Here is a 55,237-nt window from a genome sequence, read left to right as displayed (position 1 = left end):
GCGGAAGCGGGGCGCGAGGTCGCCAGGGACTACTTCCGTCCCCTCGCCCGCGGCACCGGCGCGGCGTGCGAACGCTTCACGCGGGACGAACTGGCCGTGGTCGTACGCTTCCTGCGCGAACTGAACGGCGAACTCGCCCTGCTGCCCCGGGGATGACCGGGGCGCGGCCGGGCGGGGGCGTCAGCGGACGACGTCGAAGACGTTCTTCTGCACGCCGTTGGCGTACGCCTCGTGCTCGACCAGCTTCAGCTTCTGGGTGTCCTTGTCCGTGTCGCTGAAGAGGCGCTTGCCGGCACCGAGCAGCAGCGGGAACACCAGCAGGTGGTACCGGTCGATGAGGCCGGCGTCCGACAGGCTCCGGTTCAGGGCGGCGCTGCCGTGCATGATGATCGGGCCGCCCTCGGTCTCCTTCAGCGCGGCGACGTCCTCCACCGAGCGCAGGATCGTGGTCTCGCCCCAGTTCGACACCAGGTCGTCCTCGGTGAGGGTGGTGGAGACGACGTACTTCGGCATCCGAAGGTAGTCGGCGAACTCCTCCATGTCCGGCCAGACCGGGCTGAACGCCTCGTAGCTGACCCGGCCCAGCAGCAGGGCCGCGGCCTCCTGCTGCTCGCGGCCCTTGATCTCGTAGGCCTCCGGGAGGAACTCGACCTCCTTGAAGGTCCAGCCCGAGTTCCGGTAACCGGGCTCGCCGCCCGGGGCTTCCACGACGCCGTCGAGCGAGACGAAAGCGGTGCTGATCAGGGTGCGCATCTGAGGTCTCCTGGAGTTCCGTGGCCGAGGCTCGGCACAGGCGGGCGGGGTCGCGGCCGGCGGCCCCGCGGGCGCGGGAACCACCAACTGTCACTCACTGACCCCGCCCGGCGGGGAAACTCATCGGTCACGGCGCGGGCGGCCCCATGCGCCGCGACCTCCCGTCAGCCGGACGCCGCCGGCTCCGGCTCCCGGGGCGGCACGCTGAGCTGCTCGCGGACGTATCCCCACACCACGGCGATCAGCGCCGCGGCCGGTACGGCGAGGAGGCTGCCCACGATGCCGGCCAGGCTGCCGCCCAGCGTCACCGCGAGCAGGATCACCGCCGCGTGCAGACCGAGGCCACGGCTCTGGATGACGGGCTGGAAGACGTTGCCCTCCAGCTGCTGCACCACCACGATGATCGCCAGCACGATCAGCGCGTCCGTCAGGCCGTTCGACACCAGGGCGATCAGCACCGCGACGAACCCGGCGAACAGGGCGCCCACGATCGGCACGAACGCGGACACGAACGTCAGCACGGCCAGCGGGAGCACCAGCGGGACCCCGAGGATCCACAGGCCGAGGCCGATGAAGACGGCGTCGAGCAGGCCGACGAGCGCCTGCGAGCGCACGAAGGACCCGAGCGTGTTCCAGCCGCGCAGGGCGACGGTCGGGACGTCGACGGCGAGCCGGCCGGGCAGCTGCCGGGTGAGCCAGGGCAGGAACCGCGGCCCGTCCTTGAGGAAGAAGAACATCAGGAAGACGGCCAGGACGGCGGTGATCAGGCCGTTGGCCACGGTGCCCACCCCCGTCGCCACGGCGGTGACCATGCTGCCGACGCTGTCCTGCAACCGGGCCATGGCGGAGTCGACGGCCCCGGTGATCTGGTCGTCGCCGATGTTCAGCGGCGGCCCCGCCGCCCACTCGCGCAGCTGCTGGATGCCCGCGGTCACCCCGTCGGTCAGCTCGTCGGTCTCGGAGGCCATCGGCACCGCGATCAGCGCCACGATGCCCAGGGCCGCCAGCAGGAACAGCACGGTCACCGTCGCCGCGGCCAGCGCCGGCGGCCACCCGTGCCGCCGCAGGAAGCGGGCCAGGGGCCAGGTGAGCGTCGTCAGCAGAAGGCCGACGACGAGGGGCCACACCACGGACCACATGCGTCCGAGCAGCCAGAGGCCGGCAGCGACCAGGGCGCATATCAGCAGCAACTCCACGGACACCCGCGCGGTCGTGTGGAGTGCGGAGCGAACTCTCGCGGAATTCAAGGAGGCAGACACGAAGGTCACCCTATGGGTGCCCCGATCCGCCCGGCCGCCGGGCCGCGTACCGCCCCCGACGCACCCCGCATGCGCGCCGACCGGGCCCGGCGCACCCTGGGAGGCATGGCCGACGATCTGCCCGTGGTGATCTACCCGCCCGCCGCCGACGGCGGCCGGCGGGTCCGTGTCGACGGAACCTTCCTGGGCCTGGCGTACACCTTGGTGGACATCGCCGAGTTCCTGCGCCGAGCGGGCATGGAGGACGTGGAGGCGGCGGACATCCGGACGGCCGGCTGGATCGAATGGCGGGGCGGCGGGCCCGGCGTCTGGGAGCACTGACGCCACCGGCCGCATCCTGAGACGGCGGGCCGGTGCGGGAATGCCCGCCCGGGGGCCGTCGTTGTCAACGATCATGCCCGATCCTTCCGTACGCGGCGCGGCCGCGCGCATGCCGCTCGCCGTCTACCTCCTCGGCCTGTCCGTCTTCGCGCTCGGCACGAGCGAGTTCATGCTCTCCGGCCTGCTGCCGCCGATCGCCGACGACATGGACGTGACGATCCCGCAGGCCGGACTGCTGATATCGGCGTTCGCGATCGGGATGGTGGTCGGTGCGCCGCTGCTCGCCGTCGCGACACTGCGGCTGCCGAGGAAGACCACGCTCGTCACCCTGCTCGCGGTGTTCGGCCTCGGCCAGGTCGCGGGCGCCGTGGCGCCGAACTACGCGGTCCTCTTCGTCTCCCGGGTCGTGAGCGCCCTGGCGTGCGCCGGATTCTGGGCGGTGGGCGCCGCCGTCGCCATCGCGATGGTGCCGCGGACCGCGCGGGCCCGCGCGATGGCGGTGATGATCGGCGGGCTGTCGATCGCCAACGTCCTCGGCGTCCCGGCCGGCGCGTTCCTCGGCGAGCACCTGGGCTGGCGGTCCGCGTTCTGGGCGGTGGGTGCGGCCTCCGCCGTCGCGCTCGTCGGCGTGGTCACCCTGGTCCCGCGCATCCCGCTGCCCGAACGACGCCCCCGGCTCAAGGGCGAGTTGACCATCTACCGCGACCGCCAGGTGTGGCTGTCCATCGCCGTGACCGCGCTCGCCGCGGGCGGCGTGTTCTGCGCCTTCTCGTATCTCGCCCCGCTGCTCACCGACGTCGCCGGGCTGGCGGACGGCTGGGTGCCGATGGTGCTCGCCCTGTTCGGGGTCGGGGCGCTGGTCGGCACGACGATCGGCGGCCGGGTCGCCGACGCCCACCTGTTCGGCGTGATGCTCTCCGGCATCGTCGCCTCGACCGTGCTGCTGGCCGCCCTGGCGCTGTTCGCCTCGGCCTCCGCCGCCGTGGTCGCCCTGTCGTTCCTGCTCGGCGTCTCCGCCTTCTACACCGCGCCGGCGCTCAACGCGCGGATGTTCAACGTCGCGGGCGCAGCCCCGACGCTCGCGGGCGCGACGACGACCGCCGCGTTCAACCTGGGCAACACCGGCGGCCCGTGGCTCGGAGGCACGGTCATCGACGCGGGCTTCGGCTTCGCCGCCACCGCCTGGGCCGGCGCGGCGATGACCCTGGTCGCGATCGCGCTCGTCGTCGTCTCCCTGCGGCTGCACAGCCGGTCGCGCGTCGTGATGTCGGGGCCCGCCGCCCAGTCCGCGGGCGCGGTCACCGCCCGGGAAGCAGCCCCCCGGGGCTGAGCGGGTCACCCCGGCCGGGGCGGACGTCGACGTACGCACGACGGCGGCGAGGTGCGCCGCACCTCGCCGCCGCCCGCGTCCCGCCTCAGTGATCGCCGACCGACAGCACCAGCTTGCCCCGGGTGCGGCCCTCGGCGCTCAGCCGCCACGCCTCGGCGGCCTCGGCGAGCGGGAGGACCCTGGCGACGGGGACCGTGAGCCGGCCCTCGTCGGCCAGCCGGCCCAGGGCGGCCAGGCCGGCCGAGTCCGGCCGCACCCACACGTACCGCCCGCCCCGTGCCGCGGCGTCCGGGTCCACGATCGAGGCCAGCCGCCCGGCGTCCCGGAGCAGGTCGAGGGAGGCGTCGATGGCGTCGCCGCCGACGAAGTCCAGCGCGGCGTCGACGCCGTCGGGAGCGAGCGCCCGCACCCGGTCGGCGAGACCGTCCCCGTAGGTCACGGGCTCGGCGCCCAGACCGCGCAGGAACGCGTGGTTGGACTCGCTCGCGGTGCCGATCACCCGGGCACCCCGGGCGACGGCGATCTGCGTGGCCAGCGAGCCCACCCCGCCCGCGGCGGCGTGGACGAGCACGGTCTCGCCCTCACGCACGCCGACCCGCTCCAGCGACTGAAGCGCCGTCAGGCCGGCCAGCGGCATTCCGGCGGCCTCCTCCCAGGAGAGCGAGGCCGGCTTGCGGGCCAGCAGGCGCACGTGCGCCGACACCTTCTCGGCGTACGACCCCAGCTCCGCCCAGTCCTTGCGGATGTAGCCGAACACCTCGTCACCGGGGGCGAACTCGCCGACGTCGAGCCCCACCCGCTCGACGACCCCGGCGACGTCCCAGCCGGGGATCTGCGGGAACCGGCTCTCGACGAAGTCGTCCAGCATGCCGGCGCCCAGCTTCCAGTCCACCGGGTTGACCCCCGCGGCCCGCACGCGGACGAGGACCTCGCCGGGGGCCACCTTGGGTTCGGGCTGCTCGGTCAGTTCCAGGTCGTCGGCGGAACCATAGCTCTTGAGTGTGATCGCCTTCATGGCCGCGAGGATACATGCGTGCGCGCGGTACTGCCGTGCGCAAAAAATGCGCTTGCATGAAAATCGCCCGGCACGTCGCCGACGCCGCCCCGCGACGCCGGCCCGGCGCGGGCGTCGCCCGGCCGTCAGCGCCGCTCCACGCCCTCGGTGCTCTCGCGCAGGACGAGCCGGTGCGGTACCACCAGGTCCTGGGGGGAGCGGTCGTCCGCCCGCGCCGTGTCCGCCCCGGCCTCGCCGGCCGCCTCCTCCATCCGGCGTTGCAGCAGCTCGACGGCGACCCGGGCCACGGCGGCCTTGTCGGGGGCCACCGTGCTCAGCGTCGGCACGCTGAACCGCCCGCCCTCCACGTCGTCGAAGCCGACGACGGCGACGTCCTCGGGCACCCGCACACCGTGCTCGTGCAGTGCCCGCAGGGCACCCAGCGCCAGTTGGTCGTTGAAGCAGAGCAGCGCGTCGAACCGCATGCCCTCGCGCAGCGCCCGGGCCACGGCCTCGGCGCCGTCCGGCATCCGGAAGGACCCGACGGGCAGCAGGGCCGCCGGATCGCAGGCGATGCCCGCCTCGGCGAGGGCCGCGCGGTAGCCGCGGGTGCGCGACTCGGCCGTCCCGAGCCGTGCGCCGTCGCGTCCGCCGACGGCCAGGACGGCGCGCCGCCCGAGGCCGATCAGATGCTCGGTCGCCTCCCGCGCGGCCTTCTCGTTGTCGATGGCGACATGGTCCGCGCCCTCCTCCAGCAGCTCGCCCAGCAGGACGGTCGGCGGCGCGCCCGCGCGGTCGCGCAGGTCGTCGGCGGTCAGGGCGAGCGGGCTGAGGATGACCCCGTCGACGAAGGTGGACCCGAACCCGGCCAGGGCCGCCAGCTCGTGGTCGCGGTCGCCGCCGGTCTGGTGGATGAGCACGGTCAGGGAACGCCGCTCGGCCTCGCGGATGACGTGCCGGGCCAGTTCGGCGAAGTACGGGACGTCCAGCTCGGGCACGACGAGCGCGATGATGCCGGTCCGGCCCTTGCGCAGATGGCGGCCGGCCAGGTTCACCTTGTAGCCGAGCTGTTCGATGGCCTCCTGGACCACGCGCCGGGTGCGCTCGGAGACATGGGCGTAGTCGTTGATCACGTTGGAGACCGTCTTCTCCGACACCCCCGCGTGCCGTGCGACGTCCTTGATCCTGGGTCGTGCCACCGGAACCTCCCTGCCCCTCGGACCCGCCGAGTCTAAGTCCCGGCAGGTCGCGGACCCGAGGGCGGACCGCCCGCGCCTGCCCTGCGGCACGGTCGGCGCCGGTTCGCTCCCGGCTCTTTACAGCCAATGTACATCGATGTAAAAACGTGCCACCGCACCGCTCGGTGCGCCTCCCGCCCGCCGCGCGGTGCTCCGCCCCTGCCGTGGTCCGCCGCCGGTCCGGCATGCGTGTCCGGCCGTCGAAAGGTCCGCGATGTCCCACCGTTCCCCGGTCCCCGAAGCAGCGTCCCCACCCGCCCGAGCGCAGGGCCCCACCCGCCGCCGGCTGCTGCGCCACGGCGTGGGGGCGGCGGGCGCCCTGCTCGCCGCCGGACCGCTGTCCGGCTGCGCCCCGCCCGCCTCCGCGTCCAGCCCCTCGGCCCTGAGCGTCTGGGACCTGTTCCAGGGCGGCGACGGCATGCTCATGGACGAGATGATCAGGAACGTGTCCGGCGGCGCGCGGGGCTTCGAGATCGACCGGACGATCCTGGACTGGGGACCGTCGTACTACACCAAACTGGCCATGTCGGCCGCCGGCGGACGGGCCTGTGACGTCGCGGTCCTGCACCTGTCCCGGCTGGCGGGCTACGCGCCCGGCGGTCTGCTGGACCCCTTCGACCTCGACCTGCTCGCCGAGTTCGGCGTCACCCCGCAGGACTTCACCCCGGCGGTCCGGGCCCGCACCCTGCACGACGGCACCGTCTACGCGATCCCACTCGACGTCCACCCGTTCATCGTGTTCTACGACAAGGAGGCCGCGGACGCCGCGGGGCTGCTCGACTCCTCCGGGGAACTCGCGCCGCTGGGCTCGCCCGACGCCCTGCTGGACGCCGGGCGGGCGCTGGCCGAGGCGACCGGCGAGTCCGGCATCCTCTTCGGCCACGTCACCGACACGGCGCAGAACTGGCGGCAGTTCGCCGCCCTCTACGCCCAGACCGGGGCCGGCTTCACGCTGCCCGAGGGCGGGCCGCCACGGATCGACGTCGACGCCGCCGTGACCGTCGTGACGTTCATGCAGCGGCTCTTCGACGGCCGGACCAACCCCAACAACCTCGACTACAACGGGGCGATGGCCGGTTTCCTCGGCCGCCGTGGCGGCATGGCCATGCTCGGCGAGTGGGAGCTGCCGACCCTGCGGAAGTCCGGCATCCCGCTCGGCGCCGCGCCCTTCCCACAGGTCTTCGACCGGCCGGCCGTCTACACGGACAGCCACGCCTTCGTCCTGCCGCACCAGGACGACCCCGACCCGGCACGGCGCCGCGAGGCCCACCGGTACGTGGCCGCCATCCTCAAGCAGAGCCTGACCTGGGCGAGCGCCGGCCACATCCCCGCCTACCAGCCCGTGCTCGCCGAGCCCGAGTACGCCCGTCTCGACCCGCAGTCCTCGTACGCGGACGCCGCGGAGGTGGCCGTGCTCGACCCGCCGAACTGGTTCGCCGGGGCCGGTTCCACCTTCCAGAACCGCATGTCCCAGCCGCTCCAGTCGGCGCTGCTGGGCAACACCACCGCCGAGAAGGCGGTGCGCCAGATGGTCCGCGAGGCGGACGCGCTGCTGCGGCAGCCCGACCCGGTGGCCTGACGAGCTGAAGGAGTGACCCACGTGACCACCACCGCACCCCCCGGCGCGGAGGCGCCGGCCGGCTCGTCCGACCACCGCACCGGCCGCCGCCGCACCGGCGAGTCCCGCACCGCCCGCAGCGCCCCCGGCTCCGGCCTGGTCTTCGTCCTGCCGTTCCTGCTCCTGTTCGGCCTCTTCCTGGTGTGGCCCGTCGTCCAGGGACTGTGGATGAGCCTCACCGACACCTCGCTCGCCCTGCGCGGGACGGCGTTCGTCGGCCTCGACAACTACGCCGAGGCGCTCGGCGACCCCGAGGTCTGGAACAGCCTCGGCAACACCCTCTTCTTCACCGCTGTATCGAGCGTCCCGCTGGTGCTGGTGGCGCTGGCCATGGCGCTGCTGGTGCACAGCGGACTCGCCGGCCAGTGGGCCTGGCGACTGGCCTTCTTCGCCCCCTACCTGCTCCCCGTGACCGTCGTGACGCTGATCTGGAGCTGGCTCTACCAGCCGGACCTCGGCCCGGCCAACCAGTTCCTGGACGCCATCGGCATCGGCCCCGTCGGCTGGCTCTCCGACGAGTCCGTCGCCATGTGGGCGATCGCCGCCCTCACCGTGTGGTGGACGGTCGGCTTCAACTTCCTGCTCTACCTCGCCGCGTTGCAGTCCCTGCCCGCCACCTACGACGAGGCCGCGGCGCTGGACGGGGCCGGCGCGTGGCGGCGCCTGTGGTCCGTCACCCTGCCGCAGCTGCGCCGGACCACCGCGCTCGTGGCCATGCTCCAGATCCTCGCCTCGCTCAAGGTCTTCGACCAGATCTACATCCTCACCAAGGGCGGCCCGGGCGGCTCGACCCGGCCGATCCTGGAGTACGTCTACGACGTCGGGTTCACCGGCTACCGGCTCGGCTACGCCTCCGCGATCTCCTACCTCTTCTTCGCCCTCGTCATCGTCGTCTCGCTCGTGCAGCTGAGCCTCTTCCGCCGGGAGGACTGACCGTGTCCGCCACCGCAACCACCCTCCGCCCACGGTCTCGCACCCCCCGCGAGGCGACAGGGTCGCCGCTGCTGCTCGGCCACGGCCGGCTGCCGCGCGTGCTGGCCGGAACCGCGCTGACCGTCCTGGCGGCCGTCTGGCTGCTGCCGTTCCTGTGGGCCGTCGCCACCTCGGTGCAGAGCGAACAGGACGTGGCCACACCCGGCCTGTCACCCCTCAAGGGCGCCTTCACCACGGAGGCGTACCGGCAGATCCTGGAACGCGGCAACGTGCCGCTGTGGGCCTTCAACAGCTTCCTGATCGCCGGGCTGGTCACCCTGATCACGGTGGCCGTCTCCACCCTCGCGGCCTACGGCTTCTCCCGCGGCACGTTCCGCGGCCGCCGGGCCCTGCTGGCCGCGACCGTGGCCGCCATCATGATCCCGCCGCAACTGCTCATCGTGCCGCTGTTCGAGCAGATGCTCCTGTTCGACCTGGTGGACACCTACGCGGCGGTGATCCTGCCCCAGGTGGTCGCCCCCATGATGGTCTTCATCCTCAAGCGGTTCTTCGACGGCATCCCCCGGGAGCTGGAGGACGCCGCCCGCATCGACGGAGCCTCCGAGTTCCGGGTCTTCCGCTCCGTGGTGCTGCCGCTGTCGCGGCCCATCGTGGCCGCCGTCGCGATCTTCGTCTTCATCGGGGCCTGGAACAACTTCCTGTGGCCGTTCATCGTCACCAACGACCCCGACCTGATGACCCTCCCGGTGGGGCTGGCCACCGTGAAGGACGCCTACGGCATCCAGTACGCGCAGGGCATGGCGTCCGCGCTGCTGGCCGCGCTGCCGCTGATCGTGGTCTTCCTGTTCTTCCAGCGCCGCATCGTCGACTCGGTGGCCACCACCGGACTCGGCGGCACCTGACCCCCTCCACCCCGCCGTACCCCGCAGGCCGGCGCCGGTGCGCCGGCCTGCCCGATCGACTGGAGCATGTGTGCCCACCCCCTCCGTACCGCGCCCCGAGTACCCGCGACCGCAGTTCGTGCGGCCCGACTGGCTCAACCTCAACGGCGCCTGGCAGTTCGAGACCGACCGGGGGGACAGCGGCCTGGAACGCGGCCTCCTCGACCGCGAGCTGCGCGAGGAGATCCTCGTCCCCTTCCCGCCCGAGTCCGAACTCTCCGGCATCGGCGACACCGACTTCCTTCAGGCCGTCTGGTACCGGCGCACCGTGATCCTGCCCGCCGCCTGGGCGGGCCGCCGGGTCCTGCTGCACTTCCAGGCCGTGGACCACGACACCACCGTGTGGGCGAACGGCACGGAGGTCGCCCGGCACCGCGGCGGCTTCACCCCCTTCACCGCCGACCTCGGCGACGTGGCACGGCCGGGGGAGGAGGTCGTCATCACCGTCCGGGCCCGCGACCCCAAGTCCGGCCCGCAGGCCCGCGGCAAGCAGGCCGTGCGGTACGCCAACCACGACTGCAACTACACACGGGTCACCGGCATCTGGCAGACCGTCTGGCTGGAGCCCGTCCCCGACCTGCATCTGCGCCGCCCCCGGATCACCCCCGACCTCGCCGGCTCCGCCTTCCACCTCGAACTGCCCCTGTCCGGCAACCGGCCCGGACACCGGGTGCGCGCCGTCCTCGCCGACGCCGACGGCGAGGTGAGCCGCGCCGAGGCACGCGCCGACCTCGACCTCGCGCCGCGCCTGCACCTCCCGGTGCCCGAGGACAGGCGGCGCCCGTGGGGCCCGGACGACCCGCACCTGTACGACCTGCGGCTCGAACTCCTCGACGCCGCCGGTCAGGTGGCCGACTCCGCCGAGAGCTACGCGGGGCTGCGCGCCGTGGGACTGCGCGGCAAGGCCGTCACCCTCAACGGGCGCCCGCTCTTCCAGCGGCTCGTCCTCGACCAGGGCTGGTACCCGGACGGGCTGATGACCGCGCCCACCGACGAGGCCCTGGTGCGGGACATCGAACTGGCCATGGCGGCCGGCTTCAACGGCGCCCGGCTGCACCAGAAGGTGTTCGAGGAGCGCTTCCTCCACCACGCCGACCGCCTCGGCTACCTGGTCTGGGGGGAGTTCGGCGACTGGGGCTGCGAGACGGGCGGCTCCTCCGGCGACAACCAGAAGCCGGACGCCTCCTACGTCGCCCAGTGGCTGGAGGCCGTGGAGCGGGACTACTCGCACCCCTCGATCGTCGGCTGGTGCCCGCTGAACGAGACCTACCAGAAGCTGCACGACCGCATCACCCAGCTCGACGACGTGACCCGGGCCATGTTCCTGGCCACCAAGGCCATGGACACCACCCGCCCGGTGATCGACGCCTCCGGCTACGCCCACCGCGTCACCGAGACGGACGTCTACGACGCCCACAACTACGAGCAGGACCCGGCCGCCTTCCGGCAGCTGATGGCGGGGCTCGCCAAGGACGACCCCTTCGTCAACACCCACGACGACGGCGCCCCCTACTCCGTTCCCTACCGCGGGCAGCCGTACTTCGTCAGCGAGTTCGGCGGCATCTGGTGGGACCCCGAGGCCGCCGCCGACCGCTCCGGCACGGACCGCACCGAGTCCTGGGGCTACGGCGAACGGGTCCGCGACGAGGAGGAGTTCCACGCGCGGTTCGCCGGCCTCACCGACGTCCTGCTGGGCGACCCGAACATGTTCGGCTACTGCTACACCCAGCTGACCGACGTCTTCCAGGAGCAGAACGGCATCTACCGCTTCGACCGCGGCCACAAACTCGACGTCGCGCGCGTCCGCGCCGCCCAGCTGCGCCCGGCGGCCATCGAGCAGGGCACCGCCGCCGAGGAGGGCGACGGGGCCGCTCCGGCGTGACCGCGCCGCGGGGCGCCTCCCCGGGCGGACCCCGGGAAGGCGCCCCGCCGACGGACGCCGGGGCGGCGCTGCGCCGTCAGACCCGCTCCAGCCGCCAGATCTGCGGCTGGAGCCCGTTGCACGTCCACTGCTGCACGTTGCCGCCGGGCTCCCGCGAGCCCTCGGCCACGTCCAGGCACCGGCCGCCGGACCCGGCCACCAGCCGGTAGTAGCCCCGGCCGGTGTTCTCCAGCCGCCAGTCCTGCGCGGCGAGCCCGTTGCAGTACCACTGCCGCACGTTCGCCCCCGGCACGGACGAGCCGTTCTCCACGTCCAGGCAGTGCCCGCTGTTGCGGCCGGTGAGGGTGAAGTGCCCGCCGCCCCGGGCGCGGAGCGTCCACTGCTGCGGGCCCAGGCCGTTGCACGTCCACTGCTGGACGTTGCCGCCGGGTTCCCGGGCGTCACCGGCGACGTCCAGGCAGTGCCCGCTGTTGGCGTTCACCAGCCGGTAGAGGGCTCCGTCCACGGCGCCGGCCGCGTCCCCGGTCCCGGTGACACCGCCCGTGGCGAAGTAGGGCCGGCACACCGAGCCGTCCCAGTCGGTCGCGATCTGGAGCACCCGGCCGCCGTCCGGTGACGGCAGCAGCGCGGAGCTGTAGTTCTGGCAGTAGTTGACGCCCGGGTCCGGCACGGCGACCGGCGACTCGATCTCGTACCAGGGCCCGCTGCCGTTCTCCGTGTTCGCGAGGATCGTACGGCCGCTGCCCGCGGCGACGGTGCCGTCCCGGTTCAGCAGCCGCTGCCCGATCAGCAGCAGCCGCCCGTTCGGGCCGCCGTCCGGCGCCGGTGCCCAGGCGACGGTCGGGGTGGCGCGGAGGTACTTGCCGTCGACGGTCTCCGGCCGGACGCCGAGCCAGGCGGCATCGCCCCAGTTCCAGCCGTCGGCGGAGGTGCGGTAGTGCACCACGCACTGGTACTGGCCGCCGGGGTTGCAGATCTCGTAGGTCATGAAATAGGTGCCGTCGGGCAGTCTGCGCACCACCGGCATGCCCGGCCGGTCGGCGGACCAGGTGCTCGCCACCGTGTCGTGGTGGCCCTGCCAGTGCACGCCGTCGTAGCTGCGCGCGGCGACGAGCTTCTGGCTGTGCCCGGGATCGGTCTCGTCGCTGTAGTGACAGACCAGCGCGCCGTCCGCGGCCACGGAGAACTCCGGTTCCCACAGGCCGCCGGTGCCGCCCGCGACGGCGCAGGAGGACAGGTAGGACCAGGTGCGCCCGATGTCGTCGCTGCGCCAGATCCGCAGGGCCATCCGCCGGTCGTCCTCGTCCTGCCCGGCGGAGGACGCCCACAGCAGGGTGCCGGCCGGCAGCGCGCCCACCCGCCGGGGCAGTTCGAACAGCGTGGCGCAGCACAGGCCCTGGCCCGCCGCGGACTCGGGGTCGGTGACCCGGCCGACCTCGCGGAAGGTGGCTCCGGAGTCGGTGCTCTCGTGGATGGCGCCGATGCCGTTGTCGCCGTCGAAGGTGACGACGGAGGCGAGGACGCGTCCGTTGGCGGCACCGCTGTGGGCGAGCCGGACGGCGCGGGGGTACAGGCCCGTGCCGTCCCGCAGGGGCGTGCCCGTGGCCGCGGGGGAGACGCCGTCGGCCGTGGCGCCGGACGCGGAGGGGACGCCGGACGGGCCGGCCGGGGCCCCGGGGGTGGCGGAGCGGGCGCCGGCCGGGGTGGCGAGCAGCAGGCTCAGCACGCCGGTCACGGCGAGCAGCACCGCCAGGGCGCGGCGCCGGACGCGCCGGGCGGTGCCTGCGGAGCGGGGGACGGACGCCCCGCCGGGGGACGGATCGCGACGGCGTCCGACGATGTGTGAGGGGTGGAGGTGCAACACGGTCTTCCCTTCCCGCGGGAACGAAATCCGGGTCAGGTTAGGCCCGTGTGTACATCGATGTAAACGGGTGTGCGGGCGACGTCCGCATCCGGTGAGCCGACGGGTCGGCGGACGGGAAGCTAACGGATCAGCAGATAGGGGACCGAACCGGCCGCCGCGCTCACCGCGAGGGTGAGCGCGCCGCACAGGGCGTGCCGCCGCAGCAGGGCACGGCGCAGCGTCGCGTAGCGGGCCTCGTACTCCTCGCGCAGCTCCCGGGCTCGGTCGGCCGTGGCCAGCAGCTGTGCGCGGGTGAGAACGAGGCGCTGTTCGGCGTAGTGGCGGCTCAGGTCCTCGGCCTGGGCGCCGGTGAGCCAGGGCAGGCGGGCGCAGAGGGCCGCGGCCTCCTGTCGCGCCCGCGCGCGTTCGGTCTCCAGCAGCAGATAACCCTCGACCTGATGGGCGAGGCCGCTGTCCTGACGAGCCGTCGCGGCGGCGGGACGCTCCCGGGTCACGACCGGTCGCTCTCGTGTCCCGCCGCGTCGACCACGTCGCGCTTGAGGGTGTTCTCCTTCTGGTCGAGGGAGGCCAGCGCCGGATGGTGGAGGTCGAAGGCCGGGGATTCGGACCGGATCCTGGGCAGCGTGACGAAGTTGTGGCGCGGGGGCGGGCAGGACGTCGCCCACTCCAGGGAGCGGCCGTACCCCCAGGGGTCGTCGACCTCGACCTTCGTCCCGTACTTGGCGGTCTTCCAGACGTTGTACAGGAACGGCAGCGTGGACAGGCCGAGGAGGAACGCTCCGATGGTGGAGACGGTGTTGAGCGCCGTGAAACCGTCGGCGGCCAGGTAGTCGGCGTACCGGCGGGGCATGCCCTCGGCGCCGAGCCAGTGCTGCACCAGGAACGTGGTGTGGAAGCCCGCGAACAGCGTCCAGAAGTGCACCTTCTCCAGCCGGGTGTCGAGCATGGTGCCGGTCATCTTCGGCCACCAGAAGCTGAAGCCGCCGAACATCGCGAACACGATCGTGCCGAACAGCACGTAGTGGAAGTGGGCGATGACGAAGTAGCTGTCGGTGACGTGGAAGTCCAGCGGGGGCGAGGCGAGCAGGACGCCCGTCAGGCCGCCGAAGAGGAACGTGACGAGGAAGCCGGCCGCCCACAGCATCGGCGGTTCGAAGGACAGCGAGCCCTTCCACATGGTGCCGATCCAGTTGAAGAACTTCACCCCGGTGGGGACGGCGATCAGGAAGCTCATGAAGGCGAAGAACGGCAGCAGTACCGCCTGCGTGGCGAACATGTGGTGCGCCCATACGGTCACGGACAGGCCGGTGATGGCGATGGTGGCGCCGACCAGGCCCATGTAGCCGAAGATGGGCTTGCGGGCGAAGACCGGGATGATCTCGGTGATCACGCCGAAGAACGGCAGGGCGAGGATGTAGACCTCGGGATGGCCGAAGAACCAGAACAGGTGCTGCCACAGGATCGCCCCGCCGTTGGCGGGGTCGAACACCTGCGCACCGAAGCGGCGATCGGCCTCCAGCACGAGCAGGGCGCCGGCCAGGACCGGGAAGGCCAGCAGGACCAGTACCGAGGTGAGCAGCACGTTCCAGGTGAAGATGGGCATACGGAACATGGTCATCCCGGGGGCGCGCATGCAGACGATGGTGGTCATGAAGTTGACCGCCCCCAGAATCGTGCCGAACCCGGACAGCGCGAGCCCCATGATCCACAGATCCCCGCCGACGTAGGGGGTGCGGCGGTCGCTGCTGAGCGGGGTGTAGGCGGTCCAGCCGAAGTCGGCGGCGCCCTGCGGGGTGAGGAAGCTGCCGAGCACGATCAGCCCGCCGAAGAGGAACAGCCAGTACGAGAACATGTTCAGCCGGGGGAACGCGACGTCCGGGGAGCCGATCTGCAGCGGCATGATCGCATTGGCGAAACCCGCGAACGTCGGGGTCGCGAACAGCAGCAGCATGATCGTGCCGTGCATCGTGAACGCCTGGTTGTACTGCTCGGCCGACATGATCTGCATCCCCGGCCGGGCCAGCTCCGCGCGGACCGCCATCGCCAGGACGCCCGCGATGAGGAAGAACCCGAACGATGTGATCAGGTACAGGTGTCCGATCTTCTTGTGGTCGGTCGTGGTCAGCCAGGAGACGACGACCTTGCCGGGGCCGCGGCGCCCCTCGGCCGCAGGCACCGGGGACGTGGGTTCTGTCGTATGAGTCGCCATCAAGGTCCTTCGGTACGGCGGCAATTGTGCGAGGCGGTGGCACCCGGCTCACCATGGACGGACAGTGCGTTACCAGTCGCGAGGAAGTTAGTCCTCGATCGGCAGGTCCGTAGCCCGAAGAGGGCGGTCACTGGGCCGACGGGCTGAACAGAGCACCCGTATGGCTGTGCCGGCTGTGCGCTCCTGGTCGTCGCCGCCGGTGAACGGCCGACCGCGGGCCGTCGTTCCGGCCCGCCCTCATCAGGGGCGGGGATTCGTGCGCTGCCAGCGAGGGCGCGCGTCGCCGCCACGGCGCCCGGCGACGGAGGCGCAGCGCGGGCACAGCCGACGCACCCGGTCGGCCGCTCCGCCGGATTCCGGGAAGGTGTCCGCCCAGGAGACGTGGGAGAAGCGGCTCAGCCGGGAGCGGCTGAGGGACAAACCGCAGACCGTCTGGTTGGTACCGGGCTCCCAGGCGTGGACCTCACCGGCCGGGAGCCGGCGCCGGCCCTCCTCCTCGTCGGTCCACTCACCGGAGGCCGCCACGCCGTACCGCCGTTGTCCGGTGCCTGCCATGCGCTGTCCCTGCCTGATCGGTGCCGGGGCGGGCAGCCCTGCGGACACGGGTGCCCGCGGGGGCTTCGTACAGCGCCACGCGTGCCCCTTCGGGCCGGGCCCAACCACGTCACCACGCAGGTTTGCCGATGAGCGGACGAGCTACCCGGCAGTCACCGACACACCCGTACCGGCCGCCGGGAGGACGGATGCCACAGCGAGGCCCCGGACGTGTGCTTTCGATGCTCGACAGCCTGGAACGGTGGTCCGGCGGCGACCGGACCATCGGCGCCCTGCGGCAGCGGGTGCGGTCCCTGCCGCTGGGCCGGGGCCGTGACGTCCTGCACGGACGCCGGCTCGGACACCCGGTCCACCCGCTCCTGGTGCAGGTGCCCATCGGCACGTGGCTCTCCGCCTCGGTGCTCGACCTGCTGCCCGGAGCGCAGCGTGGGCAGCGCGCCCTCATCGGCGTCGGACTGGCCGCCGCCGTACCCGCCGCCGCATCGGGCTGGACCGACTGGGCCGAGCTGCACCCGCAGCAGCAGCGCGTCGGGCTGGTCCACGCGCTGGCCAACAGCGCGGCCGTGTCCCTGTTCGCCGCTTCCCTGGCCGCCCGCAGCCGCGGCCGGGTGGGTGCCGGCCGGGCGCTGTCCCTGGCCGGGCTGACCGTGACCGGTGTCGGTGGCGCGCTCGGCGGGCACATGGCCTACCGCCAGGCGTCCGGAGCCAACCACGCCGAGTACGTGCCCCATGCCGTGCGACCCGGCTGGCACGCCGTCGGTGACGTGGCCGACGTCCCCGTGGGCCGGGCCGTGCGCCGGCGGGTGGACGACGTGCCGGTGCTGGTAGTGCGCGAGAACGGCACCGCGGTGCACGTGCTGGCCGACCGGTGCAGCCACCTGGGCGGCCCGCTGTCCGAGGGCGAGATCACGGACGGCTGCGTGCGCTGCCCCTGGCACGGCAGTGTCTTCCGCCTGGCCGACGGCTGGAACGTCCGTGGGCCGGCCACCGCGCCGCAGCCCGCGTTCGACTCCCGGATCGTGGACGGCCGGATCGAGGTCCGGCTCAGGCATCTGGCGGCTCACGGTGACGAGGGTGCCGCCTGAACGGACGGCGCGGGGCGCCCGGCCGCCGCACGCGGTTTGGCTCCCGCCGGGCCCGGAAACCCGGTCGCTTTCCGGGCCGTCCCCGAGCCGGAGGCCGCGATGACTGGCAGCACGGAGCGCGTCGGCGACGACGTCCTCGACCTCCACTTCATCGGCAACGCGACCGTCCTGCTCCGCTACGGCGCGCTCACGCTGCTCACCGACCCGAACTTCCTCCACCGCGGGCAGTACGCCCACCTCGGGTACGGGCTGCTCAGCCGACGCCTGACCGAGCCGTCCATCGACGTGGCCGAGCTGCCCCGCCTGGACGCCGTCGTGCTGTCGCACCTGCACGGCGACCACTGGGACCGCCGGACCCGCCGGAACCTGGACCGCACGGTGCCGGTTCTCACCACTCCCCATGCCGCGCGCCGGCTGCGGGTGCTGCACGGCTTCCCCCGCACGGCCGGGCTGCCCACCTGGCACGGGGTCACCCTGGAGAGCCGCGGCGCCCGGGTCAGGGTCACCGCCCTGCCCGGCCGCCACGCCGGCCACCGGCTGCTGCGCGGCCTGCTGCCTCCGGTGATGGGCAGCATGCTGGAGTTCGGACCCGCCGCAGGGCCGGTCCGGCTGCGCCTGTACATCTCGGGCGACACGCTGCTCCACGACGCGCTCGACGAGATCGCCGCCCGGTTCCCCGCCGCGGACCTGGCCGTCCTCCACCTCGGCGGGACGGTGCTCCCCGGTGGTTTCCTGGTCACCATGGACGGCGCCCAGGGCGCCGAGCTGGCACGACGCCTCGATCCCCGCCTGGTCCTGCCCGTGCACCACGGGGACTACACGGTGATGCGCTCGCCGCTGTCGGCGTTCCTCGCCGAGACCGGCCGGCTGGGCCTGGGGGACCGGATCGTGCACTGCCCCCACGGCCGGCGCGTCCGCCTGGCGGGTGGCCCCCGCGAGGCCCCGGTGGTGCTGTGACCGCGTCCGATGCGATCCGGCCCTGTCACAGGACGGGCCCGCCCACATCCCGTACTGGGCCACCAGGGCGAACCGGGAGCACCACCGGCGGGAGCAGTGGCCGGAAAGCACGCACGGTGGAGAGACTGGGCGGGCAGGCCGTGCGGGCCGTCCGTACCCGGGTACCCGTCGGCGCGCCGGATCCCCCATCCTCCCCAAGAGGCCTCCCCATGACCTTCAATCCGCTCGAGCAGCGGGGCATCCCGCTGGACCGCCAGCTCCGCAACTGGCGGGAGCTGAACGTGGAGCCGATCGACCCCGACCGCTGCGACCCCTACACCCGGTGCCGGATCATCACGATGAACGGCATCGAGGTGGAGGCGATCCTCTTCAGCCACCAACTCGCCCGCCACACGGCCGACCCCGAGATCAAGCGGCAGCTGGCCCGCACCCGGTACATCGAGGCGCAGCAGCAGAAGGTGGTGAACTGGCTGCTGCCGGGAGTGTCGTCGGTGCTGGAGACGACCATTGCCTACGAGCAGGTCGCCGTGGACCTGACGGCGTGGGTCGCCCGGATGGAGCCGGACCCGTACCTCAAGCAGGCCTACCAGTTCGGTGTGCTGGAGGACTTCGACCACCTGTACCGGTACGCCAACCTGTACGAGATGATCGAGCACCGCAAGGCGGAGTCGATCGTCGACGGCCTCACCGAGGTCATCCCGGGCCGCCCGACGAAGTACCACCACCGCGACGCGTACGACAACGTGCGCGACCCGTACGACAAGAACACCGCGAACCCGCTGTCGCGGCTGCACGCGCTCACCATCATGTCGGCCGAGCAGCAGACGATGAACTTCTACATGAACACCGGCCCCACCTACATGGAGCCGATCGCCCGGCAGCTCTACCAGGAGATCGGGCTCATCGAGGAGGAGCACGTCACCCACTACGAGTCGCTGGTCGACCCGGGGGAGACCTGGTGGGAGCAGCTCGTCGACCACGAGTACAACGAGTGCTACCTGTACCACTCCTTCATGGAGCAGGAGAGCGACCCGAAGGTCAAGGCCATCTGGGAGCTGCACCTGAACATGGAGCTGGAGCACCTGCACCTCGCCTGCGACCTGATGCGACGCCACGACGGCCGCGACCCGCAGGAGATCCTCGCCCCCGAGCTGCCCAACGTGCTCACCTTCGAGCCGAACAAGCAGTACGTGCGGGAACTGCTGGACACCCAGCTGGACCTGACCACGCTGGGCGCCGGCTACGTCCGCGAGGCGCACGAACGGTTCGAGAGGATGCAGGAGCAGATCCACGGCGGTGAGCAGCCGCCGAGCGAGCGGGTCATGGCCCAGCACGACGAGATGTTCGGCCGTGACTACCGGGTCCAGACCGAGGGCGAGCACCCCGACCCCGCCCTGCGCGAGAAGTGAGAGGGAGCGACGTGGCGGAGCAGCACACGCCCCGGGCCGGCGACGACCGGGCCAAGGACGACGACGTCGTCGCCCTGCTGATGCGTCAGCACGGCGACATCCGCAACCTCTTCGACCAGGTCGAGGGCGCCACCGGCGAGGAGCGCCGCGACGCCTTCCGGTGCCTGGTACGGCTGCTGGCCGTGCACGAGACCGCCGAGGAGGAGGTCGTCCACCCCTTCGTCCGCAGGGCGGTGCCGGGCGGGGACGCCGTGGCGGAGGACCGGCTCGCCGAGGAACGCGAGGCGAAGGAGACCCTGGCGGCCCTGGACGGCATGGACACCGACGACCCGGAGTTCCTGCCGCGGTTGACGGCGCTGCGCACGGATGTGCAGACACACGCCCGTGCCGAGGAGCGCTACGAGTTCACCCACATCCGGCGCAGCGCGGACACCGCCGGCCTCGCCGCCATGGCCAAGGCCGTGAAGGCCGCCGAGGCGATGGCGCCGACCCGGCCCCACCCGGGAGTCGAGTCCGGCGCGGCCAACCTGGCTCTCGGTCCGGTCGCGGCCCTCATGGACCGCACCAAGGACGCCGTGCGCAAGGCGATGGACGGCCGCTGACCACGCCCGCCGCCCCTTCCCTCTCACGGGTCCGCCTCCGGATGCCTCCCGGACGCGGGCCCGCGGGGCGGTTCCGGCCCACCGGCACCCGCCGGGGAATCCGCACCGGCATGGAGCCGCCGCCCCGGGGTACGCGTGGGCGCTGAGCCCCTGGTGGCGAGGATGACGAGGGAGGCGTGCGGTGAGCGCGAGCACGGATCTGCCGACCATCGACGGCCTCGAGGAGCTGACCCGGCTGGTGACCAGCCGCCGCGGCATGTACGTGCGCTGGTCCCGCGGCCCGGAGCACGACCTGCCCGAGGTGACCAGCACGGACGACCTCACCGGCGTGGAACTGCCCGGGCTGTCGGCCAGCCCGCTGGACGTCGAGGACTGGTGGGGCGAGCGGCCCCGCTACGTCTGGGTCGCCCGCCGCCTGTACGACTACTGCCACCTGCCCCGGGTGAAGGACTCCCGTACCCGGCCGTGGGTCCTGCAGGGCCGCGAGGTGGCCCGCGGCCCGGACAACGAGCCCCTGGTGGCCGACGTCCGGCCGCTCGGCTGGATCCCCGACCATGTGATCGAGCGGGCCGGCGACATCGTCACCGAACAGCCCGGGAGCTGGGGGCCCCTCGACCGGGACGGCGCGCGCTGACGCCGGCCACCGCCGGCCGGGCGGCGGTGTTCAGCCCGCGGAGCCCGTCACCGGGTAGTGGTCCGAGAGGTTCGTATACGTGTACGACTTACCCCAACTCGTGACCGTCCAGGGCGCGCTGCGCTCCTTGAACACGTCGTTGCTCCAGACCGCCGGGCGGGCGTGCCCGGCGCGGTGCAGGACGTGGTCGAGGTCCTCGCGCGGATCGTCGGGGTAGCGGTCGCGCGCGAGGGAGTTCTCCTCGGTGTCGAAGGAGTACGGGTGTCCGGTCCGCCCGTCGGCGTCCACGAGGCCGGCGTCCGCGAGCATGGTGCCGTACTCGGCGCCGTGCGAGTCGACGTTGAGGTCACCGGCGACCAGCACCTGCTCGCCGGCCGGGATGTTCCTGGCGTCCAGGAACGCGTCGATCGTCCGGAACTGGCGGCTGCGCACCGCCGCCGCCTCGCCCGCCGCACAGCCCGGGTCCGTCGACTGCGCGTGCGTGCCGACCACGTGCACCCTGCTGCCGTTCACATCGAGCACGACGTACGCGAAGCCCTTGTTGGACCACCAGTCGGAACCGCACGCGTCCTGGTAGATCCACTGCTCGCTGCGCAGGATCGGCCACTTGCTGGCGATGACGACGCCGCCGTCCTCCGGGGTCGTCGACGAGTACGATCCGCCGGTGGCGTCCCAGCCGCTCTTCGTCCGCCCGACCACCGGCGTCTGATGCGGATAGCGGTCCGCGACGGCCCTCTTCAGCGCGTCCGACGAGGAGTTGTCGAACATCTCCTGGAACACGACGACGTCGTTGCCGCTCACGAACGGCGCCTTCGCGATCTCGGCGGCACGGTGGTCCTGGCCCCAGTTCGGGTGCAGCGACCTGCTGAACAGGAAGACGTTGTACGACAGCACCCGCAGGGGGACGGCCTGCTCGGCGGCCGAAGCGGCGGGCGCCGCGCCCACCGGGAGCGCGGTGGCGAGCGTGAGGGCGAGCACGGCGGCACCGAGGGCGCGGGGCCGGGCCGGCCGGCGCGGGGCGAAGAACGTCATGGGTGTCTCCCGGGAAGTGCGGCTGGGGGGCGCCGCACATCAAACCACCGCCGATTACTCCTGGGTAACACCCGTGCGGCCGGCGGATGTCGGGACGGTCGGCGCGGGCGGCGGCCTCAGCGGCCGGTGCCGTACCGCAGGACGAGGAGCGCGATGTCGTCCGTGCGCCGCCCGGTGCCGCCGGTCAGGGCCAGCAGGGTGTCGATCAGCCGGTCGAGATCCTCGTCGTCCGCCCGGGAGAGATGGCCCGCGAGGTCCGCGACGGTGTCGTCGAAGTCGACGCCGGGCCTCTCGACGAGGCCGTCGGTGTAGAAGGCGAGCAGCGTGCCGGGGGCCAGCTCGATCTCGGTCACGGGGAATTCGGCCCCCGGGTCGATGCCGAGCAGCGGCCCCGGCGTGAGGGGGACCGGCCGGGTCTCGCGGTCGGGCAGCCGCAGCAGCGGAGGCGGGTGTCCGGCGCCGGCGAGAACGGCGCGACCGCCGGCCAGGTCGAGATGGGCGTACAGACAGCTGGTGAACAGGTCGGGGCCGAGATCGGTCAGGAGCTTGTTGGTGCGGGCCAGGACCTGGTCGGGGCTGCTGCGCAGGGCCGCGTGGGCGCGCACGCCGGTGCGGACCTGGCCCATGAGAGCGGCGGCGGCGACGTTGTGGCCCTGTACGTCGCCGATGACGGCGGCGGCGGCGCTGTCGCCCAGCCGCAGCAGGTCGTAGAAGTCGCCGCCGATCTCCATGCCCCGGGTGGCCGGCAGATAGCGGGCGGCGACCTGGAGCCCGGTGACCTCGGGCAGCGCCCGCGGCAGCAGCGCCTGCTGGAGCCCGTGGGCGAGTTCGTGCTTGGTGTCGTACAGGCGGGCCCGGTCGAGGGCCTGGGCGACGAGCCCGGCCAGCGACGTCATCACCGCGCGCTCCTCGGCCGGGAACCGGTGGGGGCGGTCGTAGGACAGGACGCAGATGCCGACGGGCCGGCCCGAGGTGATCAACGGCAGGAACGCCCAGGCCTGCTTGCCGCTGATCAACGGCGCCTCGGGATAGATGCGCCGCATCTCCTCCGCGTCGGAGAAGAACGCCGGGATGCCGCTGGCGAGGGCACGCCCGGCCGGGGTGAAATCCGTGTCCAGGGGCAGGCCGTCGAGGCGCTCGATGGTCTGCGGGGAGTACCCGCGGTGGCCCGTGATGCGCAGCCGGCCGGCGTCCGCCATGGACAGGACCAGGCCCTGCGCGCCGAAGGCGGGCACGACCTGGTCGGCGACCAGGTCGACGACGTCCTGGACGCCCACCACCTCGGTCAGGGCCGCGGCCAGGTGGGTGACCTGGTACAGCGGGCCGGCGCGGGCCGTGGCGGCGGCGGACGCCGGCCGCCGCTGCGCCGGCGCGGGCGGTGGCCGCGTACCGGTGGGCACGATGCGGACGCTGATGCCGCTGGCGTCGGGGAAGAGGTGGAACTCCATCCAGTCACCGGGCGGGCGGCACGCGGTGAAGGACACGGGTTCGCGGGTGAGCACCGCCGCCCGGTAGCGGTCCTCGTAGGTGGGGTCGTCGAGCCAGCGCAGGGACTGCCACGGCAGGGTGCCCAGCAGCCGGCCGGCGTCGCTGTCCAGCAGCTCGCAGGCGCCCGAGCTGAGGTAGGTGAAGCGGCCCTCCAGATCCAGCGCGCAACTGCCCCCGGGCAGCCGTTCGATGAAGTCGGCGGGGGCCATCTCCGGGCCGGTGGCGGGGCGCCCGGGGCTCGCGGACAGCACCCGGGGCCGGCGTCGGCCGGCCGGGGGCCCGCCGTGCTCGGCGGCCTCCTCCAGCGCACGGGCCAGGCGGTGGCAGCTGGCGGAGATGTTGCTCCTCTCCCGGCCCGTCATGTACGGGGGGCGGTTGGCCGGCCACATCAGCAGCAGGGCGCCCCAGCGCCGGACACCGGCGACGGGGGCGGCGGCCAGCGCCAGCGGGTAGGGCAGGGCCACCGCGGTGCGCGGATACGAGCGGGCCATCTCCTCCTGGCTGCTCACCCAGACGATGCGGTCCTCGCGGACCGCGTCGGCCACCGGGGCCGGCGACCCGACGGGGACCGTCGCCCACGGGGCGGCCAGCTGCGCCGGCGCCCCGCACAGCGCGTCGATGTGCAGCAGCCGCTCGTCCGGTGCGAGCAGGTACAGAGCACCGATGGACGCACCGGTCCTGCGGACGGTCTCCGTGAACACGGCGTCCAGCGCACCGCTGCCGGCGCCGGGGCCGGACGGGCCGGTCACGGGACGTTCCCCATGAGTCCCATAGGAGGACGCTACGCCCAACGGGGGCCGTCGGCACCCGTCGGACCGCCGACCGGCCCCGGCCGTGCGGCACGGCCCAGGTGATGGCCCCGCTCCGCCCGGTGCCCGAAGATGGGGACCATGCTGGGTCCGGCCCGTCACTCGACGTGGAAGCAGGTGGTGGTGTGGGTCCTGGCCGTGCTCAGCCTGACCGTGCTCGCCGCGGCCGCCGTCGTGCGCAACACGGTGCTGGACTCCGGCTTCTACGGGCGCGTCCTGGACGACGAGCGGGCCTACCAGCGCTTCTACGACGAGGTCCTCGTCGACCCGCACAGCGCACCGCTCGCCCGCGACCTGCTGGGGCGGCTCCCCGTACCGCAGTCGACCGTCACCTCCAACCTCAAGGTCGTGATCCCGCCGGAGACACTGCGGGCCATGGGGGACCGGCAGATCGCCGAGGTGATCCACTACCTGGAGGGCCACCGCGACAGGCTGCGGCTCACCGTCGACCTCGGGCCGCTCGTCGCCAACGTCGAACGGATCGGCCGGGCCTACTTCGCGGACGCCGTCGCCGCGATGCAGCGGCGGTCCGAACCCGACTTCCGGGCCTTCATGGAGCGGCTGGCGCAGATCGCGCAGCGACTGGCGGCCGGTGAGGACCCGCTGCTGGAGCTGCCGCCGTTGCCGCTGTCCGAGCGCCAGGCCCATGCCGCCGCCGAGGCGCTGCTGCGGCTCGTGCCGGACGGCGAGCGGGCCGGGGTCCGGGACACCGTGCGGGCCGCCTTCGGCCGCGGGGACGTGGTCGCCGCGGTGGCGGCGATCGCCCCGGTCTTCGTGTCCGACCGGGTGCGGGCCGCCGCGTCCGAGGTGATGCGGCAGGTCCGCGACGGGGAGTGGGTCGTCACCGTCGACTTGGGGCCCTCGCACGAAGTCGTGGCCGGACTGCACCGTGCACGCCAGGTGACGCGGCTGTTCCAGGAGGTGGTGGAGCCGGTCGCAGCGATGCTCTGCGCCGCCGCGCTCGGCCTGCTGTGGTACGCGGGCCCGGGGCCGACCACCCGCCGGCTGCTGCGGCTGGGCTGGGTGCCGGCCGCCGCCGCGTCGCTGAGCGCCCTGGCCGTGGCCGCGCTGCGCCTGCCGCTGGGCGGCGCGCTGTTCCGGGCGCCGCCGGACTGGTCGCCGACCGCCGCCGCGCTCATCGAGGACATCCAGGCCACCGCCCTGGACCGGCTGCTGTCCACGGCCACCGTCGTCGCCGTCATCCTGCTCGCCGCCGGGGCGCTGCTGATCGCCGTCGCCTGGGTGTGGGAGACCAGGCCCTCGGTGCCGGCCCTGTCCGACGCCCGTCGCGGCCTGGTCCTCACCGGCGCGGTGTCCGCCTGCGCGCTGGTCGGCACGGTGCTGGCACCGGCGCTGATGACGGGTTCCGCGCCGCGCATCTGCCAGGGCGGCTCCCGGCTGTGCGACGCCCGGTACGACGAGATCGCCCAGCTCGGCGCGCACAACGCGATGGCCACGACCGCGGACCGCTTCTTCGGCCCCCTCCAGGACCCGGACATCGTCGGGCAGCTGGACGCCGGGGTGCGGGTGCTGCTGCTCGACACGCACCACTGGGAGCGGCCCGAGGAGGTCGCGGACCGGCTGAGCGACTCCGACTTCGCGCCCGACCTGCGCGACCGGCTCACCAGCGTCCTGGAGCGGGTCAATCCGCCCCGCCCGGGGGTGTGGCTGTGCCACTCGGTCTGCGGCGCCGGCGCCCTGGAGTTCGGCGCCACCCTGCGGCAGATCGGCGACTGGCTGCGCGCCCACCCCACCGAGATCGTCACGCTGATCCTTCAGGACGGCGTCGGCCCCCGGGAGACCGAGCGCGCCTTCCGCCGGGCGGGGCTGGGCGAGCTGCTGTACGAGCCCGACCCGGACCCGGACCGGCCGTGGCCGAAGCTGAAGGACATGATCGACGACGGCCGGCGGCTGGTCGTCTTCGCCGAGAAGGCCGACGGGCCGGCGCCGTGGTACCGGAACTTCTACCGGTACGGCATGGAGACGCCGTTCGCCTTCCGCAGCCCCGACGAGATGACCTGCCTGCCGAACCGGGGCGGCAGCGACCGGCGGCTGTTCCTGCTCAACCACTTCATCACGGCCGGCGGCGGCCGGCGGCTGGACGCCGCCGCGGTCAACACCCGGCAGCGGGTGCTGGAGCGCGTCCGCGCCTGCGAGCAACTGCGCGGCGCGCCGGTCACCTTCATCGCCGTGGACTACGCGACGATCGGCGACGCCCGCGGCGCGGTCGACGTCCTGAACTCCCAGCGGCTGCGCGACGAGGGCGGCGCCTCCCCGGTACCGCAGGCACCGGGCACGCGGACGCCCTGAGGAACACCGGCGGGCGGCCGGCGCCTTCTCCGCGGTGCGGAATACCCCTAGGGGGTATATGGTTCATCCCGGTGGGGCTGTCACGGCCCCCACCGGAGGCGGAATGGGGATGAGGTCATGGACCACAGCGCGCACCACCTGGAGGCCCCGCACGGCCCCCACGGCCACGGCAAGCACTCCGGTGGCCACGGTCACGGCGCGTCCTGGCCGACGGCGGCCAAGGCGACGCTGCACTGCCTCACCGGGTGCGCCGTCGGCGAGATCCTCGGCATGGTCATCGGCACCGCGCTGCTGTGGGGCAACGTGCAGACCATGGTGCTGGCGATCGCGCTGGCGTTCCTCTTCGGCTACTCGTTCACCCTGTTCGCGGTCGTGCGCGCGGGGCTGTCCCTGAAGGCCGCGGTGAAGGTGGCGCTGGCCGCCGACACGGTCTCCATCGCGGTGATGGAACTGGTCGACAACGCCATCATCGCGCTGACGCCGGGCGCCATGGACGCCCATCTGTCGGACGGGCTGTTCTGGTCGGCGCTGCTCGGCGGGTTCGCCGTGGCGTTCGTGATCACCACGCCGGTCAACAAGTGGATGATCGGCCGCGGCAAGGGGCACGCCGTCGTCCACGCCTACCACTGACCGCCCCCGGCACGGCGCCGGGCGGCCCCTCGACGCACGAGGGACCGCCCGGCGCCGGTGTGTCATCCCAGTCCGGCGAGCAGGTCGTTGCAGGCCTGCTCGCAGCGCCGGCAGGCCTCGGCGCAGATCCGGCAGTGCTCGTGCATGTCGGCGTGGGCCGCGCACTCGTCACCGCAGGCCTTGCAGACCGTCGCGCAGGCCTGGAGGACGGCCCGCGTGACGTTGGCGTCGTAGCCGGTGTGCCGGGACAGCACGGACGCGGTGGCCTCGCAGACGTCGGCGCAGTCCATGTCGGTGCGAATGCACTTGGTCAGCTCGCCGACCATTCCCTCCGACAGACAGGCGTCCGCGCACGCGGTGCACGCCTGCGCGCAGGCGAGGCACTCCTCGATGCACCTGGCCATGGCCGCCCGGTCCACGTTGCCCAGGTCGGCCGGGTAGGTGCGGAGCATGTCGTTCACGGAAGTGGTCATGGGTCGCTCCTGTTCCTGACGCTGAGACCGCGACACGGGCGCGCCCGGCGCCCGCCGCCTGCCGGGTAACACCCGGCGCCCGCCCCAAACGGCCGGCGCCGGGCGATGCGGCCCGGCGCCCGCGTCCGCCGCCGCGCCCGGGACCGCTCAGGTCCGCGCTGCCACAGCTCTCTCCGGCGTGCGCCACGAAGGCGCCGTCACCGCGCCGGCCGGCCGCAGGACGGCCGAGGCGGAGTTGGCCCGCAGGGCGGCGTAGGAGCGTTCGACCTCCCGCTCCCGCACCGGCCGGGCCTCGGCGACGGCGGAGAGGTCACCGGCGCACTGCAACTCCCAGCGCGGGAAGCGGCGGCGCATGCGGGCGACCCGGTCGCCGGGCGCGAAGTACAGCATGGTGGTGTTCTCGTGCGGGTTGTGCGCGAACCCCTCGTAGACCATCTCGCCCGCGCTCTCCATCCGGTCCGCCAGGGCGGCGAGGTCGGCGGGCCGGGGCGCGTCGAGGAACAGGCCCACGTGGTTCTCGAAGCCGTGGGTGCGTTCCTCGTCGGCCACGTCCGGCCGGTATCCGGGACTCGACCACGGAAAGAGAAATATCTCCACCTCGGGACCGGGCTCCGATGTCACGCCGAGGCGTGTCACCAGTATTCGCACGTCGTCGGGCAGTCCGTACCGCTCGATGAGCCGTCGTTTCACCAGCACGCTCGGAATAGTCGCCGCTGCCCGCCAGCCATTTTCTGCGAAGTACCCCAGGGCTGCTTCTTCCGACGACGGGAACAGCAGTGTGGCACAGTGCGACACAATGCACTGACTTTTGATTTCCCGTTTCAGCGCGCCTGGCATCCAGGGCGGCAGAAGCTCCTCAAGTGGGCTCCCGGACGCGTGACGTGCGTAGTCAACGGCATGCTGGAGGCGCTGGATGTCGCACGCGCCGAACGCCACGTGATTCATGTCGCAGCCTTTCTGTTGCCGACTCTCAATTGAAAGCACGTAACCCGTTAGGCGGCACTCGGGTCTGGGCCGATCGGGTGATGCGGATGATTCTCCGGCGCTCATACGAGAGATCGTTCCGGGCTGCGTTTGCGCCGTTTCCCGGGCTCCCGCATTTTTGGGGGAAGACTGCCGAAAGGTTGTTGAAAATGCTGCCACACAGCGGAAAGAATTCTCCCCGAATTCTGATCGTGGGCGCCGGCATCGGAGGGCTGACGACCGCGCTCAGCCTCCACGCCGCCGGCCTGGAGGACGTCGTGGTCCTGGAGGGCAGCCGACGGCTGCGCGCCGTGGGCGCGGGCATCAATCTCCAGCCCGCCGCCGTGCGGGAGCTGACGGAGCTGGGCCTGGGCGAGGAACTCGCCGCGGAGGCCGTGGCCACGGCCCGGCTGGAGTACCACCACCGCTACGGCGGCATGATCTGGTCGGAGCCGCGCGGCCGGGCGGCCGGGTACCGCTGGCCGCAGTACTCCGTGCACCGCGCCCGCCTCCAGGCGCTCCTGCTGCGCGAGGTGACCCGGCGCCTGGGCCCCGGAACGGTCCGCACGGGCCGGCGGCTGACCGGCTACGAGCAGGACGGCGGCGACGTCCGAGGGCGGCGCGTGCGGGCCCACGTGGCCGGGGAGCCCACCCCCTACGCCTGCGACCTGCTCGTCGGCGCCGACGGCGTCAACTCCGCCGTGCGGTCCGTGATGTACCCCCGCGAGGGGCCGCCGATCTGGAACGGCATCTGCATGTGGCGCGGGCTGAGCCGGCAGCCGCCCTTCCTGGACGGGCGCACCATGGTGATCATCGGCTGCAACTCCCGGGTGAAGGCCGTGGTCTACCCGGTCTCGCCCCCCGACGCGACCGGCCGTTGCACGCTGAACTGGGTGGTGGAGACCCGCGAGGCCGCCGACCCGCGCAGGGTCCCGCCCGCCGACTGGGAGTGCGCGGCCGCCCCCGGCGCCGTCCTGCCGCACCTCGCCGGCTGGCGGGTGCCCTTCCTCGACCTGCACGGGACCATCGCCGCGGCACCGCGCGTGCTGCGCTATCCGATGATCGACCGCGACCCGCTGCCCGGCTGGACCGACGGCCGTGTCGTCCTGCTCGGGGACGCCGCCCACCCGCTGTACCCCACCGGGTCCAACGGGGCGTCCCAGGCGATCGTGGACGCGCGCGTGCTGGCCTACCAGCTCGCCCACCACGACGACGTCGAGGAGGCGCTGCTGCGCTACGACGCGACGCGGCGCCCGGAGACGACACGGCTGCTGGACGCGCACCGGCGGCTGGAGCCCGACCCGCTGCTCCGTCGGGTGGAGATCCTTGCCCCGGACGGCTTCTCCGACATTCGCCAGGTGCTGTCGGAGCACAGGCTGGCGGACATCAGGTCCTGCACGCGCAAGGTCACCGGCGTGGACGCTGCGGGGCTCAACGCACGCTCCTCCTGGAGCGTCCCGGCACGAAGGACGGACGCATGCGCCTGGTCCACTCCCTCGCCCTGACCTCGGCCGCCCTGCTGCTCGCGGCCCTGCCGGGCGCGGGCGGGCAGCCCCGTCCCGGCCCGGACCGGCACGCCGCTTCCGGCGCCCCCGCCTCCGCCGACGACAGGGGGGCGCGCGACGAGCACGTCGTCTACGGCCCGGCGCAGCGCCTCGGCGACGGACACATCCGCGTCTTCCACGAGGACGCCGGCGACCGCCCCGGCTCCCTGGGCGTCGTCCTGACGGCCTCCGCCCTGTCCGGACTGCCGACCGCCCCCACGGACGGAGAGCACTGCGTGGACGCGGACGGCGACGGTGCCGTCCACCCCTCCCACGAGTGCGTCGGCGGTCACGGCCTGGAACTGTCCCTGCCCGGGGAGCCGGCCCGGCCCGCCGGCGACCCCGGGCTGCCCTTCCGGTGGGTCCTGTTCAACTGGAACCCCGAAGGCCACATGCCGCACGGCCGTTACGACGTGCCCCACTTCGACGTGCACTTCTACCTCGTGCCCCGCGAGACCCGCGACGCCATCCGGCTCGGCCGCTGCGCGCTGCTCATCGACTGCGACCAGCTCGCCACGGCCGCCGAGCCGGTGCCGGCCGCGTACCTCCCCGAGGGCTATCCGGCCGCCAGCCCCGAGACGGCGGAGGGCGCGATGGGCGCCCACCTGGACAGCCGGCCTCCGACCACCGGGCCGCTGACCGGCCACACCTTCATCTACGGCGCCTACGGGGGCGACATCGTCTTCATGGAGCCGATGCTCACCAAGGCGTTCCTGGAAGGGCTGCGCACCGCCGAACCGCACCACGCCTGCTCCCCGGTGCCCCAGCCGCGCGCCTGGCGCGTCCCCGGCTGGTACCCGGCCCGCTACTGCATGGCCTACCGGCCGTCCCGCGACGACTACACGATCACGCTCGCGGACTTCGTCCTCAGCGGCACCGCGCGCTGAGCGCCGGGACGCCGAGGGACGCCGAGGGCCCCTCAGCCCGGCGCGGACGAGGGGCCCGGTCCCCTGCATGGGGAAGGGAGTGGATCAGACGCCGGCGACCGACTGGATCCAGGAGCGGTACGCCGTGACGTTGGTGTACGCCGTGGTCGTCTGCCGGTCGCTGGTGGAGGCGACGCCCACCTGGATGCCGTTCGCCATCATCGGGCCGCCGGAGTCACCGCCGGCCGTGATGCCGTCGCCGCGGCGGGCGCAGATCGCGGAGCCGCCGTAGGCGTCACCGCAGCCTCCGGTGACCGTGACGTTGGCCACCTTCAGGTACGGGGACTGGCAGTTGATCTCCGATCCGCACCGCGAGGTGGCGCCCCAGCCGTAGACCTGCACGGTCTGGCCGACCCGCACCGAGCCGGGCTGCCCGAGGCGGGCGTAGGTCGCCGACACCGAACGGTCGAGACGGACGAGCGCCAGGTCCGAGCCGTGGGTGTAGGTCTGCACGCCGTTGGCGACGGTGCCGCCGCTGTGCTGGTACAGGCTCCCGATGCGGAAGGACAGTCCGCCGCCGGTGACACAGTGCTTGGCGGTGAGGATCCACGTCGGGGCGATGATCGTCGCGGAACAGGTCTCTCTGCCGTTCGAGAACAGCCGTGCGGCCCACGGTGCGTTGGTCGCCGGGGCCCCGCCGATGATGGGCTGCGGCGCCTTGGTGCCCTGGCCTCCCGGGCCCGTGGCCGCGGCGGCCGAGGGGACGAGCAGGGCCAGGACGGAGGCCGCCGCTGCGGCGAGAGCGAGCAAGAGCCTTGATATGCGCAAGGTTCCTCGATTCGGGGAGACACGCCGGGTGGGCGTGTGGGTGTGGGGGTTGCGGCCCGAAGACCGCGTGCACGGCGAACACCCGTACGTGACACGGGAGTTCGCTGTGAACACCGCTCAGAATCCCAGAGGAGGGCGCGAGGGAGGTACTAGCTCTTGGCCATAACGCGGTGCTATCACCGGCACCGGCGCGGGGGAAATCCGCTTGCGGCGCAGGGAGCGCAGGCGGTGACGATACGTCCATGGACGATGTGCAGGAGGAGGTCGCCCAGGCGATCGCGGGCGAGCTGCGGCTCATGGATCCGGCGGTCCGCGGTTCACGGGAACGCGCCGCGCCGCTGCTGGACCCGGAGTTCGTGGAGGTCGGCGGCTCGGGCCGGCGGTGGACGTACGAGCAGATGCTCGCCGAACTGCCCGGGCATCCCGGCAGTGCGGCGGATGGCCCCCGCTACCGGCCCTCGGACATCCGGGGCGTACGACTCGCCCCGGGCCTGGTGCACCTGACCTTCGAGACCGTGCTCGGCGAGGTGCGGACCCGGCACAGCTCCCTCTGGCGCAAGGCGGAAGGGGCGGCGGGCTGGCGGATGTACTACCACCAGGCCACGCGGGTGCCGCCCGGCGTGGAGTAGCGGCGGGCTCGTCCCGCGCCGGACGAGCGGCGGGCCGGTCCCGCACCGGATGAGCGGCGGGCCGGTTCCGTGCCGAGCGGCACGGAACCGGCCCGATGTCTCAGGGGCCGCCCGGGGTCAGTCGTTGCCGGACTCCATGGCGGCTCGGTCCAGCAGCTGGTCCTCCTGCGAGACCTCGCCGCGCGAGGCGATGGCCTCGGCACCGCCCTGCGGCATCTCCGGCATGGTCCCGATCAGCCCGGCGGCCGCCGCCTGGGCCGCGCCGACGGCCGCGCCGCTGGTGCCGATGAGACCGAGGCCCGCGTACTGCTCCAGCTTGGCGCGGGAGTCGGCGATGTCCAGGTTGCGCATGGTGAGCTGGCCGATCCGGTCGACCGGGCCGAACGCGGAGTCCTCCGTGCGCTCCATCGACAGCTTGTCCGGGTGGTAGCTGAACGCCGGGCCCGTGGTGTCGAGGATCGAGTAGTCCTCGCCGCGCCGCAGCCGCAGGGTCACCTCACCGGTGACGGCCGCGCCGACCCAGCGCTGGAGCGACTCGCGGATCATCAGGGCCTGCGGGTCCAGCCAGCGGCCCTCGTACATGAGCCGGCCCAGCCGCCGTCCCTCGATGTGGTACTGCGCGAGGGTGTCCTCGTTGTGGATGGCGTTGACCAGACGCTCGTAGGCCGCGTGCAGCAGGGCCATGCCGGGTGCCTCGTAGATGCCCCGGCTCTTGGCCTCGATGATCCGGTTCTCGATCTGGTCGGACATCCCGAGGCCGTGCCGGCCGCCGATGGCGTTGGCCTCCATCACCAGCTCGACCGGCGAGGAGAACTCCTTGCCGTTGATGGTGACCGGACGGCCCTGCTCGAAGCCGATCGTCACGTCCTCGGCGGCGATCTCGACCGACGGGTCCCAGAACCGCACGCCCATGATGGGCTCCACCGTCTCGACGCCGGTGTCCAGGTGCTCCAGCGTCTTGGCCTCGTGGGTGGCGCCCCAGATGTTGGCGTCGGTGGAGTAGGCCTTCTCCGTGCTGTCGCGGTAGGGGAGGCCGTGGGCCAGCAGCCACTCCGACATCTCCTTGCGGCCGCCCAGCTCGGTCACGAAGGCCGCGTCCAGCCAGGGCTTGTAGATCCGCAGGTGCGGGTTGGCCAGCAGGCCGTACCGGTAGAAGCGCTCGATGTCGTTGCCCTTGAAGGTGGAGCCGTCGCCCCAGATCTGGACGTCGTCCTCGAGCATCGCCCGGACCAGCAGCGTGCCGGTGACGGCACGGCCGAGCGGCGTGGTGTTGAAGTAGGCGCGCCCGCCGGAACGGATGTGGAACGCCCCGCAGGTGAGCGCGGCCAGGCCTTCCTCGACCAGCGCGGCGCGGCAGTCGATCAGGCGTGCGATCTCGGCGCCGTACGTCTTCGCGCGACCGGGCACCGACGCGATGTCGGGCTCGTCGTACTGGCCGATGTCGGCCGTGTACGTACACGGGACGGCACCCTTGTCACGCATCCACGCGACCGCGACAGAGGTGTCGAGGCCGCCGGAGAAGGCGATGCCGACGCGTTCGCCGGAGGGGAGGGAAGTGAGAACCTTGGACACAGGAAGAGTATGCAGCCTCTCGCATGATCATGCAAACCCGTATTCCGGCCGGGCCGGCCGGACGTGCCCGGGACCCCCGGACGTGCCCGGGACGCCTGGTCGAGGTCGACGACGGCCGGGCCGCTCACTGCACCCGGTCGCGCCGTGTGCCGAGCCTGCGCCGGCTCCACACCAGGAGGGCCAGCAGCAGGAAGCCGGAGACGATCAGCCCGGAGGCCGTGGCCCAGCCGGCGAGGGGCAGGCCCGGGACGACCCCCCAGACGACGCCCGCGGCCAGCAGGGCCGCGACGGTGAGCAGGGAGCCCGTCAGGCGCAGCGGCGACGAGACGCTCTCCTCGGCGGCGCTCATCGCCCGCTCCCGCACCGGATCGACGTAGCGGGCCAGGGCGGGGAACTGCCCGGAGAGGATCAGCAGACCGGCGAACACCAGGAGCAGGCCGGGACCGGGCAGGACCAGCAGCGCGGCACCGATCAGCAGCAGCGCCGCGCCCGTCACCAGCGAGACCACCCGGCTCACCGGTTTCGTCCCCTTCACCCGTCCTCCTCGGCCGATCGCGGTCCGCCCCGGCCGATTCCCGTGGCTGTCCGGCGGGGCACCCGTCATGGGTACCCCGCCTCGCCGGGGAAGCGGCCCCCGGCACCGCAGGATCACACGGCCGTGGGCTACCTCGGCCGGTCCCCGGCGATGGCGACGCGTTCGGCGACGCGCCGCCGGCCGGCGTAGTCGTTCACGGCGTAGTGCTGGGTGGCGCGGTTGTCCCAGAACGCGATGTCGCCGGGCTGCCAGCGGAACCGCACCTGGTACTCGGGTACGTGGGCCTGCTGGAACAGCATCCGCAGCAGCCGGTCGCTCTCGTCGCGGTCCATGCCGACGATGCGGGTGGTGAAGGACGTGTTGACGAACAGCATCCGGCGGCCGGTGACGGGATGGGTACGGACGACGGGGTGCTCCACCGGCGGGAAGAGGTCCTGGAACGGGGCGAGCCGCTCCGGCCCGTAGAAGCGGGCGAAGCCCGGGATGAAGTCGTGCACCGCACGGGCGCCGTCGATGCGGTCCTTCACGTGCCGCGGGAGGTTGTCGTAGGCGGCGGCCATGTCGGCCCACATCGTGTCCCCGCCGAACTGCGGCACCTCCCGGAGCTGGAGGACGGCGCCGAGGGCGGGGCGTTCGCGGAAGGTGACGTCGGTGTGCCAGACGTTCTCGAAGGTCCGGACGTCGGTGGCGCCCTTGTCGAAGCGGACGACGTCCTCGCTGGACCCCATGGCCAGCAGGGGGTTGGTCTCCAGCTCGCCCCAGTTCCGGGCGAAGGCCCGCTGCTGGTCGGAGGTGAGGTGCTGGGAGCGGAAGAACAGCACCTTCCACTCCAGCAGCGCACGGTCGAGTTCCTCGTACAGGGCGGGGGTGAGCGGCTGCGCGAGGTCGACTCCGCGGATCTCGGCGCCGATGGTGCGGGCCTGCGGGATCACCTCGAACAGTTCGTAGGGCCGTTCCTCCCAGTCCTCCGGCACCCGGCGCAGGATGCGCGGTCCCTCGTAGAGCCCGTCACCCGGGATCTGTGCGGCGCGGAGGACGGTTGCCGGTGCGGTGTCCATGGCGGTCATGTGTCCCTCTCCCTCGACGGCCTGGTCGGGCCGTGTGCGGATACGGTCGCGTCGGCGGCCCGCACGTCAGGTGCGTCGGTGAGGAAGAAGTGCTCCGTGGCGTGCCGCCGCGCAGAGGCTCCGACGCCCTCGGGGGCGGCGGGCAGTCGGCTCAACGGCGATCGGTCATCGACCGGAGCGCTCACACCCGGTTCGGTCGGGGCAACGCGAGAGCCCCGTAGTCGAGTCGAACCAGGCGGTGGTCATGGACCGATTGTGTGATCTTGGATCGGCCGCTGTCAACAGGCCGCAGCGCCGGCCGGTGCCCCGCCGGCCGGCGCCCTGCCCGTCAGTCGTTCCTCGTGCAGCGCCCCGTGGGGTTCGCGGCCGGCGGGCGGCACTGGAGAGCCGCGTCGGCCGGGTCGCGGCTCAGATAGCGCCCGATGCACGTGTTCGCCGTGGTACGGCCGTACTCGGCACAGTGGTCCAGGGCGGCACGGCCGTCGGCGAACGGGCCCGGCGCGTAGATCACCCAGTACCCGGGGCGCAGTGAGGCGTAGTCGTCGCTGCGGAGCAGCCGGGCCTCCGGCACGGTCGCCCGGACCCGGGCGAGCCGCCGGTCCCGGGCCGCCGTGCCGGAGGACACCGGCTCGGAGTACAGCTGCGCGATCCAGCGGCCCGCCAGGTCCTGGCCGTCCGGGTTCCGGCCGCCCGGGCGCGAGCTGTCCGGGCCCGGGCTGTCGGGGTTCCGGCCGTCCGGCGCCGTGCCGTCGTTCGCGCCGGGGGCGGGGCCCGGTGCGGACGCGGCCGGTGTGCCCGTCGCCGGGGCCGTGGCGGTCGCCGTGGCCGTCACCGTCGTGGCCCCCTTCGCCGGGCCGGCTGCCGCACCGCCGCCGTCGCCCGCGCCCCTCGACGGCAGGTACAGGGCGACCGCCGCCGCGGCGACCGCGGCGACGCCGACACCGGCGAGAAGGGCCCGGCGCGCACGCCGGGGCGCCGCCGGGACCGCCGGTACGTCCGGCCGGGTGGGCGTCGGCGCGGGCCCCGGCGGGGCGGGGACCGGCCAAGGCGCGGGCGGCGCCGCCGGCGCGGGCGTGGACAGGGCCGTCGCCGTCGGCTGGTCCCACCGTGCCGCGGTGCCCGCCTCCACCTCGGCGAGCATGGCGTCCAGCCGGGCGGCGTCCGGACGGGCCGCCGGGTCACGGACCAGCAGCGCCGTGAGGGCGGGGGCCAGCGGTCCGGAGCGCATCGGCGGCGGCACCGGCTCGTCGATGACCGCCGCGAGCGTGGCGAGCGTCGTCGCGCGGCGCAGCGGGTTCGCGCCCTCGACGCACACGTACAGCACCAGGCCGAGGGACCACAGGTCGGAGGCCGGGTCGTCGTCCCGGCCCCGGATGCGCTCCGGGGCCATGTACTCGGGCGATCCGACGAGTTCGCCGGTGGCCGTGAGCCCGGTCGCGCCGTGCAGCGCCGCGATCCCGAAGTCGGTGAGGACCGCCTCGCCGTCGGCGCGCAGCAGGATGTTGGCGGGCTTGACGTCGCGGTGGCGGACGCCCGCCGCGTGCGCGACACGCAGCGCCGACAGCACCTGACGGCCGATACGCGCCGCCTCCTGTGCCGTCAACGGGCCCTGGCTCAGGCGCTCTTGCAGGGAAAGCCCGTGGATCAGCTCCATGACGATCCACGGGTGGGGTTCCATCTCGATGATCTGATGCACCGTCACCACGTGGGGGTGGCTCAGCCGGGCCAGCGCTCGGGCCTCCCGCAGGACCCGCTCGCGCACCGCGTCCGTGGCCTCCGCGTCCGGACGTACGGCCTTGAGCGCGACCTGTCGTTGCAGCACGGTGTCGCGGGCCCGCCACACCGTGCCCATGCCTCCGCTGCCCAGCCGTTCCACCAGCTCGAAACGCCCGTCGATCATGTCCCCCGGTGACTGCATGGGCACAGCCTAGGACGAGACGACGACCGGGTGCGCCGGATGTGCCCGGTGGCCGGGTGCCCGAGCCCCCCTCGCCCGTGGGCCGGTGACCTCGCGGGACGCCGCTCTCCCGCGCAGGGCCGTGGGCGCGGTGCCGTGCCCGCCCGGCCTGTCAGACTGGTGCGATGACGGTCAGACTTGCGCAGGAGCGGGACTTCGACGGCTTTCTCGGCCTGGCGGCCGAGGTGGAGCACTGGTTCGGGCCGATGGTGGAGGAACCGGGGTTCCACCGGGCCGTGCGGGAGCACATCCGCCGGTCCACGGCCCTGGTCGCCGACGCGTCCGGGCAAGGGCTCCTCGGCGGCCTGCTGTTCGGCGCCGGCGGCCCCGTGCACCACGTCGACTGGCTGGTCGTCTCGCAGCGCCGGCGCGGGACGGGCGTCGGACGGGCCCTGATGGCGGAGGCCATGCGCCGGTTCGTCCGGGGCCCGGGCACCGTCGAGGTGGTCACCTTCGGCGCGGACCACCCGGCCGCCGTGACCGGCGGCGCCCGCGTCTTCTACGAGCGCCTCGGCTTCGTCCCCGCCGAGGCCGCGGACCCCGGCCCGGAAGGGGGCTCGCGCCAGGTCTTCCGCCGCGCCGTCGGCTGACCGGGCCCCGTGCCGCCCGCCCCCTCTCAGCGCAGCAGCAACTGCACGATGGCGCTGACGCCGACGACGACGATGAAGGCGCGCAGAGCCGCCGGAGGCAGCCGGCGCCCGATCCTGGCGCCGAGCTGCCCGCCGATCGCGGACCCCACGGCGATGAGCAGGACGGCGGTCCAGTCGAAGTCGGCGACGAAGAGGAAGAACAGCGCCGCGATGGTGTTCACGATCGCGGCGAGCACGTTCTTCACGGCGTTGAGGCGCTGGAGGGTGTCGTCCAGCAGCATGCCCATCAGGGAGAGGTAGATGATCCCCTGCGCGGCTGTGAAGTAGCCGCCGTACACGCTGGCGAGCAGCAGACCGCCGAAGAGCACCGGTCCGCCGTCGGCCCGGGTGGCGGTTCCGGCGCGGGCGCGGCGCCGCTGCACGAAGGCGGACAGGCGCGGCTGCAACACGACGAGGACCAGCGCGAGCGCCACGAGGACGGGAACGATCGTCTCGAAGGCGGTCTCGGGCAGCATGAGCAGCAGCATCGCCCCGCCCAGCCCGCCGATCGCGGCCGCGACGCCCAGCCGCAGGACTCGCGGGCGCTGCCCCTTGAGTTCCGCCCGGTAGCCGATGGCGCCGCTGACGGACCCGGGGATGAGCCCCAGGGCGTTGGACACGGTCGCCGTCACCGGCGGCAGTCCCGTGGCGAGCAGGACCGGAAACGTGATCAGCGTTCCGGAACCGACGATGGTGTTGATGGTGCCCGCGCCGATGCCGGCGGTGAAGACCGCCAGTGACTCCCAGATGGTCAACGCCATCTCCTTCGTGTTCGACGAGACGCCTCCCCGCCCTGAAGGTCGAGGGGCCCCACCGATCATGCACGAGGCACCTGACGGGCCGGTGGGCCGGGGTCCTGCGGTTCCCGGTCCCTTCACGGCCCCTTCACCGCGCCGCGGCGGCCCCGGTCAGGCGGCACCGGGGCCGGGCGGCAGGTGGACGGTCATGACCAGGTGGCAGGTCTCGTCGCCCGCGCCGCGGTAGGTGTGGGGGGCGTCGCCGTCGAAGGCGGCGGTCTGGCCGGCGGCGACGGCGTGCTCGGTGCCGTCGACGACCAGGGTCAGCCGGCCGGAGGTGACGCTGACGGTCTCCACGACGCCGGCCTGGTGCGGGTGGCTGGGGTACTCCTCGCCGGGTTCGAGCCGCCACCGCCACACCTCGACCGGGGCCGGACCGGAGGTGGTGAGCATGAGCCGCGCCTCGCTGCCCCGCGGGCCGGTCCACAGCGGCATCACGGCGTCGGCGGCCACCACCCGGACGCGGCCCTCGGCCGGTCCGTCCAGCAGGGCGGACACGGAGACGCCGAGGGTGTCGGCGAGCCGCACCAGAGTGGCGAAGTTCGGGTTGCCCTGGGCCTTCTCCAGCGCGACCAGGGCTCCCTTGCTCACTTGCGCGCGCCGGCCCAGTTCGTCCAGTGACAGACCGGCGCGGGCGCGGACCGCCCTGACGTTGTGCGCAAGCGCGCGCAGTGCGGCCTCGGTCTCGGCGGCCATCCGGCCTCCTTCCTCGGGTTTCTCGGCGGTCACTGCACTGTACCGTCCGGTCGTTTGATTGACATACCTCGGTCGGTTCGTTGTACGGTCCAGTCGTTCCGGCCCGCCGCAGCACCACACCACGCACGGAGTACCGCATGCTCATCCATCCCTGGGACGCCGGCCTGGACGACGCCGAATGGCAGGCCTGGATCGCCGAGGGCCACGACTTCGGCCAGCTCAGCGTCAACGGCCCGCCCGGACGCCCGCCCGTCGTCGTGCCCACCCACTTCACCGGCGACGGCGACGGGCTACTGATCCATCTCGCCCGCCCCAACCCGGTCTGGGACGCGATCGAGCACGACCCGAACGTCACCTTCACCGTGACCGGCGACTACGCCTTCGTCCCCGGCCCCTGGCGCGCCAAGCCCGGCACCCCGCCCACCGACGGCGTCCCCACCAGCTACTACGCCGCCGTCCAGTTCGCCTGCCGCGCGCACGTCGTCGACGAGCCCGAGGCCAAGGCCGCCCTGCTGCGCCGCCAGCTCGCCCACTTCCAGCCCGACGGCGACCACGCGCCCGTCGCCCCGGACCGGCCCCCGTACGGCCGGATGCTCTCCGGCATCCGCGGGCTGCGCCTGGAGGTCACCGAGGTGCTGGCCAAGTTCAAGTACGACGACCACAAGCCGGTCGAGCACCGCTCCTCGGTCGCCGACCGCCTCACCGCGCGCGGCCGGGGCCTGGACGCCTCCGCGGCGCGCCGGCAACGGGACCGCCTCGGCCGCGTCGGCACCTTCAAGCCCTGAACGCGGCCCGCCCCGGCCCGCTCCGCCCCCCGACCCGATCCATCCCCCCGCGGGCGCGCCGACGCCAAGTCCCGCCCCCCGGCCGTCTCTTCCGCTGTCCATCGTCACTTCCGCCGTCCAGCACGTGCGAACGCCCCACCCCTTTCACCGCGCAGGAACCGGAGCCGCTCCATGACCACCTTCCGCCTCGCCGGCGCCGTCGCCGACGCCTTCCCCGACACCCTCATCACCCTGGTCACCGCCACCGACCTGACGGGCCGCGAACCGTGGCCGAAGACCGCCGCCGCCCTCGAGGACCTGGAGCAGCGGCTCGCCGCGGGCGTCTGGCGGCCCGCCGACGAGACCGACCCCCGCATCGAGGCGTGGCACACCGCGTACCGCTCCTTCGGCACCAACCCCCGCCGCATCCGCCCGAGCGTCGACGCGCTCGGGCGCCGCCTCACCAAGAAGGGAACCCTGCCGCGTATCAACCCGGCCGTCGACTCCTACAACTCCGTCTCCGTCCGCCACGGCCTGCCCGCCGGCGCCTTCGACCTCGACCAGGTCACCGGCGACGTCGACATCCGGCACGCGGACGGCACGGAGGAGTTCACCCCGCTCGGTGAGCCGGGCACCGTCGAGAAGCCCAGGCCCGGCGAGATCGTCTACGCCGACGCCACGGGGGTCCTCACCCGCCACTGGAACCACCGCGACGCCCATCGCACCCGGGTCACCGAGGACTCCACCCGCGTGGTCTTCGTCCTCGAGACCCTCCACGGCACCCGCGACGGGGACCTGCTGAAGACGGCGGCGGAGGAACTGCGGGGGCTGCTCCTCCCGCACGCCGGACAGACCGCCGTCCACCACCTCGGCCCCGACCGGCCCGACGTCATCGTCTGACACGGCCGGCCGAGGAACGCCTGATGTCAGGCGTGACCGCCCCGTCCGGTGCCAGCATGACGTTCTGCGGCTCCACGGCGCTCTCGGCTCAGCCGGTCGGGCGGGCGTCCTCCCGGAGCCTGTGGCGCAGTGTTCCGGCGAACTCCTCGGCCATCTCCAGGCGGGCGCGGAGGCTCTCGCAGCGCTCGTCCGCCACCTTCCGGTAGGCATCGAGGCGCTCCCGCAACCGCTCGCGCTCGTCACCGGCCGGAGGGTCGGCCAGGTCGCCGAGCCGGTCGGTGATCTCCAGCAGGTCCCGCATCTCCTCCAGCGAGAAGTCCAGGGGCTTCATGCGCCGGATCACCATCAGACGCTCGACGTCGGACTCGGTGTACAGCCGGAATCCGCCCTTGCTGCGGGCCGAGGGGACCACCAGGCCGACGTCCTCGTAGTGGCGGATGGTGCGCAGCGACAGACCGGTCCGCTCGGCCACCTCGCCGATCTGCATGTGCCGCTCGCTCATCGCCGCGCCTTCTCCTTCGGGTCCCCGCTGGTCTGCGTCGGGGACGAGTCCGTGCGCCATGGACAAGTCCTCGAGTCATGGACGAGTCCTCGAGTTTACGTGAGGGCAATCACAGGTCCCGAGGGCCGTTCGCCTGCGTTCCCCAGCCGCGACTCGCACTCTTCCCTAACGTCAGGGTAGAGTTTCCGGCGTGCTCCTCGCGCCGCCTCGTGCGCGGCAGGGGCACGTCCGCCGTAGCGGGGCCCGGCAGGGCCCGGACGGCACCCGAAGACTTCCCGGGCGACGACGCCCGATCCGGCAGCCCTGGGCTGCCGCCCCGTCCGGCACGCCCCCCGCAGGGACGTCCGGTGCCGGAGGGATTCCTCACACCCCGTGGGAATCCGTACGCGTGCGCGGGCGTCCAGCGGTGTGGACGCGAGCGCCCGAAACAGGAACGGTTGCATGTCCTCTCCGCTGTCCGCGGCCGCCAAGCTGCGTCCGTCCAAGCCCGACTGGCTCGCCTCGCCGAAGGTGCTGCGCACCGAGGTGCTGGCCGGTCTGGTCGTCGCCCTGGCCCTCATCCCGGAGGCCATCTCCTTCTCGATCATCGCCGGTGTCGACCCGAGCGTCGGCCTGTTCGCCTCGTTCACGATGGCGGCCGTCATCTCGGTCGTGGGCGGCCGCAAGGCGATGATCTCGGCGGCCACCGGTGCGGTCGCCCTCGTCATCGCCCCGCTCAACCGCGAGCACGGACTGGGCTACCTCGTCGCCGCCGTCGTCCTGGCCGGCGTGTTCCAGGTGATCCTCGGCGCGCTCGGCGTGGCCCGGCTCATGCGGTTCGTGCCCCGCAGCGTCATGGTGGGCTTCGTCAACGCCCTGGCCGTGCTGATCTTCCTGGCGCAGGTTCCCGAGCTGCGCGACGTGCCGTGGGCCGTCTACCCCCTCGTCGTCGCCGGTCTGGCCCTGATGGTGCTCTTCCCGAAGGTCACCAAGGTGGTCCCGGCGCCGCTGGTCTCGATCGTCGTCCTGACCGTGATCACGGTCGCCGCCGGGATCGCCGTCCCCACGGTCGGCGACAAGGGCGAGCTGCCCTCCTCCTTGCCCGTTCCGGGCCTGCCGGACGTGCCGTTCACCCTGGACACCCTCACCACCATCGCCCCCTACGCCCTCGCCATGGCGCTGGTGGGCCTGATGGAGTCCCTGATGACGGCCAAGCTGGTCGACGACATCACCGACACGCACTCCGACAAGACCCGGGAGTCCATCGGCCAGGGCGTCGCCAACATCGTCACCGGCTTCTTCGGCGGCATGGGCGGCTGCGCCATGATCGGCCAGACGATGATCAACGTTCGGGTCTCCGGCGCCCGCACCCGCCTGTCCACCTTCCTGGCCGGGGCCTTCCTGATGGTGCTCTGCATCGTCTTCGGCCCGGTCGTCTCGGACATCCCCATGGCCGCCCTCGTCGCCGTCATGATCATGGTGTCGGTGGCCACCTTCGACTGGCACTCCGTCCGCCCGAAGACCCTCCGGCGGATGCCGCTGGGCGAGACCGGCGTCATGGCGGCCACGGTGATCGTCGTCGTCGCCACCCACAACCTCGCCGTCGGCGTCGTCGTCGGGTCCGTCGCCGCGATGGTGGTCTTCGCCAAGCGGGTCGCCCACCTCGCCAACGTCTCCGGCGTCGTCGATCCCGACGGCAAGCAGGTCGTCTACTCGGTCACCGGTGAGCTGTTCTTCGCCTCCTCCAACGACCTCGTCTACCAGTTCGACTACAAGGACGACCCCGACGACGTCGTCATCGACCTGTCCGGCACCCACATCTGGGACGCCTCCTCGGTCGCCGCCCTCGACGCCATCGAGACGAAGTACGCCCAGCGCGGCAAGAAGGTCACCATCACCGGCCTCGACGAGGCCAGCGCCAGGATGCACCAGCGGCTCGCCGGACAGCTCACCGGCGGCCACTGATCCGGGGGGCGGTCCGGGGAGTCACGGTCGCGCGGCCAGGTTCCCCGGGCCGTTCTCCAGCAGCGCGAAGCCGTGCTCCGCGTCGGCCACCGCACCCGCGTGCCGCTCGTCGGCCGGCTCAGCGGGCCGGGGCGCGGTTGTGGCGGACCGACGACCAGAAGGCGGCACCGATCAGGGTCACGCCGACCAGGCCGGTGACGATGTCGTTGATCTGGTACCGGATGCTGACGAGCAGGATCAGGGCCAGGGCACCGATCGCGTAGTGGGCGCCGTGCTCCAGGTAGACGTAGTCGTCGAGGGTGCCCTGCCGGACCAGGTGGACGGTGAGCGAGCGGACGTACATGGCGCCGATGCCGAGACCGAGCGCCATCAGGACGATGTCGTTGGTGATGGCGAACGCGCCGATCACCCCGTCGAAGGAGAAGGAGGCGTCCAGCACCTCCAGGTGGAGGAACGTGAAGAACGCGGCCCGGCCGGCCAGACCGGCTCGCGACCGCTCCCCGGCGCCCTCCTCGCTCCGGTCCCGTTCCAGTCTGCCCTCGAAGAAGCCGGAGAGGCCGCCCACGACCAGGTAGGTGATCAGGCCGGCGACCCCCGAGGCGAGCACCGTCTGAGCCTTGTCGGCATGGGTGCCGCCGTGCTGGTGGGCGTGGGCGGCGAAGGTCGTGGCGGTCACGAGGAGCACGCCCAGTGCGATGCAGAGCGCCAGCATGTCGATCCGGCCGAGCCGGGACAGGAAGCGCTCCAGCGGGCCGATCCACTTCGTCTCGCGGTCCGTGAAGACGAAGTCCAGGAAGATCATGAGCAGGAACATGCCGCCGAACGCGGCGATCGACGGGTGCGCGTCGGTCACGAGTTCCTGGTAGCGGGCCTTGTCGGTGAGTGCCAGGTGGACGGCATCGGCGGGCCCGAGCCGGGCACTGACGGCGACGATGACGACGGGGAAGAGCAACCGCATCCCGAAGACGGCGATGAGGATGCCCACGGTGAGGAAGATCGTCTGCCAGAAGGGGTTCAGTCTCCTGAGGATGCCCGCGTTGATCACCGCGTTGTCGAAGGACAGGGACGTCTCCAGCACGGCGAGGACGGCCACGAGGCCGAGCGCGGTCCAGCCGTCGTACAGCACGCCGGCGGACAGGCCGAGCGCGGTGACGGCGAAGGCCCACCGGAACGTCTTCCACATCGGGTGCACTGGCTCCCTTTCGTCGCCCTCGTGCGACCGTAACGCCGCTGCCGCGTCACACGCCGTTGCTGTGCCGGGCGTGTGAGGGAACTGCGAGGAGCGCCGGGTGTCCGTGCCGGTGGGTCGTACGTCAGCCGAGGCAGAGCACCAGCAAGCAGACCTGCGTGGGGGACTCCGGTGCCGGGGCCGGGGCGCTCGGGGACGGGCCGGTGTCCGTGCCGCCGGACGTCGGCGGAGCCGTCGGCCGCGCCGTCGCGGAGCCGGACCCGGAGCCGGCGCTGGAGTCGGCGCCGTCCGGGGCCGGGCCGCCGCCGTCCGGAGGGGTGGTCCGGGGCTGCGCCGGGGCGGAGGGGCCGCCGGACGCGGTGGCCTCGGGTGCCGCGCCCGGCGGTGTCTCGCGGGGCGAGGGGGTGACGGGCCGTCCGCTCGGGGCGGAGGTCACCTGCTGCCGCGCCGACGAGGGCACCGGTGACGGTGGGTCAGTGCGCTGGGCCGGGTTCGGTGCGGTCGTCGGCGGGTTCGGTGCGTGTCCCTGCTCCTGCGCTTTGCCCGTGATGCGGTTGTCGGTCGCTTCGGCGGCCTGCGCCCGGTCGGGGGAGTGCCGGTCCATCGTCGCCATGGTCAGCCCGCCCCCGACCAGTGCGACGGCGCTCGCGACCGCTGCCCGGCGCTTGTTCTTCTTCCAGCGGGCCAGCTGCCGGCGGCGGGCCGCCCGTCCCTGACTCGCCGCGGGCCGACCCTGACTCGCCGCGGGCGGTTCCTCGTCCACGACGGCGGTGCCGCCGTCCGCCAGGGCGATCGTCCCGCCGCCGGTCGGCGGCTGCGCCGGTCCGGTCCGGTCGTCATGGCCGCCGCCGGTCCACGGGTCGATGTCCGGGGCGTAGGCGCCGCACCCTGGGCACACCAGGGCACCGTTGAGGTGGCGCCGGCACGAGGAGCAGTAGTCCATCTGCGGTCTTGCGGCCTTCCTGGGTCGACTGGCCGTGCCCCGTCCGGAACCGACCGGGTCCGTGTCCGGACGGGGGGAGCGATCGGGCAGCCACGCTAATGAGCCTTTCGAAAGGCCGTGTGCAATCCGTGTGAGGCTCCTGCACACATTCCTTGAACGGGTGAGGCGGGCGGATGTCCCGGCAGCGGGTGCGGCTATGGCTGTGCCCCGCGCCGCCCCGGCTGCTCACCGGCGGCCGGAATTCCGCGGTCGGCGGGGCGCCGGGTCTGCCGGCCCGCGGTGAAACCCGTCAGGAGTTCCGTGGCCTGCCGCTCCATGTGTGCGGCTGCCGTCTGGGCTTCCGCCACGGCGTCACCGCGTTCGCGTACCAGAAGCTCGTAGATCGGCGGGAGATCGTTTTCTGTGGAAGTGCTCGTCACGGTGGATCCTTATCCTTCGCTGCGGCGGGCGTCAGGCCCGGTTGAGCCGGGCGGCGATTCCATGGCCGAGCAGCACATAGACGACAGCCGGAAGGCCGTGGTTGAGGAGGACGCGCATCCCCTCGGTGTCCATCGTGAAAATGTCCTGTGACCACCAGGCCAGCAGGTCCGCGGATCCCCGTACGAACTTCACGAACACGTTGCCCTGGTTCGCGTCGAGCAGGAACAGCAGGACCCACAGGACCAGCAGACCTGCGGCGATGTCGACGACCGTGCAGATGGCGAGGGCCGTGCGGCGCGTCGCCTCCTGACGGCGGACGGGGCGGCCGGGGTCCACGGGCGGGTGGGTCGGCTGATATCCGGGGTTCGGCTGGTACCCGGGGCTCTGCTGATATCCGGGGTTCGGGTCGAGATTGCTCACGGGGAATTCCCATCTGCGGGGTGTCGTGCCGACGCGATCGATCCGGGGCTCCGGTCACCGAAAAACAGAGCCGGCCCGGTCGTCGCTCTTCCTTCTGCCTCTGCGTCTTGTGACGGAAGGCGTGTTACACCGCCGTACATGACGTCCCCGATGGGCCCTTTGTTCAGGCTCCGGCCCGAATATCCGCCGGACGGGGTGCATGTCCGGACGGGATGCATGTATTTCGTGGCTACACGGTGAAGAGGGAATGGAGGCGAATGGAGACGGATTCCTCGTGGTGTCGAGAGTGCGAAAATCTGCCGCGGAACTCGGTCATCCTCCCGCCGCACCCGGCCCGCCGCACGCGGGCGACCCACGGCGCGGTCCCGCGTGCGGCGCAGGGCGTTTCGCACCGTGTGCCCCGGTAACCCGTGCGTTGAGGACACCCACAGACGATGAGGTGAGAACCATGCTGTTGCTGGGTCTCCTGCTCATGGCGGGTTCCGCCGCCTTCGCGGGTCTCCTGATCGCCTACAACCTCTCCGGCGGGCCGGACTACACCGTGGCGCTGCTGGGGAGCGAGCCGTTCACCGTCAGTACGCTCGGGGCGTTCCTCGCAGGTATCGCCCTGACCCTGATCTTCGGTCTGGGCGTCTGGATGCTGGCGGCGGGGGCGGCGCTGGCGCGGCACCGCGGCAAGCGGCGCCGCCGGGACCGGGCGACGGCCGCCCGGGCCACCGCGGAGCGCGACGAACTGGCCGCCCGTGCGGCGGACGAGGGCCACACCAGCCACACCGACGCCGCGGGTGGGACGGCCGGGCAGCGCCGCGGGGGCGTCCACCGGCCGAACTGGCTCCACCCGCGCAGCCACTGAGCGGAGCCTTCGGCGGAGAGGGAGTCGGAGAGATGGGCGACGACGAGAACATCGCCACGTGGACGGAGCGGCTCGTGAGAGAGGCCCCCGGCATGCCGCCCGAGCAGGCCAGGAGCTTCGTGCACGATCTGTACTTCGCCGCTCAGCGAGCCCTCGACAAAGAGGGGTGGGAGGCCGATTTCGAGCGGGACGAGTAGACGAGGCGCGGGAGGGCGGCCACGCCCTCCCGCACCCGGGAACGGACCGGCGCACGGGGCGGGGTGCGGGCGATGACCAACCCCGTGCACACGATCGGTCACTCGACACGCGGCTTCGACGAGCTGCTGCGGATGCTGCGCGCGCACGACGTCACCTGCCTGGTGGACGTCCGCTCGTTCCCTTCATCGCGCAAGCATCCCCAGTGGAACCAGTCCGCGATCACCGAAGCCCTGCCGTCCGACATGGCCTACCGCTGGATCCGCGAACTGGGCGGTCGCCGGCACACCCCCAAGGGCGTGCCGAGCGAGAACGACGCCTGGGAGGTCAAAGCCTTCCGGGACTACGCCGACCACATGGCGGGCGAGGAGTTCGCGGCGGGCCTGCGGGAGTTGCTCGGCCTGGCCGAGCGTGAACGCCCCGCCATCATGTGCAGCGAAGCGGTGCCCTGGCGGTGCCACCGCAGGCTGATCACCGACGCACTGATCGTCGCCGGTGTGGACGTCGTCCACATCATGTCGGCGACGGCGGCGCGACCGGCCACCCTGAACGAGAACGCCAGGGTCCGCGACGGACACCTGACGTACCCCCGGCTCTGACCCACCTTCGGCCCCGCACACCCCGGCTCTGACCTGCCTCTGACCCAGACCCCTCCGCCGGCCCGTCACCTCCCGCGGTGACGGGCCGGCGCATGTCGTGGCCCGCGCCCCGAGGGCGTCGCCCCCGTGCGCCTGTGCACCCGGGCACCCAGGCCCCCAGCGCCTCGCAGCTTCCTGACGGTCGGTCACCACCCGCCGCCCCTCGCGCCGGATGTCCGCACCCGCTTGCGGGGCGCCGAAGAATCGCTCTTGATGGGCACCTGACAACGCACGATTTCCGTGGCACGCTGCCTAACGCACGTCTGTCCGCACCGCTCTTCCTACCCCCACCCTGCCCGGACGCCGTCGTCCGGGCACGGCAGAAGGAGACATGCGTGAGACGCCATCGCACTGCCGCGGGCATCCTGCTGGCCGTGGGAGCCCTGTTCGCCGGCGGTCTGACCCAGGCCGGGGCGGCCAACGCCCAACCCTCGCAAGCACCTTCGGAACGATCTGTTCCGGCCCGCACCATCTCCGAGGCCGAACAGCGTTCTTCCCGCACCTACTGGACCGCCGAGCGCATGCGGGGCGCCACACCGCTCGACCTGCTCCTCACCCCGCAGGCCGCCAAGCGGCTGAAGCCTCCGGCCGACACGGGCCCCGCGACCACCGTCGAACCCACCGCCGCCCCCGCCTCCTTCCCGCAGGCCGGAGGCGCGTGGACCGGCGGGGGAGCGGTCGTGAAGACATCGGGGCGCGTCTTCTTCACCTTCCAGGGACGTACCGCGTCCTGCTCCGGAAACGCCGTGACCAGCCAGAACGCCAGCACCGTCATCACGGCCGGACACTGCGTCAAGTACCAGGGCAGCTGGCACACCAACTGGGTCTTCGTACCGGCGTACGACAACGGCAACGCGCCGTACGGGCAGTGGACCGCGACCAGGACGCTCACGACCCCGCAGTGGGAGGCGAGCGAGGACATCAACCATGACGTCGGCGCCGCCGTCGTCGCCCCGCTGAACGGCCGGACGCTCACCTCCGTCGTCGGAGCGCAGGGCCTTCAGTTCAACGGCGGCTACAACAAGCCGATGTACGCCTTCGGCTTCCCGGCCGCCTCGCCGTACGACGGCTCCAAGCTGATCTATTGCAGCGGCAACAGCTCCAGGGACTTCCTGTTCTCGCAGGACCACAGCCTCGGCTGCAACATGACGGGCGGTTCCAGCGGCGGTCCGTGGTTCACCGGCTTCAACGAGTCGACCGGCGTGGGGCTCCAGGTCTCCGTGAACAGCTTCGGCTACACGTTCCTGCCCAACCGCATGTTCGGCCCGTACTTCGGGAACGAGGCGAAGGCCCTGTACGACAAGGCCCAGACCTCCTGACCGACAGGGCACGAGCCGGGTCGCCTGACGGGACGTGCACGACCCGTCAGGCGGACTCGTCCGCGGCCGCTCACCCCCACACCGCCCTCGCCAGCGCCGCGCCGGCGAAGGCCGCGCCCACACCGGCGACCACGCTCGCCGTGACGTTGACGGCGGCCAGGAACCTCGCTCCGGACTCCGCCAGCCGCAGCGTCTCGTAGGAGAACGTCGAGTACGTGGTCAGCGCTCCGCACAGCCCGGTGCCGGCCAGCAGCCGCACCGACTCGGACGCGGCGCCGTACGTGACGGCGCCCGTCAGCAGGCCGAGGACCAGGCAGCCGGCCACGTTCACGGCGAAGGTGCCCCAGGGGAAGACGGTGTCGTGCCGCTTCCGCACCGCCCGGTCGGTCAGGTAGCGCAGCGGCGCGCCGACGGCGGCACCGGCGATCACCAGCAGCCAGTTCACCGCGGGCCCTCCTCGTCCTCCTCGTCGCGGCCGGCGTAGCGGACGACCTCGCAGCCCTCGCTGTACAGCGGCCGGTGGTGCCAGACGTCGTTCTCACCGATGGGGATCGTCGCGCGCGGCGCGCGACGGGCCGTCCTCGTCATGATCGTCTCCTTGCCACGAGGCGGCGCGTCGCCCAGGACGCGCCCCACACCGCCGCGAGCGCCATCAGCGGCGTCGACCCCAGACAGGCGAGCCCCGCAGGGACCCGGCCGGCGTCCGTCAGCCCCTGGACCTCCACCGCGTAGGTCGAGAACGTGGTGAACCCGCCCAGGACGCCGGTGCCGAAGAACGGCCGCACCAGCCGGTGCGCCGCAAACAGTTCGCTGATGACGACCATGAACACGCCGATCACCGCGCAGCCGATCGCGTTCACCGCCAGGGTGGTCCAGGGGAAGCCGCCGTCGGGCGTCGGCCACAGCAGAGAGGCGCCGTAGCGGGCCGAGGCGCCCGCCGCACCGCCCAGCGCCACCACGCCCACGACGGGGGCCTGGTCCCGCCAGGCGCCGGACCGCCGAACGGGCACGGGGAGACCGGCGTCGGGGCCGGCGGGTCCGTCCACGGCCGGGGACTCGGGGCGCTTCATCGGACACGTCTCCTACTCGCCGGGCACCCCGCGTGACCGGGTGCGCGTGATCGCAAGTAGGGACCGTTGGCGGCGTCGGCGCCGCGGTTCGGGTACGGCGGGCCCCACCGCCGCACGGCCACCCCACCGGGCCGCCGTCGACGCTCAGCGTACGACACCGGGCGGACGCCCGCGCACCGCGGTCCGTCCGCCCGCCTGACGACGGAGCGCCGCGCCCCTCACGTGGGCGGGCGTCCCCCGGGCCCGGTCGCGGCTAGCCGCCGGAGCCGGAGCCGGAGCCGGCTCCGAGAAAGGAGTGAGGGGAGGGGACATAGTGGCGGTCCAGGCCGGTGTACCGGTCCGGGTGGCTCTGGCGGTGCGCCTCGGGGTGCCGGTACGTGTCGAGCCGGCGGTGGCCCCCGACGAGGTTCCGAACGGCGGACCGGGCCCGGGCGAGCAGCGTCCTCATGGGGCATCCTCCTCTTCGGTGGGGCGTGCGTGGCCCAGCGTCGCCCGGCCACGTGGCGACGTGGAAGATCACGAACCGGCAGCTCCCGGCCTCGGACGTTGCCGGATCCGGGCAGCGGGCCGGCGCCCCGGCGCCGGGCTCAGCGCACCGCCGCCCTGTCACCGGGGCCGTCGTCCGCGTCGACGGGGATTCCCAGCCGCTCGGCCACGGAGGTCAGGGCCGGGCCCAGGGGGAGCGAGACCCGGGTGACGGCGTGCCGGTCGCCCCGGGTCGGGTCCAGGTTGACGATGAGCACCGGTTTTCCGGCCTGTGCCGCCTGCCGGACGAACCGGAGCCCGGACATCACGGTCAGGGACGAGCCGAGGACGAGCAGCGAGGTCGCCTCCCGGACCAGTGAGCGGCAGTGCTCGACCCGCTGGGGCGGCACGGACTCGCCGAAGAACACCACGTCCGGTTTGAGGACGCCGCCGCAGATCCCGCAGGGCACGACGCGGAAGTCCCCGACCTGCTCGTCGGTGAGGTCGGCGTCACCGTCGGGGTTGATGCCCGCGGCCACCGGCTCGAAGCCGGCGTTGGCCTCCTCCAGCCGCCGGGCGAGTTCGGCGCGGGGGAGGAGCGTGCCGCAGGTGAGGCAGACGACCCGGCCGAGGCTGCCGTGCAGTTCCACCACGTCCCGGCTGCCGGCGGCCTGGTGCAGTCCGTCCACGTTCTGGGTGATCACGCCGGAGACCAGCCCGTGCCGCCCGAACGCGGCCACCGCCCGGTGCCCGGCATTGGGACGGGCGCGGCCGAAGGTGCGCCAGCCGAGGTGGCCGCGCGCCCAGTACCGGCGCCGGGCCCGGGCGTCGGCCGTGAACTCCTGGTAGGTCATCGGCGTGTGCCGGCTCAGGCTTCCGCCCTCGCCCCGGTAGTCGGGAATGCCCGACTCCGTGGAGATGCCCGCCCCGCTGAGCACCAGCACACCGCCGGCGCACAGCGCGTCGGCGACCGGCTCCGGGTCCGTGGTCGCCGGCGGCAGATCCTCGGCGGGGGTCCAGCTCAGGGTCGGGCGCATCCGCATGCCGCCAGGGTACGGAACCGGCGGTGCCGCCAGGGGGCGGAACAGGTGGTGTGGTCAGGGGCTGGAACAGGCGGTCAGGTCAGGGAGGGCCGAGCAGGCGGTGCCGCCAGGGGCGGAACAGGCCGTGCGGTCGGGGCGGCTGGAGCAGGCGGCGCCATCAGGGGGGCGCGCCGGCAGCCCGCCGTCAGGGGGTGGCGCCGGCAGCCGTCGGTCCGCGCCGGGCACCGGCTACTGCACGTCCCCCAGCGTGGACGCGGCGACCGGGTCGCCGTGCGGCAGGTCGCCCGGCGGGATGCCCGGGTGATGCCCGACGGGCGCGGCGGCCGGCGCCGTGTCGGTGCCGAGCGTCAGCCGGGAGACGATGCGGTAGCGGTCGCCGCGGTAGAGGGAGTGGACGTACTCCACCGGGCGTCCGGCGGTGTCGGTGGTCAGCCGCTCGAAGAGCAGCGCCGGGGACAGCTCCGGTACGTCCAGCAGCTCCGCCTCCGCACGCGTCACCACGGTGGGCTCGATGGCCTGTGTCGCCTCGCTCACCTGCACACCGTGATGCGCGCGCAAATGCTCGTAGAGATCGCCCTGCTCCAGCTCGCGCGCGGTGAGGCCGGGCACCAGCGCCGCCGGGATGTGCAGGTGCTCGATGGCCATGGGGTAGCCGTCGACCAGCCGCAGCCGGGCCACGTAGACGATCTCCGCGGCGGGGGAGAGGCGCAGCCTGCGGCCCACCCGCGCGCCCGCGGGCACCGTGGTGAACTCCAGCAGCCGGCTGGCCCACGCTCCCGACGCCCGCGGCACGCTGAGTGACTGGTGACCCGAGACCAGCTCCTGGGTGATCTTCTCCGGAGCGACGAACACACCCCGGCCGTGTTCGCGGGTGAGAACCCCGGCGGCGACCAGTTCGTCGACGGCCGCCCGCAGCGTCGGCCGGGACACGCACAGCCGCGCGCACAGCGCCCGCTCGGAAGGGATGGCGTCGCCGGGGCGGCGCTGCTCGACCATTTCCAGTACCGCGTCACGAACCCGTTCGCGCTTGAGTACGCCACCGGACCGGTGCCGGTCCCGCCCGGGCGACCCCGGCTCCCTGTCGTGCATCCGTGTCGTCCCCTCTTCCGACCTCACTGGTCAATACCAGATTACGTCAGAGAATCACCGCTGGAGCGGACATCGTGCACACCACCGGCCGTGGATGAGGCGCAAAGTCCCGTTTCTGCACGGGGGTTGACGGCCTCATTGGTCCATGCCATTTTCATTCCTCGTCAACTGGTGAGCTGTCCAGTGGACAAGTGGTCAGGTCAAGTGTCCGTGCGTCAAGTCCGTTCCCTGCCCCGCGCCATCCCCGAGCCGCCTCCGAGGTGAACCGTGAAGTTCCGTCTGCTCGCCGGTGCGTCCGTCCTCATGCTGACCGCCGCCCTCGGCGCCTGCTCCGGCGGGGCCTCCGGCCCGGGCGGTGACGGCGACGGAGCGGAGCTGACCGTCTGGCTGATGCGCGACAGCGTCTCCGCCGCCTTCCAGAAGGAGTTCACCACCGCCTTCGCCGAGGCCCATCCCGGCATCGACCTGAAGATCCAGATCCAGGAGTGGGACGGCATCGGCCAGAAGATCACCGCGGCCCTCGCCGGCGACGACGCCCCCGACGTCATCGAGGTCGGCAACACCCAGGTCGCCCAGTACGCCCAGAGCGGCGGACTGCTCGACCTCACCGACAAGAAGGCCGACCTGGGCGGCGACACCTGGCTCGAGGGACTCGCCGAACCCGGCGCCTGGAAGGGCCGGCAGTACGGCATTCCCTACTACGCGGCCAACCGCGTCGTCGTCTACCGCAAGGACCTCTTCCGGCGGGCCGGCGTCGACCCGGCCGCGATCAGGACCCGCGACCAGTGGCTGGCCGCCACGCGCAAGCTCGACTCGGGCGACCAGCAGGGCATCTACCTGGCCGGGCAGACCTGGTACGCGCTGGCCGGCTTCATCTGGGACGAAGGGGGCGACCTCGCCGTCCAGGAGGGCGGGACGTGGAAAGGCGCCCTGGACACCCCCGAGGCACTGGCGGGCATGGAGTTCTACCGGCGGCTCCAGGCGCTCGGCAAGGGACCGAAGGACGCCGACGAGGCCAGCCCGCCGCAGGCCGAGGTCATGGCGGAGGGGAAGGTCGCCCAGATCATCTCCGTGCCCGGCGGCGCGGACGTCATCGCCGAGCACAACCCCGCACTCGAGGACCGGCTCGGCTTCTTCCCCATCCCCGGCAAGACCGCGAACAAGCCCGGCGCCGTCTTCACCGGCGGATCCGACCTGGTGATCCCGGCCGCCTCCCGGCACCAGGACGCGGCCTACGCGTTCATCAAGGAACTGACCGGCGACACCTGGCAGAAGAAGCTCGCCCTCGCCATGAGCTACGTGCCGAACAAGACCTCCCTCGCCCCGGCGGTGGCCTCCGATCCCGGCGTCGCGGCGATGGCCGTCGGCGCCGCCGAAGGACGAGCCACGCCCAACACACCGGGCTGGGCGGCCGTGGAGGCGGAGAACCCGATCAAGGACTACATGACGGCCGCACTCACCGGCGCGGACATGAAGCGCGCGGCGTCCGAAGCGTCCGAGGACATCACCCGAGCGATGAACAGCGGCTCCTGACATCCCGTCGGCCGACCGCCCGGACGCACACTCCGCCGTCCCGCCGTCCCGTTGCCCGGACGCACACTCCGCCGTCCCGCCGGTGTCCCCCCCGTCCCGTCCGCCCCAGCCGCCCGTACGAGAGGAGGAGCCGTGCCGGCCACCCGAGAGCGTGCCGTCCCGCACTCCGACCGCCCCAGGCCGCCCCGCACCCACCGCCCACCGCCGGCCGCCCGCGCGCAGGCCCGCGCCGGCTCCGGCGGGCGGCGGGGCGGCCCCTGGCCCTACCTGCTCGTCGCGCCCGCCGTCCTCGGCATGCTCTGTCTGCTGGTCTACCCCCTCGCCCGGGCCGTGGTGATCTCCTTCCAGGACTTCCGGCTGCGCGAACTGATCTCCGGCGACGCCGCCTTCGTGGGACTCGCCAACTACCGGGCGCTGCTGACGGACCCGCGGTTCTGGACGGTCGTGCGGCGCACCTTCGTGTTCATGGCGATCAACGTCGTCCTGATCATGGCGGTGTCCTTGCTGGTGGCCCTCATGATCCAGCGTCTGGGCAGGGTGT

The 55,237-nt window shown here is 72.9% G+C and carries 57 protein-coding genes (2 of these 57 only partly in view); 27 read left to right on the top strand and 30 right to left on the bottom strand.

The features are described from left to right. On the top strand, positions 1–156 hold the 3' end of the coding sequence (locus ACZ45Q_RS21240) for a MarR family winged helix-turn-helix transcriptional regulator (protein WP_468263522.1). The gene continues 333 nt to the left of window position 1, outside the view; only the last 156 of its 489 coding nucleotides appear in the window; its start codon lies off the left edge, out of view; the stop codon is at positions 154–156. Positions 157–180: 24 nt separating this feature from the next. Here ACZ45Q_RS21240 and ACZ45Q_RS21235 read toward each other — a convergent pair whose 3' ends face one another. Together ACZ45Q_RS21235 and ACZ45Q_RS21230 are read right to left on the bottom strand one after the other, a co-directional pair. Further along, positions 181–753: a dihydrofolate reductase family protein gene (locus ACZ45Q_RS21235; protein WP_468263519.1), complete on the bottom strand. Its 573-nt coding sequence runs from the start codon at positions 751–753 to the stop codon at positions 181–183. A 164-nt stretch (positions 754–917) separates the two neighbouring features. Continuing rightward, complete coding sequence (locus ACZ45Q_RS21230) at positions 918–2,012, bottom strand: AI-2E family transporter (RefSeq protein WP_468263516.1); 1,095 nt, start codon at positions 2,010–2,012, stop codon at positions 918–920. A gap of 105 nt (positions 2,013–2,117) precedes the next feature. On the opposite strand from ACZ45Q_RS21230, the gene ACZ45Q_RS21225 reads away from it, so the two are divergent. Then, positions 2,118–2,333, top strand: a complete 216-nt coding sequence (locus tag ACZ45Q_RS21225) for a hypothetical protein (protein ID WP_468263907.1) — start codon at positions 2,118–2,120, stop codon at positions 2,331–2,333. Positions 2,334–2,442: 109 nt separating this feature from the next. Continuing rightward, positions 2,443–3,663, top strand: a complete 1,221-nt coding sequence (locus ACZ45Q_RS21220; protein WP_468263904.1) for a Cmx/CmrA family chloramphenicol efflux MFS transporter — start codon at positions 2,443–2,445, stop codon at positions 3,661–3,663. An 85-nt stretch (positions 3,664–3,748) separates the two neighbouring features. On the opposite strand, the gene ACZ45Q_RS21215 is transcribed toward ACZ45Q_RS21220, so the two are convergent. Together ACZ45Q_RS21215 and ACZ45Q_RS21210 are read right to left on the bottom strand one after the other, a co-directional pair. Continuing rightward, positions 3,749–4,678 (bottom strand): NADP-dependent oxidoreductase, encoded by a 930-nt coding sequence (locus ACZ45Q_RS21215; protein ID WP_468263513.1) that lies wholly within the window; start codon positions 4,676–4,678, stop codon positions 3,749–3,751. Positions 4,679–4,803: 125 nt separating this feature from the next. Then, positions 4,804–5,856, bottom strand: a complete 1,053-nt coding sequence (locus ACZ45Q_RS21210) for a LacI family DNA-binding transcriptional regulator (protein WP_468263510.1) — start codon at positions 5,854–5,856, stop codon at positions 4,804–4,806. Positions 5,857–6,109: 253 nt separating this feature from the next. Between ACZ45Q_RS21210 and ACZ45Q_RS21205 the strand changes: the two genes are divergently transcribed. The 4 genes from ACZ45Q_RS21205 (at position 6,110) to ACZ45Q_RS21190 (ending at position 11,269) form a co-directional block, all read left to right on the top strand. Further along, entirely contained in the window at positions 6,110–7,474 is a 1,365-nt protein-coding gene (locus tag ACZ45Q_RS21205) for an extracellular solute-binding protein (protein ID WP_468263507.1), read from the top strand. A gap of 21 nt (positions 7,475–7,495) precedes the next feature. Continuing rightward, complete coding sequence (locus ACZ45Q_RS21200) at positions 7,496–8,446, top strand: carbohydrate ABC transporter permease (protein ID WP_468263505.1); 951 nt, start codon at positions 7,496–7,498, stop codon at positions 8,444–8,446. A gap of 2 nt (positions 8,447–8,448) precedes the next feature. After that, positions 8,449–9,348 carry a carbohydrate ABC transporter permease gene (locus ACZ45Q_RS21195; protein WP_468263503.1) on the top strand — a complete coding sequence of 300 codons (900 nt, stop codon included), beginning with the start codon at positions 8,449–8,451 and terminating at the stop codon, positions 9,346–9,348. Positions 9,349–9,418: 70 nt separating this feature from the next. Then, a complete protein-coding gene (locus ACZ45Q_RS21190) occupies positions 9,419–11,269 on the top strand; it encodes a glycoside hydrolase family 2 protein (protein ID WP_468263501.1) in 1,851 nt (616 codons plus the stop codon). A 76-nt stretch (positions 11,270–11,345) separates the two neighbouring features. Here the strand turns inward: ACZ45Q_RS21190 and ACZ45Q_RS21185 are convergent, their stop codons facing one another. From ACZ45Q_RS21185 to ACZ45Q_RS21170, 4 genes are all read right to left on the bottom strand, one after another. Next, positions 11,346–13,109, bottom strand: coding sequence for an RICIN domain-containing protein (locus ACZ45Q_RS21185; RefSeq protein ID WP_468263901.1), 1,764 nt, complete (start codon positions 13,107–13,109; stop codon positions 11,346–11,348). Positions 13,110–13,252: 143 nt separating this feature from the next. Next, complete coding sequence (locus tag ACZ45Q_RS21180; protein WP_468263498.1) at positions 13,253–13,627, bottom strand: hypothetical protein; 375 nt, start codon at positions 13,625–13,627, stop codon at positions 13,253–13,255. Further along, a complete protein-coding gene (ctaD, locus tag ACZ45Q_RS21175; protein ID WP_468263495.1) occupies positions 13,624–15,342 on the bottom strand; it encodes an aa3-type cytochrome oxidase subunit I in 1,719 nt (572 codons plus the stop codon). The genes ACZ45Q_RS21180 and ctaD overlap by 4 nt, the downstream gene beginning before the upstream one ends. A gap of 240 nt (positions 15,343–15,582) precedes the next feature. Then, positions 15,583–15,897: a hypothetical protein gene (locus tag ACZ45Q_RS21170; RefSeq protein ID WP_468263492.1), complete on the bottom strand. Its 315-nt coding sequence runs from the start codon at positions 15,895–15,897 to the stop codon at positions 15,583–15,585. A 188-nt stretch (positions 15,898–16,085) separates the two neighbouring features. Between ACZ45Q_RS21170 and ACZ45Q_RS21165 the strand changes: the two genes are divergently transcribed. The 5 genes from ACZ45Q_RS21165 to ACZ45Q_RS21145 all read left to right on the top strand — a co-directional run bounded on the left by ACZ45Q_RS21165 (position 16,086) and on the right by ACZ45Q_RS21145 (position 20,584). Further along, a complete protein-coding gene (locus tag ACZ45Q_RS21165; protein ID WP_468263489.1) occupies positions 16,086–16,982 on the top strand; it encodes a Rieske (2Fe-2S) protein in 897 nt (298 codons plus the stop codon). 99 nt (positions 16,983–17,081) lie between these two features. Beyond that, positions 17,082–17,939, top strand: coding sequence for an MBL fold metallo-hydrolase (locus tag ACZ45Q_RS21160; RefSeq protein WP_468263486.1), 858 nt, complete (start codon positions 17,082–17,084; stop codon positions 17,937–17,939). A gap of 209 nt (positions 17,940–18,148) precedes the next feature. Further along, positions 18,149–19,348, top strand: coding sequence for a hypothetical protein (locus ACZ45Q_RS21155; protein ID WP_468263484.1), 1,200 nt, complete (start codon positions 18,149–18,151; stop codon positions 19,346–19,348). A gap of 11 nt (positions 19,349–19,359) precedes the next feature. After that, positions 19,360–19,950, top strand: a complete 591-nt coding sequence (locus ACZ45Q_RS21150; RefSeq protein WP_468263481.1) for a hemerythrin domain-containing protein — start codon at positions 19,360–19,362, stop codon at positions 19,948–19,950. A 181-nt stretch (positions 19,951–20,131) separates the two neighbouring features. Continuing rightward, positions 20,132–20,584 carry a DUF6098 family protein gene (locus tag ACZ45Q_RS21145; protein WP_468263479.1) on the top strand — a complete coding sequence of 151 codons (453 nt, stop codon included), beginning with the start codon at positions 20,132–20,134 and terminating at the stop codon, positions 20,582–20,584. Positions 20,585–20,614: 30 nt separating this feature from the next. On the opposite strand, the gene sph is transcribed toward ACZ45Q_RS21145, so the two are convergent. Beyond that, on the bottom strand, positions 20,615–21,616 hold the full coding sequence (gene sph, locus ACZ45Q_RS21140; RefSeq protein ID WP_468263476.1) for a sphingomyelin phosphodiesterase: 1,002 nt from the start codon (positions 21,614–21,616) through the stop codon (positions 20,615–20,617). Between the two features lie 116 nt (positions 21,617–21,732). Beyond that, entirely contained in the window at positions 21,733–23,853 is a 2,121-nt protein-coding gene (locus ACZ45Q_RS21135; protein ID WP_468263473.1) for a SpoIIE family protein phosphatase, read from the bottom strand. A 141-nt stretch (positions 23,854–23,994) separates the two neighbouring features. Here ACZ45Q_RS21135 and ACZ45Q_RS21130 point away from each other — a divergent pair, with 141 nt between their 5' ends. Then, complete coding sequence (locus ACZ45Q_RS21130; protein WP_468263470.1) at positions 23,995–26,223, top strand: hypothetical protein; 2,229 nt, start codon at positions 23,995–23,997, stop codon at positions 26,221–26,223. Positions 26,224–26,340: 117 nt separating this feature from the next. Beyond that, on the top strand, positions 26,341–26,853 hold the full coding sequence (locus ACZ45Q_RS21125) for a DUF4396 domain-containing protein (RefSeq protein ID WP_468263467.1): 513 nt from the start codon (positions 26,341–26,343) through the stop codon (positions 26,851–26,853). Between the two features lie 62 nt (positions 26,854–26,915). Here the strand turns inward: ACZ45Q_RS21125 and ACZ45Q_RS21120 are convergent, their stop codons facing one another. Next, on the bottom strand, positions 26,916–27,326 hold the full coding sequence (locus tag ACZ45Q_RS21120; protein WP_468263464.1) for a four-helix bundle copper-binding protein: 411 nt from the start codon (positions 27,324–27,326) through the stop codon (positions 26,916–26,918). A gap of 147 nt (positions 27,327–27,473) precedes the next feature. Continuing rightward, the gene (locus ACZ45Q_RS21115) at positions 27,474–28,022 is read right to left on the bottom strand and encodes a hypothetical protein (RefSeq protein WP_468263462.1); all 549 of its coding nucleotides are present in this window, start codon (positions 28,020–28,022) and stop codon (positions 27,474–27,476) included. Positions 28,023–28,501: 479 nt separating this feature from the next. Here ACZ45Q_RS21115 and ACZ45Q_RS21110 point away from each other — a divergent pair, with 479 nt between their 5' ends. Beyond that, positions 28,502–29,794: a flavin-dependent oxidoreductase gene (locus ACZ45Q_RS21110; protein ID WP_468263459.1), complete on the top strand. Its 1,293-nt coding sequence runs from the start codon at positions 28,502–28,504 to the stop codon at positions 29,792–29,794. Next, positions 29,767–30,720, top strand: coding sequence for a hypothetical protein (locus ACZ45Q_RS21105; RefSeq protein ID WP_468263456.1), 954 nt, complete (start codon positions 29,767–29,769; stop codon positions 30,718–30,720). Before ACZ45Q_RS21110 ends, ACZ45Q_RS21105 begins: the two co-directional genes overlap by 28 nt. Positions 30,721–30,804: 84 nt before the next feature. Here ACZ45Q_RS21105 and ACZ45Q_RS21100 read toward each other — a convergent pair whose 3' ends face one another. Then, positions 30,805–31,527 (bottom strand): S1 family peptidase, encoded by a 723-nt coding sequence (locus ACZ45Q_RS21100; protein WP_468263453.1) that lies wholly within the window; start codon positions 31,525–31,527, stop codon positions 30,805–30,807. A gap of 242 nt (positions 31,528–31,769) precedes the next feature. On the opposite strand from ACZ45Q_RS21100, the gene ACZ45Q_RS21095 reads away from it, so the two are divergent. Then, positions 31,770–32,156, top strand: coding sequence for a nuclear transport factor 2 family protein (locus ACZ45Q_RS21095; protein WP_468263451.1), 387 nt, complete (start codon positions 31,770–31,772; stop codon positions 32,154–32,156). 117 nt (positions 32,157–32,273) lie between these two features. On the opposite strand, the gene argG is transcribed toward ACZ45Q_RS21095, so the two are convergent. From argG to ACZ45Q_RS21075, 4 genes are all read right to left on the bottom strand, one after another. Continuing rightward, entirely contained in the window at positions 32,274–33,728 is a 1,455-nt protein-coding gene (argG, locus tag ACZ45Q_RS21090; protein ID WP_468263448.1) for an argininosuccinate synthase, read from the bottom strand. Positions 33,729–33,852: 124 nt separating this feature from the next. Then, positions 33,853–34,263, bottom strand: coding sequence for a PGPGW domain-containing protein (locus ACZ45Q_RS21085; RefSeq protein ID WP_468263446.1), 411 nt, complete (start codon positions 34,261–34,263; stop codon positions 33,853–33,855). A 128-nt stretch (positions 34,264–34,391) separates the two neighbouring features. After that, the gene (locus ACZ45Q_RS21080; RefSeq protein WP_468263898.1) at positions 34,392–35,321 is read right to left on the bottom strand and encodes a TauD/TfdA dioxygenase family protein; all 930 of its coding nucleotides are present in this window, start codon (positions 35,319–35,321) and stop codon (positions 34,392–34,394) included. A gap of 337 nt (positions 35,322–35,658) precedes the next feature. Further along, positions 35,659–37,248, bottom strand: coding sequence for a serine/threonine-protein kinase (locus ACZ45Q_RS21075; RefSeq protein WP_468263443.1), 1,590 nt, complete (start codon positions 37,246–37,248; stop codon positions 35,659–35,661). 164 nt (positions 37,249–37,412) lie between these two features. On the opposite strand from ACZ45Q_RS21075, the gene ACZ45Q_RS21070 reads away from it, so the two are divergent. After that, complete coding sequence (locus ACZ45Q_RS21070) at positions 37,413–37,877, top strand: GNAT family N-acetyltransferase (RefSeq protein ID WP_468263440.1); 465 nt, start codon at positions 37,413–37,415, stop codon at positions 37,875–37,877. 26 nt (positions 37,878–37,903) lie between these two features. Here the strand turns inward: ACZ45Q_RS21070 and ACZ45Q_RS21065 are convergent, their stop codons facing one another. After that, positions 37,904–38,677 (bottom strand): sulfite exporter TauE/SafE family protein, encoded by a 774-nt coding sequence (locus ACZ45Q_RS21065; protein ID WP_468263438.1) that lies wholly within the window; start codon positions 38,675–38,677, stop codon positions 37,904–37,906. 147 nt (positions 38,678–38,824) lie between these two features. After that, a complete protein-coding gene (locus ACZ45Q_RS21060; RefSeq protein ID WP_468263436.1) occupies positions 38,825–39,409 on the bottom strand; it encodes a helix-turn-helix domain-containing protein in 585 nt (194 codons plus the stop codon). Positions 39,410–39,546: 137 nt separating this feature from the next. Here ACZ45Q_RS21060 and ACZ45Q_RS21055 point away from each other — a divergent pair, with 137 nt between their 5' ends. Both ACZ45Q_RS21055 and ACZ45Q_RS21050 read left to right on the top strand, forming a co-directional pair. Then, positions 39,547–40,194: an FMN-binding negative transcriptional regulator gene (locus ACZ45Q_RS21055; RefSeq protein ID WP_468263434.1), complete on the top strand. Its 648-nt coding sequence runs from the start codon at positions 39,547–39,549 to the stop codon at positions 40,192–40,194. Positions 40,195–40,365: 171 nt separating this feature from the next. Further along, complete coding sequence (locus ACZ45Q_RS21050; protein WP_468263432.1) at positions 40,366–41,073, top strand: B3/B4 domain-containing protein; 708 nt, start codon at positions 40,366–40,368, stop codon at positions 41,071–41,073. 88 nt (positions 41,074–41,161) lie between these two features. Here the strand turns inward: ACZ45Q_RS21050 and ACZ45Q_RS21045 are convergent, their stop codons facing one another. Continuing rightward, positions 41,162–41,575: a MerR family transcriptional regulator gene (locus ACZ45Q_RS21045; RefSeq protein ID WP_468263429.1), complete on the bottom strand. Its 414-nt coding sequence runs from the start codon at positions 41,573–41,575 to the stop codon at positions 41,162–41,164. A 441-nt stretch (positions 41,576–42,016) separates the two neighbouring features. Between ACZ45Q_RS21045 and ACZ45Q_RS21040 the strand changes: the two genes are divergently transcribed. Then, positions 42,017–43,519, top strand: coding sequence for a SulP family inorganic anion transporter (locus ACZ45Q_RS21040; RefSeq protein WP_468263426.1), 1,503 nt, complete (start codon positions 42,017–42,019; stop codon positions 43,517–43,519). Between the two features lie 118 nt (positions 43,520–43,637). On the opposite strand, the gene ACZ45Q_RS21035 is transcribed toward ACZ45Q_RS21040, so the two are convergent. The 4 genes from ACZ45Q_RS21035 to ACZ45Q_RS21020 form a co-directional block, all read right to left on the bottom strand. After that, positions 43,638–44,702, bottom strand: a complete 1,065-nt coding sequence (locus ACZ45Q_RS21035) for a DUF475 domain-containing protein (RefSeq protein WP_468263423.1) — start codon at positions 44,700–44,702, stop codon at positions 43,638–43,640. A 130-nt stretch (positions 44,703–44,832) separates the two neighbouring features. Continuing rightward, positions 44,833–45,651, bottom strand: coding sequence for an SCO2400 family protein (locus tag ACZ45Q_RS21030; RefSeq protein WP_468263420.1), 819 nt, complete (start codon positions 45,649–45,651; stop codon positions 44,833–44,835). Between the two features lie 194 nt (positions 45,652–45,845). Further along, entirely contained in the window at positions 45,846–46,070 is a 225-nt protein-coding gene (locus ACZ45Q_RS21025; protein ID WP_468263417.1) for a hypothetical protein, read from the bottom strand. Between the two features lie 31 nt (positions 46,071–46,101). After that, positions 46,102–46,491, bottom strand: a complete 390-nt coding sequence (locus ACZ45Q_RS21020; protein ID WP_468263414.1) for a hypothetical protein — start codon at positions 46,489–46,491, stop codon at positions 46,102–46,104. Positions 46,492–46,939: 448 nt separating this feature from the next. On the opposite strand from ACZ45Q_RS21020, the gene ACZ45Q_RS21015 reads away from it, so the two are divergent. The 4 genes from ACZ45Q_RS21015 (at position 46,940) to ACZ45Q_RS21000 (ending at position 49,496) form a co-directional block, all read left to right on the top strand. Continuing rightward, positions 46,940–47,344 (top strand): hypothetical protein, encoded by a 405-nt coding sequence (locus ACZ45Q_RS21015; RefSeq protein WP_468263412.1) that lies wholly within the window; start codon positions 46,940–46,942, stop codon positions 47,342–47,344. A gap of 32 nt (positions 47,345–47,376) precedes the next feature. Further along, positions 47,377–47,541 (top strand): hypothetical protein, encoded by a 165-nt coding sequence (locus ACZ45Q_RS21010; protein WP_468263409.1) that lies wholly within the window; start codon positions 47,377–47,379, stop codon positions 47,539–47,541. A 72-nt stretch (positions 47,542–47,613) separates the two neighbouring features. Further along, positions 47,614–48,138, top strand: a complete 525-nt coding sequence (locus ACZ45Q_RS21005) for a DUF488 domain-containing protein (protein WP_468263406.1) — start codon at positions 47,614–47,616, stop codon at positions 48,136–48,138. Positions 48,139–48,512: 374 nt separating this feature from the next. Further along, positions 48,513–49,496, top strand: a complete 984-nt coding sequence (locus ACZ45Q_RS21000; protein WP_468263404.1) for a trypsin-like serine peptidase — start codon at positions 48,513–48,515, stop codon at positions 49,494–49,496. Positions 49,497–49,566: 70 nt separating this feature from the next. On the opposite strand, the gene crcB is transcribed toward ACZ45Q_RS21000, so the two are convergent. The 6 genes from crcB to ACZ45Q_RS20970 all read right to left on the bottom strand — a co-directional run bounded on the left by crcB (position 49,567) and on the right by ACZ45Q_RS20970 (position 53,163). After that, positions 49,567–49,941: a fluoride efflux transporter CrcB gene (gene crcB, locus ACZ45Q_RS20995; protein WP_468263401.1), complete on the bottom strand. Its 375-nt coding sequence runs from the start codon at positions 49,939–49,941 to the stop codon at positions 49,567–49,569. Next, on the bottom strand, positions 49,938–50,084 hold the full coding sequence (locus tag ACZ45Q_RS20990; protein ID WP_468263398.1) for a hypothetical protein: 147 nt from the start codon (positions 50,082–50,084) through the stop codon (positions 49,938–49,940). The genes crcB and ACZ45Q_RS20990 overlap by 4 nt, the downstream gene beginning before the upstream one ends. After that, positions 50,081–50,566 (bottom strand): fluoride efflux transporter FluC, encoded by a 486-nt coding sequence (locus ACZ45Q_RS20985; protein WP_468263395.1) that lies wholly within the window; start codon positions 50,564–50,566, stop codon positions 50,081–50,083. The genes ACZ45Q_RS20990 and ACZ45Q_RS20985 overlap by 4 nt, the downstream gene beginning before the upstream one ends. 253 nt (positions 50,567–50,819) lie before the next feature. Continuing rightward, positions 50,820–51,014 (bottom strand): hypothetical protein, encoded by a 195-nt coding sequence (locus ACZ45Q_RS20980; RefSeq protein ID WP_468263392.1) that lies wholly within the window; start codon positions 51,012–51,014, stop codon positions 50,820–50,822. A gap of 139 nt (positions 51,015–51,153) precedes the next feature. Continuing rightward, positions 51,154–52,074 carry an NAD-dependent protein deacetylase gene (locus ACZ45Q_RS20975; protein ID WP_468263389.1) on the bottom strand — a complete coding sequence of 307 codons (921 nt, stop codon included), beginning with the start codon at positions 52,072–52,074 and terminating at the stop codon, positions 51,154–51,156. Positions 52,075–52,302: 228 nt separating this feature from the next. After that, positions 52,303–53,163 (bottom strand): GntR family transcriptional regulator, encoded by an 861-nt coding sequence (locus ACZ45Q_RS20970; protein WP_468263386.1) that lies wholly within the window; start codon positions 53,161–53,163, stop codon positions 52,303–52,305. 267 nt (positions 53,164–53,430) lie between these two features. Between ACZ45Q_RS20970 and ACZ45Q_RS20965 the strand changes: the two genes are divergently transcribed. Further along, positions 53,431–54,696, top strand: a complete 1,266-nt coding sequence (locus ACZ45Q_RS20965) for an extracellular solute-binding protein (protein ID WP_468263383.1) — start codon at positions 53,431–53,433, stop codon at positions 54,694–54,696. A 132-nt stretch (positions 54,697–54,828) separates the two neighbouring features. Next, positions 54,829–55,237 carry the 5' portion of a carbohydrate ABC transporter permease gene (locus tag ACZ45Q_RS20960; RefSeq protein WP_468263380.1) on the top strand. Its footprint extends 590 nt past the window's final position, so the window shows 409 of its 999 coding nt (coding positions 1–409); it begins with the start codon at positions 54,829–54,831; its stop codon lies beyond the right edge, outside the window.

This window comes from Streptomyces sp. NPDC031049, assembly GCF_055571015.1.
This window is presented reverse-complemented; position numbering and strand designations above follow the sequence as displayed.

Bases quoted from the DNA above. Each gene is read 5' to 3' on its own strand.
- ACZ45Q_RS21235 (WP_468263519.1), bottom strand. From the start codon at position 753: ATGCGCACCCTGATCAGCACCGCTTTCGTCTCGCTCGACGGCGTCGTG.
- ACZ45Q_RS21035 (WP_468263423.1), bottom strand. From the start codon at position 44,702: ATGTGGAAGACGTTCCGGTGGGCCTTCGCCGTCACCGCGCTCGGCCTG.
- sph (WP_468263476.1), bottom strand. From the start codon at position 21,616: ATGACGTTCTTCGCCCCGCGCCGGCCGGCCCGGCCCCGCGCCCTCGGT.
- ACZ45Q_RS21130 (WP_468263470.1), top strand. From the start codon at position 23,995: ATGCTGGGTCCGGCCCGTCACTCGACGTGGAAGCAGGTGGTGGTGTGG.
- ACZ45Q_RS21220 (WP_468263904.1), top strand. From the start codon at position 2,443: ATGCCGCTCGCCGTCTACCTCCTCGGCCTGTCCGTCTTCGCGCTCGGC.
- ctaD (WP_468263495.1), bottom strand. From the start codon at position 15,342: ATGGCGACTCATACGACAGAACCCACGTCCCCGGTGCCTGCGGCCGAG.
- ACZ45Q_RS21060 (WP_468263436.1), bottom strand. From the start codon at position 39,409: ATGGCCGCCGAGACCGAGGCCGCACTGCGCGCGCTTGCGCACAACGTC.
- ACZ45Q_RS21080 (WP_468263898.1), bottom strand. From the start codon at position 35,321: ATGGACACCGCACCGGCAACCGTCCTCCGCGCCGCACAGATCCCGGGT.
- ACZ45Q_RS21225 (WP_468263907.1), top strand. From the start codon at position 2,118: ATGGCCGACGATCTGCCCGTGGTGATCTACCCGCCCGCCGCCGACGGC.
- ACZ45Q_RS20975 (WP_468263389.1), bottom strand. From the start codon at position 52,074: ATGCGGATGCGCCCGACCCTGAGCTGGACCCCCGCCGAGGATCTGCCG.
- ACZ45Q_RS21215 (WP_468263513.1), bottom strand. From the start codon at position 4,678: ATGAAGGCGATCACACTCAAGAGCTATGGTTCCGCCGACGACCTGGAA.
- ACZ45Q_RS21120 (WP_468263464.1), bottom strand. From the start codon at position 27,326: ATGACCACTTCCGTGAACGACATGCTCCGCACCTACCCGGCCGACCTG.
- ACZ45Q_RS21205 (WP_468263507.1), top strand. From the start codon at position 6,110: ATGTCCCACCGTTCCCCGGTCCCCGAAGCAGCGTCCCCACCCGCCCGA.
- ACZ45Q_RS21070 (WP_468263440.1), top strand. From the start codon at position 37,413: ATGACGGTCAGACTTGCGCAGGAGCGGGACTTCGACGGCTTTCTCGGC.
- ACZ45Q_RS21105 (WP_468263456.1), top strand. From the start codon at position 29,767: ATGCGCCTGGTCCACTCCCTCGCCCTGACCTCGGCCGCCCTGCTGCTC.
- ACZ45Q_RS21010 (WP_468263409.1), top strand. From the start codon at position 47,377: ATGGGCGACGACGAGAACATCGCCACGTGGACGGAGCGGCTCGTGAGA.
- ACZ45Q_RS20990 (WP_468263398.1), bottom strand. From the start codon at position 50,084: ATGACGAGGACGGCCCGTCGCGCGCCGCGCGCGACGATCCCCATCGGT.
- ACZ45Q_RS21050 (WP_468263432.1), top strand. From the start codon at position 40,366: ATGACCACCTTCCGCCTCGCCGGCGCCGTCGCCGACGCCTTCCCCGAC.
- ACZ45Q_RS21030 (WP_468263420.1), bottom strand. From the start codon at position 45,651: ATGGACTACTGCTCCTCGTGCCGGCGCCACCTCAACGGTGCCCTGGTG.
- ACZ45Q_RS20970 (WP_468263386.1), bottom strand. From the start codon at position 53,163: ATGCACGACAGGGAGCCGGGGTCGCCCGGGCGGGACCGGCACCGGTCC.
- ACZ45Q_RS21055 (WP_468263434.1), top strand. From the start codon at position 39,547: ATGCTCATCCATCCCTGGGACGCCGGCCTGGACGACGCCGAATGGCAG.
- ACZ45Q_RS21165 (WP_468263489.1), top strand. From the start codon at position 16,086: ATGCCACAGCGAGGCCCCGGACGTGTGCTTTCGATGCTCGACAGCCTG.
- ACZ45Q_RS21005 (WP_468263406.1), top strand. From the start codon at position 47,614: ATGACCAACCCCGTGCACACGATCGGTCACTCGACACGCGGCTTCGAC.
- ACZ45Q_RS20985 (WP_468263395.1), bottom strand. From the start codon at position 50,566: ATGAAGCGCCCCGAGTCCCCGGCCGTGGACGGACCCGCCGGCCCCGAC.
- ACZ45Q_RS21160 (WP_468263486.1), top strand. From the start codon at position 17,082: ATGACTGGCAGCACGGAGCGCGTCGGCGACGACGTCCTCGACCTCCAC.
- ACZ45Q_RS21065 (WP_468263438.1), bottom strand. From the start codon at position 38,677: ATGGCGTTGACCATCTGGGAGTCACTGGCGGTCTTCACCGCCGGCATC.
- ACZ45Q_RS21125 (WP_468263467.1), top strand. From the start codon at position 26,341: ATGGACCACAGCGCGCACCACCTGGAGGCCCCGCACGGCCCCCACGGC.
- ACZ45Q_RS21045 (WP_468263429.1), bottom strand. From the start codon at position 41,575: ATGAGCGAGCGGCACATGCAGATCGGCGAGGTGGCCGAGCGGACCGGT.
- ACZ45Q_RS21075 (WP_468263443.1), bottom strand. From the start codon at position 37,248: ATGCAGTCACCGGGGGACATGATCGACGGGCGTTTCGAGCTGGTGGAA.
- ACZ45Q_RS21015 (WP_468263412.1), top strand. From the start codon at position 46,940: ATGCTGTTGCTGGGTCTCCTGCTCATGGCGGGTTCCGCCGCCTTCGCG.
- ACZ45Q_RS21155 (WP_468263484.1), top strand. From the start codon at position 18,149: ATGACCTTCAATCCGCTCGAGCAGCGGGGCATCCCGCTGGACCGCCAG.
- ACZ45Q_RS21170 (WP_468263492.1), bottom strand. From the start codon at position 15,897: ATGGCAGGCACCGGACAACGGCGGTACGGCGTGGCGGCCTCCGGTGAG.
- ACZ45Q_RS21040 (WP_468263426.1), top strand. From the start codon at position 42,017: ATGTCCTCTCCGCTGTCCGCGGCCGCCAAGCTGCGTCCGTCCAAGCCC.
- ACZ45Q_RS21095 (WP_468263451.1), top strand. From the start codon at position 31,770: ATGGACGATGTGCAGGAGGAGGTCGCCCAGGCGATCGCGGGCGAGCTG.
- ACZ45Q_RS20980 (WP_468263392.1), bottom strand. From the start codon at position 51,014: ATGAGGACGCTGCTCGCCCGGGCCCGGTCCGCCGTTCGGAACCTCGTC.